Raw genomic sequence first — 41,472 nt, 5'->3', positions numbered from 1 at the left:
CCGTCCGGGTCGGCCTTGCTGGCGGGCATTTTTCGGAATACGAAAAATTATTCGGACGTGATTTTTGGGTACTCCTCCCAAATAAGTCCGTCAATGGCCGTGTTGAAAAAAAATGGCGGCGGACCATCATCGCCGCCGCCGCAACGCCTGCCGCGGCGGCGCTCGGGTGAACGCCACCGCTTTCGATCCCTTGGAATTTGCTGCCGGCTCCGGCGCGTCGCCGCCGGAAGTCGCTACCACCCCAGCGCGAGTTCGATGTCGCCGAGCAGGCCGTCCGGAAAACTCACGACGCGCGCGCTGAGGCGGAAGCCGAGCGGCTTGAGGTCGGCGCGCCACAGACGGCAGAAATCCGCCGCCTTGCCCCTCAGCGTCGACGGCCAGTCGGGATCCGGGCAGTTCACCGCGCGGCCGCCGTCCTCGCACAGCGAGGCGGGAAAGCGCAGCAACGCGAATTCCTCGCGCCCCTGCTGCGCGGCGCGCCGCGCGCCGTCGAGAACGAGGCGCCATTCGTCCTCGGAAACCGAGGCGTTCAGCAAGGCGCTCGCCTGTTCCTCGCGCTGGCGTTGCGCTTGCGCGGCCGCGCGCTGGCGAAGCATCGCCTGTTCACGGCGACGGGCGTCGACGAGATCGCGGAAATCGCGGGCGGAGGACTGAATGGGCGGCGGTTCGGCCATGACGCGCCGGCGAACCTCGCCGGAGCCTTTCGCACGCGTCCGTGCGGGCGAGGCGCTGTCAAAGGCGATGTAGGTGCTGTGGGACATGGGCGTTCTCCTGAGTGAGACGACTGCGGCCGAAAATCTGGGAGGGAATGGCGAGGCCGGCGCCGATGGCGGCCAGGGTGAAAAACACGCGCAGCAGCGATTGCAGCGACTTGACCAGCGTCGCGTCGGCATGTTGCGCCACCGGCGAACTGACGGCGAGAAAGCCAAGCAGCGCGTCGCCGAAGAACGCGCCCGGGATCATCGGAATGCAGCCTGCGAGCGCGATGGCGCCGGCGGCGGGGCCGAGCCGGCGCCGGAACGGGAACAGCGCGGCGGCGCAAGACAGCGCCGCGACGAAGGACGCCGATTCCAGGCTCCATCCCGCCGACAGCAGCGCGGCGCGGACGCCGAGCGCCAGCGCGCCGGCCGCCGCCGGCCAGGGCAGCGCGCGCAGACCGAAGTTGAAGAGGATGCCGAACCCCGCCGCCGCGAGGCCGCCAAAGAAGGCCTGGTGGAGAAGGTGCGGCGCCCAGGTCACGACAGGCTCCTCGCCAGATTTTCCGCGCACCAGATTCCCGTCGCCGAAAACATCATCACCATGGCGACGCTGACCGCGCGCGCGCTGCCCACGGTCGGGAACCCGTCCATGATGTCCGTCTGCGCATTGGTCGCGGGCACGCCCGGCACCAGCAGCAAGGTCGCCGCCATCATGGCGATATCGACCCGCGCCGAGCCTGCAATGCGCGCGGCCATGGTCGCTGTGAAGGCGGCGAGAAACCCTGCGAGCGCGGCGACGACGAACGGATTGCCGCCCTGGCGCAGCCACCTGTGGCGCAGCGACTGCGCCGTAGCCGCCGCGACGAACACGGCGGGAAAAGCGGCCCAATCGGCGCCGAGCAGGCGCGAGAACGACGCGCAGGCGACGCCGACGCCGACGGCGACGAACCATGGGGCATGGCGCGGCGTCTCCTGAACGATGCGGTCGAGCTCCGCGCCCAGCGCGCCCGCATCCGCAAAAACGTCGCCGGCCATGCGCGCCAGCCGGCGCGTGGCCATGTCCAGGCGGTGATTGACGCCGTGCCGTCCGACCGGCGTCATTTGCGTCACCACATTGTCGCCGGAGCGAACCGTAATGGCGAGCGAGGCATAGCCGACGCGCATGCCCGCCTCATCGACGCCGAGGCCGCGCGCCGTCAGCGTGGCGCCCTCCTGGATCACCCGGACGCTGGCGCCGCATTCCATCAGGACGCGCCCGATCTTCAGGGCGACGTCGGCGATCTCGATCAGCTCCAGGCGGCTGAGGCCGATGCGGCACATCTGGTCCATTTTACGCTCGCGTCTTCGCGATGTCGCCGCCCAACCGCCTTCCGCGCAGATCGGCGAACCGGCAGCGCGCCGCCGAGATCGCGTGCGCGACATGCGCGATCGCTTTCGGCGACAGCGCGTCCCCGCGCGATGCAATGGTTTCGGGCGCATGAACTGTCATGGCGCCCTCCTATTCCGCCGCGGCCGCGAGGCGCGTTTCCCGCTTGCCCGCCTGCGCCTGGATCGCCGTGAGGGCGATGGTGTAGACGATGTCGTCCACCAGCGCGCCGCGCGAGAGGTCGTTGACCGGCTTGCGCAGGCCCTGCAGCATCGGCCCGACCGAAACCACATTCGCCGAACGCTGCACCGCCTTGTAGGTGGTGTTGCCGGTGTTGAGGTCGGGAAAGATGAAGACATTGGCGTGGCCGCCCAGCGGGCTGTCGGGGGCCTTCTGGCGGCCGACGCTTTCGACCGAGGCCGCGTCATACTGGATGGGGCCGTCGATGACGAGATCGGGGCGGCGCTCCCGCACCAGCTCCGTCGCGCGCCGCACCTTTTCGACGTCCTCGCCGGTGCCGGAGGCGCCGGTCGAGTAGGAGATCATGGCGACGCGCGGCTCGATGCCGAAGGCGGCCGCCGAATCCGCCGACTGGATGGCGATCTCCGCCAATTCCTGCGCGCTCGGATCGGGATTGATGGCGCAGTCGCCATAGACGAAAACCTGATCGGGCATCAGCATGAAGAAGACGCTCGACACGATCTTCGATCCGGGCGCGGTCTTGATCAGTTGCAGCGCCGGACGAACCGTGTTGGCGGTGGTGTGGACGGCGCCGGAGACGAGTCCGTCGACATCGCCTTGCGCCAGCATCATCGTGCCGAGCACCACGGTGTCCTCAAGGCTCATTTCGGCCTGGAGCGCCGTCAGTCCCTTGCTCTTGCGCAATTCGACCATGGGCGCGACAAAGCGCGGCCTGATCGCCTCGGGATCGAGGATTTCGACATTCGCCGGCAGATCGACGCCATGCGCCGCCGCCACCGCGCGGATTTTTTCCGGCGCGCCCAGCAGCACGCAGCGCGCGACGCCCTTTTCGGCGCAGATCGCCGCCGCCTTCAGGGTGCGCGGCTCGTCGCCCTCGGGAAGCACGATGCGCAGCGCGGCGGCCCGCGCCGCTTCGACGACGCGATGGCGGAAAACGGGCGGCGGCATCAGATCGTCGGATGGCGCGCCGATGCGCTGCGCCAGCGCGCGCGTGTCGATTCTTTCGGCGATGAAGGACACGACGCGCTCCATGCGCTCGGTATCGTCGCGGCCGATGTGCCGCGACAGGTTCGACAGGCGCGACGCCGTGGAATAGGTGTCTTCGGAGGTCGCCAGGATCGGCAGCCGGTCGAGCGGCGGCGCGTCCAGGATCGCCCTGATTTCCGGCGCCGGACGCGTGCCGCAGGTCAGCACGAAACCGGCGAGCGGCATGCCGCGCTGGGCGGCCAGCGCCGACGCCAGCAGCGCGTCGGACCGGTCGGCGGGCGTCACCACAAGCGCGCCCGGCGTCAGATGGCTCAACAGCTTTTCGGCGGGGCGCGCTGCGACCAGCAGGGTTTGCGCGCGCCGCGTCTCGATCTCGCCGCGATGAACGATTTCGAGGCCGAGGCTGTCGGCCACGTCGATCACGCGCGGCGCCGCGAGTTCGGCGTCGAAGGGCGCGGCCGCGAGAATGGGCGCCGGAGCGGCGTCGGCGGCGAAGCGCAAGGGACCGCCGATCACCAGCGCCGCCGCGAGCGCGTCGTCGCAATGGTTGACCAGGACGCCGGCAATGGCGCGCTTGCCGTCGTCGCCATATTGCTCGACGGCGGTGGCGACCTTGGCGACGATGTCCTCGCGCCGCATGTCATGGCCCGAGAGCGCCGGAATGATGTCGGCGCCGAGCGTGCGGATGATCTCGATGTTCAGCCGGGTCGCGATCTGGATGTCGGCGTCGGGGATGAGCCCCTCGACGATCATCACGTCGCAGTCCGCGCGCTGCGTCTCCACCTGCGCGACGACGTCCTCCATGAGCACGGAAAGCTCGCCGGCGCGCAACAGCGTCGCGGCGCGCTCGAACGCGATCGCGTCTGGCGTCTTGGCGCCGCAAAGGGCGCGGGCGAAATGCGCGGACAGGTCCTGTTCGGCGCCCGGCTCGGGCTGGGCGATGGGCTTGGAGAAGCCGACGCGCAGTCCGGCGAGGCGAAGCGCGCGGGCAAGCCCGAGCGCCATGCTGGTCAGTCCCGCCTGCCGCGACAGGGGAACGAGGTAAAAGGCGCGGTGGCGCGAGGCGGCGTTCATGGCGAAAGCTCCTTAGACGGCGGCGCGGCGCTGGGCGGCGAAAACGTCCAGATCGGACAGATGCGCTAGGGCGGCGGCGTCGCGCGCGATCACGGATTCCTCGTCGGTGGGAACGACCAGCGCCGCCGGGCCGAAATCCGCGTCGATGCGTCCGCCGCGCCCGCCGACCATTTCGCGATTGGCTTCGTCATCGAGGGTGAAGCCAAAGACCTCGAGGCGGCGCAGGGTCGCGGCGCGGATGCGCCCGGAATTTTCGCCAATCCCGCCGGTGAACACCAGCGCGTCGAAGCGCGGCAGCGAGGTGGCGAGGCCGCCGATGCAGCGCGCGAGACGGTGCACGAAGACATCCAGCGCCAGCAGCGCGCCCTCGTGGCCTTCGTCCGCCGCGTTTTCGAGCGTGCGGCAATCGCTGGAGAGTTCGGAAATGCCGAGCAGGCCGCTTTTCTTGTTGAGCATGTCGTCCACGCCCGCCATGTCGAGACCGGCGACGCGGGCGATATAGGCGGCGGCGCCGAAATCGATGTCGCCGCTGCGGGTGCCCATGACGAGGCCTTCGAGCGGCGTCAGGCCCATGGTGGTGTCGATGCTGCGCCCGTTGAGCACGGCGGTGGCCGAACTGCCATTGCCGAGATGCGCAATGACGAGACCATGGTTGTCGGGGTCGAGGCCGAGCATGCGCGCGGCCTTGCCGGAAACGTAGCGATGCGACGTGCCATGGAAACCGTAGCGGCGCAGGCCGTGCTCACGCTGGAGCGCGCGCGGGATGGCATAGGTGTAGGCGGCCGGCGGCAGCGTCTGGTGGAAGGCCGTGTCGAACACGACGACTTGCGGCGCCATCGGGAAGGACTTCATGCAAAGGCGAATGCCCAGCATGTTGGCGGGATGGAGCAGCGGCGCCAGCGGCGTCAGTTTTTCGAGGTCGGCCAGCACCTCCGGCGTCACCACCACCGATTCGCTGAAGCGCTCGCCGCCCTGGACGACGCGATGCCCGACCGCCGCGATATAGCGCAGGAAGCCTTCAGTCTGGAGGTGCGCGAAGATCGCCGACAGCGCGGCCTCGTGCGCGCCGCCCTTCAAATCCTCGACGATCTTGACGCCGTTGAGCTTGATGGAAAGGCGCGCTTCGGGAAGCCCGAGACATTCGGCGGCGCCCGAGGCGATCGGGGCGCCGCCGCCGACCGGCAGCAGCGAATATTTGACGGAGGACGAGCCGCAATTGACGACGAGGACGAGAAGGGGGGATTTGTAGGAGGACATGACGAGCCCTGTCGGGGAGAGGAAATCAGAAGGCGGGAAGGCCGCGGCGGCGCAGCAGGTCGATGGCGGCGGCGAGGTTTTCGGCGGTCGGCGGCCGTGTTTCGCCGAGCGGATAGGACCGACCCAGCTCAAGCCATTTCGGCGCGCCCATGCGGTGGTAAGGGAGGACCTCGACGCGCTGGATCGCCTCGCCCCATGGCAGCAGCGTGTCCGCCAGTTTTTCGAGGTCGGCGGGCGCATCGGTCAGGCCGGGGACCAGCACGTAGCGGATCCACATCGGCTTGCGCAGACGCGTGAGCCGGTCGCCGAAGTCGAGCGTCGGCTGCAACGCGCGGCTCGTGATCAGTCGGTACGCGCCGGGGTCCGCGTGCTTGACGTCGAGCAACACAAGATCGACCGCGTCGAGCCAGGCGTCGGACACCTTGTGGCCCAGGAAACCTTGCGTATCCAAAGCCGTATGCAGACCCAGCTCGTCGCGCAACCGCAGCAGCAGACGACCGACGAAATTGCGCTGGGTCAGCGGTTCTCCGCCGGAAATGGTGACGCCGCCGGCCTTGCGCAGGAAATGCGCGTAGGGGCGGATTTCCTCGATGGCGTCATCGAGGGTCACGACGCGGCCAGAGGCGAATTTCCACGTGTCCGGGTTGTGGCAGTAGAGGCAGCGCAGCGGACAGCCGGCCACGAAATAGATGAAGCGCATGCCCGGCCCGTCGGCGGCGGCGCCGGTTTCGACGGAGTGAAGGTAGCCGACCGGATCGGCATGGTCGGGCCAGTTCGCGATCAGCGCCGAATCCGGCGCCGCCCGCGTGCGGAGTGCGATGTGTGACATGTTGCGCCCTCAAGCGTCAGGCTGCGGCCGCCGCCAAGCGGCGGCGGCCGCATCGCTCACAGCGAAGCGTGGAAGGTGCGGGAGATCACATCGAGCTGCTGCTCGCGGGTGAGCTTGACGAAGTTCACGGCATAGCCGGAGACGCGCACCGTCAGCTGCGGATAGTTTTCCGGATGCTCCATCGCCATCAGCAGGGTCTCGCGGTGGAACACATTGACATTGACGTGGTGGCCGCCGGCCTCGGCGAAGGCGTCGAGGCAATTGGCGAGGTTTTTCTGGCGCTCGGTCGGCAGACGGCCCAGCGCGTCGGGCGTGGCCGAAGCCGTCCAGGAAATCCCGTCGAGCGCGCAGGCGTAAGGAATCTTCGCCACCGAAGCGCCCGCCGCGACAAAGCCCTTGCGGTCGCGGCCGTTCATCGGATTGGCGCCCGGCGCGAACGGCTTGCCGGCCAGCCGTCCGTCCGGCGTGGCGCCGGTCTTCTTGCCGTAGACCACATTGGAGGTGATGGTCAGCACCGACTGGGTCGGCATGGCGTTGCGGTAGAATTAGGGCTGCGCCGCGACCTTCTTCATGAAGGTTTCCGCCAACCACACCGCGAGGTCGTCGGCGCGGTCGTCGTTGTTGCCATAGGCCGGAAAGTCGCCCTCGATCCTGTAGTCGACGGCGAGGCCCGCCTCGTTGCGCAGCACGCTCACCTTGGCGTGCTTGATCGCCGACAGGCTGTCGGCCGCCACCGAAAGACCAGCGATGCCGCAGGCCATGGTTCTGAGAATGTCGCGGTCGTGCAGCGCCATCTCGATGCGCTCATAGGCGTATTTGTCGTGCATGTAATGGATGCAGTTCAACGCCGTGACATAGGTCTTGGCGAGCCAGTCCATCATCGGGTCGAGTTTCGCCATCACCTCGTCCCAGGCGAGGACATCCGAGGTGATCGGCTCGAAGCCGGGCGCGACCTTTGCGCCCGTCTTCTCGTCCACGCCGCCGTTGATGGCGTAGAGCAGCGCCTTCGCAAGGTTGGCGCGCGCGCCGAAGAACTGCATCTGCTTGCCGATGCGCATGGCGGAGACGCAGCAGGCGATGCCGTAATCGTCGCCCCAGTGCGGGCGCATCACGTCGTCGTTCTCATATTGGATCGCCGAGGTCTCGATCGAGACTTGCGCGCAGAAATCCTTGAAACCTTCAGGAAGTTCGGTGGACCAGAGCACGGTCAGATTGGGCTCCGGCGCCGGACCGAGATTGTGCAGGGTGTTCAGGAACCGGAAGCTGGTCTTGGTCACCAGCGTGCGGCCGTCCTCACCCATGCCGCCAATCGATTCCGTGACCCAGGTGGGATCGCCGGAGAACAGACTGTCGTATTCCGGCGTGCGGAGGAAGCGGATGATGCGCAGCTTGATCACGAGATCGTCCACGATCTCCTGCGCCTGCTCCTCGTCGATCAGGCCAGCGGCAAGGTCGCGCTGGAAATAAATGTCGAGGAAGGTGGAGATGCGGCCCAGCGACATGGCCGCGCCGTTCTGCTCCTTCACCGCGGCGAGATAACCGAAATAGGTCCATTGCACGGCCTCGCGCGCGGTGGCGGCGGGACGCGAGATGTCGAAGCCGTAGCCCGCCGCCATCTCCCGGAGTTCATCGAGGGCGCGAAACTGTTCGGACAGTTCTTCGCGCAGCCGCATCACATCATCGGTGAAATCGACGCCGTCGAGCTCGTGAAAGACCTTTTGGCGCTCCTTGCGCAGGAAGTCCACGCCATAGAGGGCGACGCGCCTGTAATCGCCGATGATGCGGCCGCGGCCATAGGCGTCGGGCAGGCCTGTGACGATGCCCGCCTTGCGGGCGGCGAGGACTTCGGGCGTGTAGGTGTCGAAAATGCCCTGGTTGTGGCTCTTGCGGTATTTGGTCCAGATTTCCTTCACGGAAGGGTCGAGCGAATAACCAAAGGCGGCGAGGCCGTTTTCGACCATGCGCAATCCGCCATTGGGCATGATGGCGCGCTTCAGCGGCGCGTCGGTCTGGAGGCCGACGATCACCTCCTTGTCGCGGTCGATGTAGCCGGGACCATGCGCGAGGATGGAGGAGGCGCGGTCGGCGGACACATCCAGCACGCCCTTCTCGCGCTCCAGCTTCAGCAGGACGGACAACTGGTCCCAAACCGCCTTGGTGCGCGCGGTCGGACCGACGAGGAAAGCTCCGTTCTTGAGGTAGGGCTGGTAATTGGCCTGGATGAACCCGCGCACGTCGACGCAGGCGCGCCAGTCATCCCCGGCGAAGCCCGCCCAGGGATCGTCGAGGGAAATCTTGGGGTTGATTGTCATAGCTGCTCTCCTTCAAGACCGAAGCGCGAAGGTCCCGGGACGGCCGCGCGGGCATTGGCGGCCGCCCCAAGGACCTGGCCGCCGGAGCGTCTCCGGCCAGCCGGGACCGTTCGCTCGATCCGGAAGATCGAACGTCTCGAGCAGGTGGAGCGAAGACTTCTTTTTTACTGAATAAGCAAAATGCTTTTCAGCAACATGATCGTCTTACGCTTTTATTCCTGCCTATTGTCCTCGTTTTGTGATTTCGATCATCTTACAGACACCTCGCATCGTCAATGATCGCCATACGCTTTATTAGACTTTAGTCCCTGGTTACTGCCTTATGATCCCATATCGTAGGATTTGCCTTCCCTGGGGCGCCAACGAGAGCTAGCGCCAGGCGTCGAACACGTGAAGGCGGCCCGAGGCCGGCGCATTGGCGAGAATGTCGTGGGCGAGTCCCAGGCGCGCCGTCGTCACGAAGAGTCGTTCGCCTTTGTCTCCGCCGAAGGCGAGGCCGGAGGGACGCGGCGCCGGCAGCGCGAGAATGCGTTCGATCTCGCCGCTCTCATCGAGCCTGGCGACGCTCCAGCCTTCCCACAGGCCGACCCAGATCCCGCCATCGGGATCGACGGCCAGGGCGCGGGGCTCGCCGGCGCCGCGCGGCAATCGGGCGAGGACATGCGGCGCCGCCCTTTGCTGGCGGAATTCGTAAACGACGCCGCGCGCGCCATCCGCGCCATAGACCAGTCCATCCCGGCCGCCCGCAAGCGCGGTGATCTCGGCGTTGACGGTCCATTCGCCGTGGAAGCCGCCGGCGTCGAGACGGCCGACCTGCGTGCGGCCCTGATCCCGGATCGCCGCCCATCGCTCGCCCGCCCTGTCCATGCAGGCGGCGACGAGTCCTATGGGCGGAGGCGCGACGAGCTCGATCTGGGTCCCACAGGCCAGCAACCGCCGCCAGCCGCCGTCGCAGAGCACATCGACGCCGCCTTCGGGCGCCGGAAGCAGCGCCTCGATCGGCTCGGGCGTCCGCGCCAGCAATTGCGTCTCCTCGCCATTGCGCAGCGTGTAGACGGCGGGCGCCAGGCGATCCGCCCAATACAGGCGGCCTTCGCCCCGCGACCAGAACGGCATGGCGCCGTGGAACGACGGTTGACCCAGCGCGCGAATATCCGGGCCGGCCTCGGCCTTGGCTGGGGCGGGCGCGAGATTGGCGCGAATCCGCGCCGCGGCGTCGACGAGTTCGGGGCCGAGTTGGTCAATGCGTTCGAGCGTCATGCGATAGGCCGGTCCGGTCACGCTGATGGCTCCGACGCACGCCCCCTCGCGGTCGAACACGGGCGCGCCGACGCAGCGCACGCCCGGAAAGATTTCCTGATCGTCGATGGCGAATCCGCGCGCGCGCACCTGCTCCAGCTCCGTCTTGAACAGATCGCGCGTCCTGAGGGTGCGCGGAGTCAGGATGTCGAAATGCAACCCGGCGACGAGATGATCCGCCTCGCGCGCCGGCAAATGCGCGACAATCGCCTTGCCCTGGCTGGTGCAATGCAGCGGCTTGACGCTGCCGAGCGCCGACATCGAACTGTTCTCATGCGCCCCGACATAGCGCGCGAGCGTCACCGCGGAACTGCCGGACAGCGCCGCGAGATAGGCGGTCTCGCCGGTCATGTCGCGCAGGCGCCGCAGTTCGAGCGACGCGACGCCGACGAGGTCGGGGATCGTCCAGACGTTGTGAGCGAGATCGAGAAAATGGAAGCCGAGCGCGATGGTTTGCCCGCGCTGGTTGTTGCGCAGCAGGCCGCGCGCGCCGAGCGCCGCGACGATGCGATAGACGGTCGATTTCGGCAGACCCGTGCGTTCCACGAGATCGTGGATGGCGACGCTCCCCGCCGCCTCGCCGACGAGATCGAGAATGTCGCAGGCCTTGGCGATCAGGTTGGCGCCCTGGACGCCGGACTTGCCCTCCTCACGCACGGCCGGAATCCTCCGTCTCATGTTCGGCTGCGACGCGGTTCTCCAACCGGCCGATTCCGTCGATTTCGACCTCCACCACATCGCCGTCGCGGAGATAGACGGGCGGCTGACGCTTGTCGCCGACGCCCTCCGGCGTGCCGGTGACGATGACGTCGCCGGGTTCGAGCGTGGCGAAGCGCGAGACGTAAGAAATCAGCCAGGCGACGCTGAAGATCATCGACGACAGAGGCGCCTTCTGCATCTCGACGCCGTTCAGGCGCGTGCGCAAAAAAGCGTGCTGGAAGGGAGGCATTTCATTCGGCGTGACCAGCCAGGGGCCAAAGGCGCCGGTCGCATCGAAATTCTTTCCGGGCGTCCACTGGTGCGAATGGCGCTGCCAGTCACGGACGGAGGCGTCATTGTAGCAGGAATAGCCGGCGACATGGCCGAGCGCTTGCTGTTCGGAAATATGGCGACCGCCGCGCCCGATGACGACCACGAGTTCGCCTTCGAAATCCAGTTTGTCGGAGAGGCGTGGTTTCACCAGCGGCGCGAGATGGGCCGTCTGCGACGAAGCCGCGCGCAGAAAAAGCGCCGGATATTCGGGCGGCGGCGGCGCGCCGGGGCCGCGATAGTTGAGCGCGACGCAGACGATCTTGCCGGGATTGGGGATAACCGGCAACAGGGCGACGGCGGCGAGATCGAAAGCCGGCGCCGCTTCGCTCAACTTGGCCAGGCGCCCGACATCGCCATGCGCGAGAAGCGCGCGCAGGTCCGGGCTCTCGGGATCGACGGCGCCGAGATCGCGGATGCGGCCGGATTCGACCAGACCATGGCTCGCGGTCCCATCCGGGCGCAGGAAGCTCACGAATTTCATTGCATCCTCCGTTCACGGCGGTTGGAAAGGTCAGGGCGCGAGGTCAGGCCTCGCGCCCAGGCTTTGTCAGGGAGACAGTTCTTCGAGCACGCGGCCGGTCGTTTCGGGCGCCCAGCGCACGCAGACCAGTCCGGTGGCCACGGCTATGCCGGAAAAGACGGCGAAGACCGGAGCGATGCCGCCGCTCGCCACCGCGAACCCGATCACCCAGGGACCGGCGAAGGAGCCGAGGCGAAGCCAGGCGCTTCCAAGTCCCGCGCCGACCGAGCGCAGGCGGGTCGGATAAAGCTCACCGGAATAGAGGTAGAGCGAGAAGGTGACGGTCTGGATTGCGGAATAGGACAGGGTCGCGAGGACAAACACCATTTTCGCCGAAGTCGCCCCCAAGACAGCCAGGGCGGCGAGCGGAATGGCGGCCACCAGCAGCGCGGCGGCGTACCAGCGCTTGCGTCCCACCCGGTCGATGGTCAGCGCGCAGACGAGCGAAGCCACGGCGGCGCAGCCGGTCATGATGAAGCCGTAGGCGATCTCCTGGTCGACAGGCATGTCGAATTTGGTGCGATAGAGCGTCGGCAACCAGGTGACCAGGCCGTTGTTGACGAGATAAGCGCCGAACCACAACACCCACAGCAGATAGGTGCGCGGACCGTAGAACGAGCCGAAAATCTCGCGCCAGGCGCCAGCGGGCGCGTCGACCTTGACGGTGATTTCAGCGGGACGCGGCTCCTCAAGGCTCGCGCCGGCGCGGCGCGCGCTGTTTTCGAAGCGCGAGATCACCTTGTCGGCCGCCGCCAGGCGGCCGCGCCCGATCAGCCAGCGCGGGCTCTCGAACAGGAAGAAGGTCAGGGGCGCGATCAGTGCGACCGGAACGACGCCGACGACGAACATCGCCTTCCAGCCGACCGTCGGAACCAGCGCGTAGCCGATCATTCCAGCGAAGACGAGGCCGACGAGGAAAAGCAACTCATAGAGAAGGAAGAAGCGCCCGCGCTTCTTGGCTCCGCTCAATTCGCTGACATAGGCGCTGGCCACCGGCACTTCGCCGCCCGTCCCGATGCCTTGCAGAAAGCGGAAGATGATCAGGGACTGCGCGTCCCAGGCGAAGATGCAGGCGCAGCTCATCGCCGCGAAAATCGCGATGGTGGCGATCAACACGGGCAGGCGACCGATCCGCTCAGCCAACCAACCGAAGAACACCGCGCCAAACAATTGGCCAACATAGCCAGCCGAGATGATCGCCGCCGTGGATGTCGGGGTCAAACCCCAGGTCTTCGCGAGAACCGGCATGGCGTAGGCGATCGCCAGGGTTGTGTAGCCGTCGAAAAACGTAGCCATGCCCACGACGCCACGCGCCCAGAACACGGGTCGGGTGATCGGCAACCGCTCGAGCCGCGCGATCAGCATGCGTCCGTCCAAGACGGAGATTGGCGCAGTTGGCGCAGCCTCCGCGGCTGCGGGGTATTCTGCAAGTGACAAGCTCATTTCACTCTCCTTGGAGTCGAGATCAGCGCGCGACGCTTGCGTCGCGTGAAAGGCCGTCGCCCGCGCACACCCCTCCCCTTGGGCTTATGGGTTAAGGGTTCTCGGGAATTGGGCTTGGAAAAGGGCGACTGCGTTCTGAGCGGCGGGCGTCAATCGGCGCTCGATTTCGTGAGGATCGTCTTGGCTCAGCGTCGTCGTCGCAGTCGCGTTCTGAATTGTCCCGGCATTGTTTCGTTCCCGTTTTTCGTATTGCGAAACTTATTTCGCATCGACGCTGGCCTTATGTTTCCGCTGCCGGATTTCGTCAAGACCCCATTGCCAAAAGCGACCACTTGTCGCACGGCAAGCGAAGGCCGCAGCGACGCTGGCGGCACAGGATGTTTCTGCATTTCAATACTTTACGGGGGCGAACGTCCCTCCCGCGGCGGCCGGGAGCCGTGCAATTCCGCTGAGCGAACGTTGTTTTTTCGCGACGCCCCGCTGCGGCCCAACGCGGCGCTTGGTCGCCTGCTTGACGGCAAAACGAATTCGGTCTAATCGCCGCAGAAGAATGCGAAAAACTTTTCGTATTCCGAAAAATCTCCGCCCGCAGGATGACGCGGCGATGCGCGAAGCCCACGCCCCCACGGTGCTCCGAGCCGGACGGTCCAGATTCCGCAGGAGACATAAGCCATGAACGAACGCATTTCCCCCGACATCCAGACAGGCGCTCTGGTCTATCACTCGCATGTCCGCCCAGGAAAACTGGAGATTCGCCCGACAAAGCCGCTCGGCAACCAGCGCGACCTTGCGCTCGCCTATTCGCCCGGCGTCGCCGTGCCCTGCATGGCGATCGCCGAGACCCCGGCGCTCGCGAGCGCCTATACCGTGCGGCAAAATCTGGTCGCGGTGGTCACCAACGGCACCGCCGTGCTCGGACTCGGCGACATCGGTCCCTTGGCCGCCAAGCCGGTGATGGAAGGCAAGGCGGTTCTGTTTAAAAAGTTCGCCGGCATCGATGTGTTCGACATCGAAGTCGCAGAAAAGAACGTCGACAAGCTGGTCGACATCATCGCCGCGCTGGAGCCCACCTTTGGCGGCGTCAATCTGGAAGACATCAAGGCGCCAGAGTGCTTCGAGATCGAGCGCAAGCTGCGCGAGCGCATGTCGATTCCCGTGTTCCACGATGACCAGCATGGCACCGCCATCATCGTCGGCGCCGCCGTGCGCAACGGCCTCGAACTCGCGGGCAAGACGATTGCGCAGGCGAAGATCGTCACATCCGGCGCCGGCGCGGCGGCGCTGGCCTGCCTGCAATTGCTGGTTTCGCTCGGCGCCAAACGCGAAAACATTTTTGTCACGGATCTCGCGGGCGTGGTCCACAAGGGCCGCAACGAGTCGATGGACCCTTTGAAGGCGACGTTTGCGCAGGACACGTCCGCGCGCACGCTGAGCGAGGTCATCATCGGCGCCGACGTCTTCCTCGGCCTGTCCGCGGGCGGCGTGCTCAAGCCCGAAATGGTCGCGGCCATGGCGCCGTCGCCGCTGATTCTGGCGCTGGCCAACCCGAATCCCGAAATCACGCCCGACGAGGCGCTGGCGGTTCGGCCAGACGCCATCCTGTGCACGGGCCGGTCGGATTATCCGAACCAGGTCAACAACGTCCTGTGCTTCCCCTATATTTTCCGCGGCGCGCTCGACGTCGAGGCCACGGCGATCAACGAGCCGATGAAACTCGCCGCGGTCGAGGCCATCGCGGCGCTGGCCCGCGAAGCGCCTTCGGAGGTCGTGGCGCGCGCCTATGGCGGCGTCGCCCCCTCCTATGGCCGCAATTCGCTGATTCCCTCGCCCTTCGACCCGCGCCTGATCCTGCGCATCGCTCCCGCCGTGGCGAAGGCGGCGATGGACAGCGGTGTCGCGCGCAAGCCGATCCTCGATTGCGAAGCCTATCGCGAGCAATTGGCGCGCACCGTGTTCCGCTCAGGCTTCGTCATGAAGCCGCTGATGCTCGCGGCCAGGGCCAATCCGAAGCGCGTGATCTACGGCGACGGCGAGGATGAGCGGGTGTTGCGCGCCATCCAGTCCGTGGTCGAGGAGCGCATCGCCCGCCCCATTCTGATCGGACGGCGCGCGGTGATCGAAAAGCGCCTGCGGCAGTTCGGGTTGACCATCGAGATCGATCGCGATTTTGAACTCACCGACCCCTCCGACAATCCCCGCTACGACGACTACGTCGCCACCCTGATGGAGGCGGCGGGCCGGTCGGGCGTCAATCCCGAAATCGCGCGCACGCTGGCGCGCACCAACACCACGGCGATCGCGGCGCTGGCGCTGCGGCGCGGCGAAGCCGATGCGGCGCTCTGCGGCCTCGACCGGCGCTTCGCCTCGGCGCTGGACTATGTGAACGCCATCATTGGTCCGGCGCCCGGCGTCGCCAAATTCGCCGCCTTGAGCCTGATGATCACCAATAAGGGATCCTTCTTCATCACCGACACCCATGTGCGGCTGGTGCCGACCGCCGAGGAGGTCGCAGAAACCGCCTTGCTGAGCGCCGCGCATGTGCGCCGGTTCGGCCTGGTCCCGAAGATCGCGCTGGTGTCGCATTCGAACTTCGGCTCGGATGACGGGCCTTCCGCGCTCAAAATGCGGCAGGCGCTCGACATCATCCGCGCGGCGGACCCGGATCTGGAGGTCGATGGCGAGATGGAGGCGGACAGCGCGCTGTCGCAGCCGTTGCGCGATCTGGCTCTGCCGGGCTCGCGCCTCAAAGGCGAGGCCAATGTGCTCGTCATGCCCAGCCTGCCGGCCGCCAATATCGCCGCCTCCATGACGCGAATGATGGCCGACGCGCTGCCGGTCGGGCCGATCCTTCTCGGCGCGGCCAAGCCGATTCACATTCTGACGCCGTCGACCACCGCACGCGGCGTGGTCAACATGACCGCCGTGGCCGCAGCCGAGGCGCAATTCGCCCAGGCAAAGGCCTAATACCGTCGCCGGTTGGCGCACGGCATACGGTTTCCGATAGGACCTTCGCGTTCGGTGAACTCCTGTTCCCCGAACGCGCTCTTGTTGTTTTAACTTATCGCCTTCGAGCGAACCGGCATTCGCTTCACTCCAAAGGCTCTCGCGCATCTGAAAGCACCGATCCCCAAGACCGCTTCATGCGGGAGCGCGGACGGACGCTTTGGACCGGGACAAGCGAACGAAGGGCGGTCGCCGCGCGGCTTGGCCGGAACATGAAAAGGCCGCGCTCCAAGCGCGGCCTTTCCGTTTCAGGATTTCGTCAGATCAGTGCAGCGCCGAGGCGTGCATCTCCTTCGGCGCGACCGCCGCAGTGTCTGGCGTCGCGTCCTGCTCTTTGGTGAGCAATGGATATCCGGCCAGCTCCTTGAGCTGGCGCCAGTTGCGCCGCCGCTCCTCGACCAAACGCACCAGCGCCGGCGAGACGCTCAAGCGCGCAAGCCGTCCCGCGCGGATCGTCCAGACGAAGGGCGTGACGCCTTCTCTTTCCTCCGCAGGCAGATCGATAAAGGCGGCGACCGGAACGGCGGCTTCGACGTCATCCGACAAGGGACGTCCGAAGTGCCGCTTGAACCGCCCTTCGCGCAAAGCGAAATCCGCCGGCGTGAACGGAACCTCCATCTCATGGCGTTCTCCCTTGTCGTCGGTCCAGGAGAGAACACTGGTGTCCCAATCGCTCTCGACCCCGGGATTGCCAGTGAGCGACAAACGCGCGCTCAGCGTCTCGCCCGCTTCGGGATCGTGGGTGAACACGGGAGCCATGCGGCTCGACACGGCGAGACGGCCGTGCCGGTGCGAGAGATCGTCGCCGACGCCGTTCTCGCCCTGGCATGGCGTGTAAATGTCCAGCACCACCGGGCCGCCTTGATAGGCCAACGCCGTCAGGACATTGCGCAGAAAATGGCCGGGGATCGACGGACTGGTCTGCACCACCATCACTTTGGGATGCATCGCCGCGATCAGGCTCAGCTCCTTGCGATCATCCTGCTTGCCATCATGAGCGGCGCCAATGCGCGCGAGATCGGCGTCCTGCCCGAGATAGCTCGACGACGACGCCTGACCGCCAGTATTGGAATAGCCGCCGGTGTTGAGGATCACCACTTTGACCGGCGCCTTGGTGGTCAAAAGTTTCGACAGCGCGCCGAAGCCGATGTCGTAATTGGCGCCGTCGCCGCCCATCGAAAATATGGTCGGAATGCGCGCGCGTTCGGCCTCGGTGAAATTCTCCCAGTTCAGGGTTTTGAGCGCCCGTCCCTGCGTGTTTTCATCATAGGCGCCGGCAAGCTCCAGCTCCGCAACACGGCGCGCCTTCACCACTGTGACGATGTCGGCCGCCATGCCCTCGAAAAGACCCTTTGCAAGCGCGGGCGTGTCCTGAAACAGGCTGTTCACCCAGGGGTCGCGATAGGCATTGTACGGGAAGGTCGAGCAATAGACCGAGGAGCAGCCCGTGGCGTTGGCGACGGCGAGGCCGGACTGTCCGGCGCCGGTGGGGCCGCATTCGAGTTCGAACAGCCGCTTTTGAAGCGTTGTGAGCGTCGCCTCGATGCGGGCGCGCCGCGCCGAACCGCCATTGCCATCGGCAGGCAGAGTTTCGAGCAAAACTCCCAGTTTGTCGCTCAGCTCTTCGATCTCGGCGATTTCGGCGGTGGCGCTCTTGCGATGCAGCGCATGGGCGGCGGAGGCGATCTGCCGGATGGCCGTGACCTCGCCGCAGCCGCGACAGGCGCCATGGCCGCCCGATGTGGCGTAGTAATTGTCGCGGTCCAGCATCAGGCGCTTGGCGTTGCCGATGCTCTGATTTTCGCTGAAGCGCGCGGGCGTGTTGGCGGTGTCGGCGAGGAAGGCGAAGCGCGCGCGCAACGCCGCCAGCCCGGCCTCGTCCTGCTCCTGCGCGCGCAGCGCCTTGGCGCCGCAGACCGCCACGCATTCGAGACAGCCAGAACATTTGGCGGGGTCGACGCCGACCGAGAACAGGCCGCCCTCGCCCTTCGCCTTCTTTTCATATTGGTCGAAAAAGAAGCCGGTCTTCGCCACGGGGAAACTCGCCAGCTGTTTCGCCACACTCTGCAAGGCCCCCGACAGGGCGCCGTCATAGAGCGCCAGCATTTCACCCTGCTCGGCGAACAAGGCGTGCAGCGCAGCGCGCGGCGTTTCGGCGAGGCGGTCGCGGATGCGGCCCGCGGCGTCGACAAGCGCGTCCGCCAGCGCGCCTTTCGAAGCGAAGCCGGCGCGGCGCGCCGCCGTGAACAGGAGATCGTCGATCTCATGCACGGTGCAGGGCATGGCGGCGTCGGGGCACACAAGCGTGCACTCCAGACATCCCGTGCATTTGTCGGCCAGGAATTCCGGCGCCTCGCGGCGAAACAGGCCCTTGTCCTTGGCGGCGGCGGAGGCCGGAGGCATGAACAGGCCGGTTCCCGGCAGGATCGCGCTTTCGCCGATCCGCCCGTCGCGCATGGGTTTGGCGAAGATTTCGTTGAAATATTCGGCGCTGAACAAGCCGCTCGGCGAGGCGACCTTGGCCGCCGCGCCGCCCAATCTCTCGGAAAGGTCGGCATGGGGCGCGGCGGGCGTTCCGGCTTTATCCCCGAACTTCTGGTAAGGCACGGCGAAGCACGCCTCCAGCCCTTCCGAAATCACCGCCATATTGCCCGCGACGACAGCCTCGCCCTTGGAGCCGAATTTCTTGGCGATCTGCTTGCGGATGCGCTCCAGCACCGCGGAGGCGTCGGCGCCCGCCGCCATGCGCTCCATGCGGCCGCACAGCGCGCCAATGAAGGCGACGCCCATCATGCGCGTCGCCAGTTCTGGAGAGGGCGCATGACGCTTGGCCACCGCAAAGGCGTCAAGCACGAAGAAACGGATGTTTTTCGCCCGAATTTCAGCGCGCGCCGAAGCGGGAAGCGCGCGCCAGGCGTCTTCGGTCGAATGGTGCGATTGCAGGAAGAACGCGCCGCCCTCGCGCAGACCGCGCAGGGGATCGGCATGGGCGAACACCATGTGGTCAGGCGAGACCACGACCTCGACGTCCTCCAGTTCGGCGTTGGTGAGCTTCACCGGCTCGGGGCTGAGGGTGATGTAGAAATTGGTCGGCGCGCCACTCTTTTCCGAACCGTATTTCGGCGCCGATTTCGAATGCAGGTTCAGCGCGCCGGCGAGGATGTCGGTCGCCAGCTTTCCAGTGGCGATGGTTCCGTAGCCGCCGATGGAGTGGAATCGGATGCGCAGCGCTCCCTCGGGAAGCAGCTGCGGATTTTCGCCGGCTGGCAGGCCCATGCGCAGACTGTCGGGATAGGCGGCGCCAAGCTTCTGCTGCGCCGGCGAGGCGTCGTCGTCCATGAATTGCGAGCCGAGATAAACGAAATCGGAGGGCTCGGCGCGGTCCATATTGTCATAGGCGGCGACGAGATGGCGCGGCTGGAGGTCGTGGCCGCCAAGGCCGAAGATCGCAGTGGTCAGGCGCGGCTGCGCGGCGCGCGGCGCCTTGCACAGGGCCTGCATCACCCGGCTGGTGAGTTCGATGTTTTCGGAGCGCTCCAGAATGGTGGCGGCGCGCTTGCCCTTGAGCGCCTCCACAATTTCGGCCTCCGGGAACGGCTGCAACTGTTTGACCGCGAGCACGCCGACCTTGCGGCCCTGCTTGCGCAGATGCGCCGCGACGGCTTCGGCGTCCTCGGTCACCGAGCCCAGGCCAATCAGGACGGTCTCGGCGTCCTCGGCTTCAAAACCCATGACCGGGCGATAGACGCGTCCGGTCAAAGCGGCGTATTCGACAAAAGCTTCGTCGATGAAACGGGGAACGTCGGCGGCGAAATGGGCGCGATGGTCGGCGCAGCCGCTCTGGAAATCCGGCTGGTTTTGCACGCCGCCGGTCAGGCCGGGATTGTTGACGTCCACAAGGGCGGGAACGCGCTGGCGGGTGCCTTTCTCCCACGCGTTCAGCCAGAGCCGGCGGAAGGGCGCGGCAAGTTTCTGCGGCAATAGCCCGGCGAAATCGTCGAGCAGGACGCCGCCTGTGTCGGTTTCTATGGCGTCGGCCTTGGCGGCGAGCTGTTTCCGCGCGGCTTCGAGCTTGTCGGTGTCGAAGGCGCCGGCGTGGCGCTCGAACCATTGACCGATCTGCCAGACGCGGCCCTTGGCCCCGAACAGCATTTCCTGCGCGACGGTCGGCGCGGGAATGCGCGCGGCGGGATCGCCGATGAAGGTTCGCAAAAGCTCCGGTTCGGGCAGGAGCGCTTCGCTCATCATGTGCGAGGTGGCGAAACCATCCATGGCGTTGGCGACGGGAATCAGCGCATTCGCGGCGATCCTGTAGGATAGCGCGGCGAAATCGGCGGCTTCCTGCGGATTTGCGGCGAAGAGGATGGTGTAGCCGGCGAGCAGCAGCGCATAGACATCGTCATGTCCCGCCATGACGTTGAGCGAATGGCGCGACACCACGCGCGCAGCGACATGCAGCACGAAGCCGCCGACCTTTTTTCCCACAGTCACATAATGCGACTCCAGCGCATAGAGCACGCCCTGGCTTGACGAGGCGTTGGAGACATATTTGCCGCCGGTGAGCGCCGCGCCCATGGCGCCGCTCTGTGCGGAATGCTCGCCCTCCGGCTCATAGAAGAATGGATGCTGGCCCCAGACGTTGACGCCGCCATTGGCGCGGAAATTTTCGAAATTTTCCGCGATTTCAGTCGAGGGCGTGATGGGATAGCCGATCACGCCGCCGCAGACGTGGCTCATGACGTGAGCGACGGCGCCATTGCCGTTGATGACTGTGGGCAGGCCGGGAAAACGGGTCATGGAACGCATCCTCGTGTGGCGCGACGACGATGGGCAAAGTTTTACCTTTCACCGTCAACGCCTTACGCGCCGAGGATGCTTCAGTCGTCACTCAGTTCAGGAGCGCCGCAACCTTTGCGTCGCGGCTTGATGCTCAAACTAAAGGAGGAGCCCTTGTCGTCCAGCCGCATTTTTAAGCAGCAGAAAAACCGACCGGAAAATGCGCAACGGTCAGGCAAAACCTGCGGGGTTGGAGGCGAAAACCGAGCGGATTTACACCCAATAGCAGTTAATAATCAGAGAGATGGATTAAGTTCTCACCATATGGCCGCAATCAGGCTGCAGCTGCGAGCCCGCCGCCATTGCCGGCGCCCCAGTTCGCCGACTCCAATGGCGTGCTGACGCCCGAGGGCGTGAAGCGTCTGGTTACGTCTCGTCGAGAACCCACAACGCCTTGCATTTGCCGGTATAAAAGAAATGGCTGGGGCGGCAGGATTCGAACCTACGGATGGCGGAATCAAAATCCGCTGCCTTACCACTTGGCGACGCCCCAATGACCGTGGGGCAAAGCCCCGAGTCGCCGCGGACCATAATTGGCGTTGCGCTCGCCCGCAAGCGCGCCGCGCAACTTTTTGTTCTGATAATCAACACCAGAACAAGGCGGGGGGAGGCGCGCCTCCCCCAAGCCCCTCTCAGCGCTCGTAGATGATGCGCGCGCGCAGCGTGCCCTCGATGCCGCGGATGTCCTCCAGCACCTGCTCCGCCAGTTCCAGACCGCCGTCGGCCTCGATCACCACATAGCCGACGTCGCCGTCGGTCTGCAGGAATTCCGAGGCGATGTTCAGGCCGCGGCTGGAAAAAGCGTCGTTGAGCTTGCGCAGCACGCCCGGCACGTTGCGGTGGACATGCATGAAGCGCGTGCCGTTCGGACGCGGCGGCAGCTGCACCTGCGGGAAGTTCACCGCGCCCACGGTCGAGCCGATGTCGGAATAATCGACAAGCTTTCGGGCGACTTCCGCGCCGATCCGCTCCTGCGCCTCTTCGGTGGAGCCGCCGATATGCGGGGTGATGATGACGTTTTCCAGCCCCTGCAGCGGCGACACGAATTTCTCGCCATTGGCCGCGGGCTCCTTGGGGAACACGTCAACGGCCGCGCCGAGCAGATGGCCGCTCTTCAGCGCCTCCGCCAGCGCGTCGATATCGACGCAGGTGCCGCGCGCATTGTTGATGAAATAAGCGCCCTTCTTCATCTGCGCGAATTGCTCGGCGCCCATCATGTTCTTGGTCTGCGGCGTTTCCGGCACATGCAGGCTGACGACGTCGGACTGGGCCAGCAGCTCCTCAAGCGTGCTGGTCGGCTCGGTGTTGCCGTGGCGCAATCTGTCGGTGATGTCGAAGAAAATCACCCGCATGCCCATGGCCTCGGCCAGATAGGACAGCTGGCTGCCGATATTGCCGTAGCCGACGATGCCGAGCGTCTTGCCGCGCACCTCAAAAGAGTTGACGGCGCTCTTGTCCCAGCCGCCATTGTGGCAATCGTGCGAGCGCGACGGGATGCGGCGCAGCAGCATGGCGATTTCGCCGATGGTCAGTTCGGCGACAGACCGCGTGTTGGAAAACGGCGCGTTGAACACCGGAATGCCGCGCGCGGAAGCCGCGGGCAGCTTGACCTGATTGGTGCCGACGGAGAAGCAGCCGACGGCCATCAGACGGTCGGCGTCTTCAAAAACCTGCTCGGTGAGCTTGGTGCGCGAACGGATGCCGACGATATGCACGCCATGCAGCGCCTCGCGCAGCGCATCGCCGTCGAGCGCCTTGGTCAGGCGCGTCACATTGGTGTAGCCGGCGTTGTGGAACAAATCGACCGCGCTCTGGTGGATGCCTTCCAGCAGCAGCACCTTGATCTTGTCCTTGGACAGCGAAAGACGTGCGTTCACTTCATTCTCCTGATGCGTCAGCGCATGGTCCCGAAAAGTGGTCCCGGTTTTCGGACAAGATCATGCGCAAGACCCAGACACTGCGCCGCAAAAAGGAAAAGCGCGAAAGCGAGTGCTTCCGCGCGACGGGCCAAGCCGGTCTTTGGTTTGCGTCCTATCAGACTTTGGATTTAAGGGGAATGGGTTGTTTCGCGCCGGTTTCGTCGTGGATGGCGAAGCGGTAGCGCCCCTTGTCGTCGAAGTCGACCTTATAGGACAGCCGGTCGATGACGTGGTTGTCGCGGTCGAAGGCCAGCACTTTTGGATTGAGGCTGGGGATTTCCTCGGCGTCCACATAGATCGACGAGCAGATGATCAGCGCGTCGCCGGGCTGGCAGGTGCGCGCCGCCGCGCCGTTGAGGATGCAGCAGCGCGAGCCGCGCTCCCCCAGGATCACATAGGTCGAGATTCGCGCGCCGGAGTTCTTGTTCCAGATCTCGACGAACTCCAGCGGCAGAATCCCCGCCTCTTCGCAATGATCGGGGTCGAGGGTGATCGAGCCGTGATAGTCGATATTGGCGTCCGTCACGTGGATTCCGTGAAGTTTGGCGCCGACAACCTTGCGCATTGACTTGTCCTGAATGTCTGGAGGCCAGCCGCCCCCGAGCTTTGGACGCTCCAATAGCTTTTTTTCACGGGAATCGCCAGCCTCGCGATTCGGATCACGCCTTTGGCTTGAAGTCCAGCGCCACGCCATTGATGCAATAGCGCAGGTTGGTGGGCGGCGGGCCGTCCTCGAACACATGGCCGAGATGGCCGCCGCATGCGCTGCAATGGACCTCGGTGCGGATCATGCCCCAGGAGGCGTCGCGGCTGGTGTCGACCGCGCCCTCGATCGGGTCGAAAAAGCTCGGCCAACCCGTGCCGCTCTCGAATTTTTCCAGGGACCGGAACAGCGGCTGGCCGCAGCCGACGCAATGGAAGGTCCCGGCGCGCTCCTCATGGTTCAGCGCGCAGGAGCTCGGCCGTTCCGTGCCATGGCCGCGCAGCACGTCATATTGCTCGGGCGTGAGCATCGCCCGCCATTCGGCGTCGGTTCGGGTCACCCTGAAATCATCGGTCATACGCGGCCTCCTTACTGGGGATTAGATGGGTTTGGCTTGGCCGCCGCGCAAGCGACGTGTGACGGCCGCATCCCGCCATTGTGACGACACGCGCTCTGTTTTAAATTGCGCGCATCTTCATTCGGAGTGAGGGCCATGGCGACTTATGAGACTTCGGACGGGCGGCAGGTCACGCGCTGCAAGGAAGCCCAGGAAGAGCAGGAGGCGATCTACGAATATTTCGGCGACGTCGTGGTGAAGGGTTTTGTCCAGTCGATCGAGGAATCGGACGACGGCCAGAGCTGGAAGATCACGGTGGTTCCGCAAATGGCGGTGACCTGACGGCCGCCCCAGAACCGTCATGGCCGGGCTTGTCCCGGCCATCCACGCCGGCCCGCGAGAGACAATCCGCCAGGTCGTTGCGGGTTTTTTCCGAAAAGTGAAAACCGCGAAATCCGGCAAAATCGGCACTGCGTCAAAATTATGTTCACGTTTTGTTTTCACGTGAAACATCGCCCGAAATCGCGCGCCGCACAAGCCTCTGTTTTTAAGCAATATTCCCGCCCACCCCCCACAGGGCAAGCGCGGCCCCCATCCCATCCTCCAGGCCGCCGCCCACAACCCACAAGCTGCAGACACGAAAACGCGCGTGTTTTCGTCAAAAATCACGCTTTTTTTGCACAAACGCGACGATTCTGCGCGGTTTTGCGCAATTGGAATTCAACCAGAACGCGAAATTTCAGAAAAATCGGCTCTCGCCAGCCTTCAAGACAAGGCCAAAAAAATACCACCAAATCCAACTCCGGCGCTTCCAAAATTGGCGAATTCCAGACCTTGCTCGAATGCGCCTCACCGACGATGAGCCGGCGAAGCCATCGGGATTGATATGCCGCAAAGCGCATAAGCGCATTCTGGCATAATTTGCATCATGCAAGATATCGTCTCGATCCTGTCAGCTTTGGCCGAGCCCACCCGCCTCGCGGCGATCCGCCTCCTCTGGGATGGCGAAGAACATTGCGTCTGCGAACTCATGAAGAAGATCGACGCCAGCCAGTCGCGCATGTCGCGGCATATGGCGGCGCTTAAAGTCGCCGGACTGGTGATCGACCGGCGCGACGCCCAATGGGTGCGCTACCGGCGCCATCCGAAATTGGCGCCCGAAGTCGTCGCCATCGTCGATGCGATCATGGCGGCGACGCCGCAAGCCGAGGCGGATGCGGCATGAGCGCCAAAACTCCAAACTTATCCGCAAATTCGCAAGCCTTCATCTCTGTCGCCGCCACGCTCGCCGCGGTTGCGCTGTGGTTCGCCGTCTATTGGCGCCTGGAGGATTTCTCCGCGCGGGTCGTTGGCTGGCTGCCCGTTCAGCCGGATAGCAGGATGGCGGAGGCCGCGCGCTTCTTCGTCTACGACACGCCAAAAGTGCTGATGCTGCTGGCGCTGGTCGTGTTCGCAATGGGGATCGTGCGCAGCTTCTTCTCGCCCGAGCGCACCCGCGCCCTGCTCGCCGGCCGGCGCGAGGGCGTCGGCAATATTGCGGCGGCGACGCTCGGCGTGTTCACGCCCTTCTGCTCCTGCTCCGCCGTGCCGCTGTTTGTGGGCTTCGTGTCGGCCGGCGTGCCGCTCGGCGTGACCTTCTCCTTCCTCATCTCGGCGCCGATGGTGAACGAGGTCGCGCTCGGCCTGTTGTTCGCGCTGGTCGGTTGGAAAGTGGCGCTGGTTTATCTGGTGTTCGGCATGACCATCGCGATCGTCTGCGGCTGGGTCATTGGACGCCTCCACCTTGAGGGCTGGCTGGAGGAATGGGTCCGCAACGTGCGCGCGGGCGAAGCCGTCATCATGCCGGACCACTCGACCGTAGCTGACCGCATCGGGGCGGGTCTTGAGGCTGTGCGCGACATCGTCGGCAAAGTCTGGCTCTGGATCATCATAGGCATAGGCGTCGGCGCCGTCATCCACGGCTATGTGCCCACCGACCTGTTGGCTTCGATCATGGGCAGGGGCGCATGGTGGTCCGTGCCCGCCGTCGTGCTGCTCGGCGTTCCCATCTATTCCAACGCCGCCGGCATCATTCCAGTGGTCGAGGCGCTGCTGAGCAAGGGCGCGGCGCTCGGCACGACGCTCGCCTTCATGATGAGCGTCATCGCCTTGTCGCTTCCCGAAATGGTCATCCTGCGAAAAGTAATGACGGTGCGCCTCGTCGCGGTCTTCGCCGGCGTGGTCGCCGCGGGCATCTTGGCGGTCGGCTATCTGTTCAACGCGCTGTTCTCCTGAGAAAGGTCACCCGTCATGAAAAGCATCAAAGTTCTTGGCCCCGGCTGCAAACGCTGCGAGGCGACCGCCGACATGGTGCGCGCCGAGGCGCAAAAGCTCGGCGTCGCCATCGATCTCGAAAAAGTCACCGACTACGCCGCCATCGCCGGCTTCGGCATCGCCTCGACGCCGGGGATCGTGATCGACGGCAAGGTGGTCCATGCCGGCGGGCTGCCCAAGCCCGAAGACGTCGCCAAATGGCTGGCGGCCTGACGAGCTCGACCGCCTTGTGCCTCACCCTTATTTCCATTAATCTGGATATATGGATGAACTTGCCGCCCTGACCGCCCTCTCGGCCCTGTCGCAGGCCACGCGGCTGCAAACCTTCAAGCTGCTGGTCAAAAGCGAGCCCGAAGGCGTGCCCGCCGGGGAACTGGCGCGGCTGATCGGCGCGCCGCAGAACACGATGTCGGCGCATCTCTCGATCCTCGCCAATGCCGGCCTGGTCACCGGCGAGCGGCGCGGCCGTTCGATCCTCTATCGCGCCGACCTGCCCCGCCTGCGCGAACTCGTGCTGTTTCTGCTGAAGGATTGCTGCGGCGGCCGCGCCGACCTCTGTGCGCCGCTGATCGCGGACCTCTCTCCCTGTCGCCCGCCCTCGACCGCTGTGGAACAACGCGCATGAACCTGTTCGAACGCTATCTGACCCTCTGGGTCGCGCTCTGCATCGCCGTCGGCGTCGCGCTCGGCCACTTTTTCCCCGGCGTCTTCCACGTCATCGGCGCGGCCGAAATCGCCAAGGTCAATTTGCCGGTCGCCGCGCTGATCTGGCTGATGATCGTGCCCATGCTGGTGAAGATCGATTTTTCCGCACTGTCGCAGGTCACTGAGCATTGGCGCGGCATCGGCGTGACCCTGTTCGTCAACTGGGCGGTCAAACCCTTCTCGATGGCGCTGCTCGGCTGGCTGTTCATCGGCGGGCTGTTCAAGGCCTGGCTGCCCGCCGACCAGATCGAGTCCTATATCGCCGGCCTGATCCTGCTCGCCGCCGCCCCCTGCACGGCCATGGTGTTCGTCTGGAGCAATCTGTCCCAAGGCGAACCCCATTTCACCCTGAGCCAGGTCGCGCTCAACGATGTCGTCATGGTGGTCGCCTTCGCGCCCATCGTCGGCCTGCTGCTCGGCCTCTCCGCCATCACCGTTCCCTGGGCGACGCTGGTTCTCTCGGTCGCGCTCTATATCGTCGTCCCGGTCATCGCCGCGCAAATCCTGCGGCGCGCGACTCTGGCCTCCGGCGGCGAGGCGGCGCTGAAAACCCTGCTCGCCCGCGTGCAGCCGCTGTCGCTGATCGCGCTGCTGACCACGCTGGTGCTGCTGTTCGGCTTTCAGGGCGAACAGATCATCGCCCAGCCCGTCGTCATCCTGCTGCTCGCCGTCCCCATTCTGATCCAGGTCTATTTCAACGCCGGGCTCGCCTATCTGCTCAACCGCGCGGCCGGCGAGGCGCATTGCGTCGCCGCGCCCTCGGCCCTGATCGGCGCCAGCAATTTCTTCGAACTGGCGGTGGCCGCCGCCATCAGCCTGTTCGGCTTTTCCTCCGGCGCGGCGCTCGCCACCGTGGTCGGCGTGCTGATCGAGGTCCCGGTCATGCTGACCGTGGTCAGACTCGTCAACGCCACGCGCGGCTGGTACGAGGCCGGCGCCGCCGTCCGCCGCCGCACATTTTTGCCCGCGCAAGAGAGCCGTCATGCCAAGAGCCGACACGCCAAGAGCCGTCATGCCTGAGGTCACGCAGGTCGTCATCCATCACAACCCCGCCTGCGGCACGTCCCGCAACGTGCTCGCCATGATCGAGGCGGCGGGCTATCGGCCGACAGTGATCAACTATCTGAAAACCGGCTGGACCAGACCGCAATTGCTCGGCCTGTTCGCCAGCGCCGGCCTGACGGCGCGCGACGCCTTGCGGACAGCGAAATCCCCGGCGCAGGAGCTGGGACTGCTCGATCCCGCAGTGTCCGACGAGGCCCTGATCGACGCCATGGTCGCGCATCCCGTCCTGGTCAACCGCCCGATCGTCTGCACGGCCAGGGGCGTGCGCCTCTGCCGTCCGAGCGAATTGGTTCTGGACCTGCTCGACCGCCTGCCGCCGGGGCCGCTCGCCAAGGAGGACGGCCAATTGATCATCGACGCGGAGGGAAACCGCGTGAGCTGACGCGGGCGCCTCGCCCTCAACGTTAACCTTTAGTCTTTGCGCCGCATTCACTTTTGGACATTACCATAGCGTCACATCGGGCCGCGATGCAGCGGCCGCCCCAGCGCTTCATGTCAGAAGCCTTGCGTGTTGCGCCGCGTCTTGGGGCGCCCAAAGGTGTCCGGCGCATGAAGCAGATCTGGCGGAAGCTGACCCAACGTTTCCGGGGCGAGCGCCCCGCCGACCATGCCGCCGCCTTGGAGGCGCTGTTCGTCTCCAATATCGCCGGGATCGCGCAAGCCGATTTTCGCACGGGAAAATTCACGCGGGTCAATTCGCGCATGTGCAAAATGCTCGGGCGCAGCGAGGCGGAGCTTCTCACGCTCGGCCCGCACGATCTGCAGCATCCCGAGGACGCCAGCCGGACCATGCCGGAATTCATCCAGGCGATGATCGAGACCGGCCGCTGGGAGGGGGAAACGCGTCATCTGCTGCCCGACGGCCGCACGATGTGGGCGATGATCAGCGCCACCGTGACGGCCCGCGACAATAGCGGCGCGCCCCTGCGCAGCATCGGCATTGCGATCGACGTGACCGAGACGCGCCGCGCCGACGAGGAATTGCGCGCCTATGCGGAGGCGCTGCGGCTCGGCCAGATGGTGGGCCGGATCGGGACGGTGCGCCGCGACCTGGTCAAGGGCGTGATCTATGTCGAACCCGCCATGCGCGAAATCATGGGCCTGCCGGAGGGCGAGGGGCCGATTCCGACCTCGGTCTGGCTGGAGCGCGTCCTTCCCGAAGACCGGCGCCGGGTGATGGAGCTGATGCGCTGCGCCTATCGGGACAATGCGCCCGAGATCAGCCTGGATTACCGCACGCGCTGCCCGCGCACGGGCAAGCTGCGCTACATCGAGCTGCGCGCCCGCTATCAGTTCGGCCCCGAGGGCAAGGCCGTCGCCTCGACCGGCGTCGCCATCGACGTCACCGAGCGCAAGGAGGTCGAGCAGCGCCTGGCCCATGCCGCGCATCATGATTCCCTGACCAACCTGCCCAACCGCACCCTGTTCCGGCTGCGGCTCGACGAGGCGCTCGCCCGCGCCCGTCGCGGCATCAGCTTCGCCCTGCTGTGCCTCGACCTCGACCGCTTCAAGGAGGTCAACGACACGCTGGGCCATCCCGTCGGCGACCGGCTGCTGGTCGCCGCCGCCGCAAGGCTGAAAGCGGAATTGCGCGAGACCGACACGCTGGCGCGGCTCGGCGGCGACGAATTCGCCATCATCCAGTCCTTCCTGCTGCAGCCGCAGGAGGCCGCCGCGCTGGCGCGCCGCCTGATCGAAGCGCTGTCGCGGCCCTTCACCATCGACGGCCAGCATGTCGTGGTCGGCGTCAGCATCGGCATTGTGCTGGCGCCGCAGGACGGCGGCGAGAGCGAAGGTCTGCTCAGCGCCGCCGACATGGCGCTCTACCGCGCCAAATCGGACGGACGCGGCATCTGGCGCTATTTCGAGCCGGCGATGAACGAGCGCATGCAGGAGCGCCGCGAGCTGGAGCTCGACCTGCGCCAGGCGCTGCGCGACGACCAGCTCGAACTGTTCTACCAGCCGATCGTCGACCTGGCCTCGCGGCGGGTGAAAAGTTTCGAGGCGCTGCTCCGCTGGCGCCATCCCCAGCGCGGCCTGCTGGCGCCCGACCTGTTCATCCCGCTGGCGGAGGAGATCGGGCTGATCGCGCCGCTGGGCGACTGGGTGCTGCGCCAGGCCTGCGCCGATGCGGTGCGCTGGCCCGAAGACATTGGCGTCGCCGTCAATTTCTCACCCGTGCAGTTCCAGTCGCGCCCTTTGGTGAAACAGATCGCGGCGGCCCTGCGCGAATCCGGCCTGTCGCCCCGCCGCTTCGAGGTGGAGATCACCGAAAGCATCCTGATCAAGGACAAGGACGCGACCCTCGCCACGCTCGGCGCCCTGAAAACGCTGGGCGTGCGCATCGCCATGGACGATTTCGGCACCGGCTATTCCTCGCTGAGCTATCTGCAGACCTTCCCCTTCGACAAGGTGAAAATCGACCGCAGCTTCACCCGCGATCTCGACCGGTCGCGCAAGAGCAACGCCATTGTGAAGGCCGTGGTCAGCCTCTGCGACGCCCTGGACATGGTCGTACTGGCGGAGGGCGTGGAAACCGAGGCGCAATTGGAGGCGCTGCGGCGGGAGGGCTGTCGCCAGGCCCAGGGCTTTCTGTTCAGCCCCCCGGTTGCGGCCCACGAATTGCCGGGGCTGCTGCAGGAGCTGCGCGAGCGCCCGGCGCTGGCGATCGCGGCGGCTTAGAGCCCGTTCACCGAACGGGCTCTAGATTCTTGTTTCACCGCATTTTCTTCACGCGAACCGGCATCCACTTCGCTCGAAAATGCTCTAGATTTCGCTCACCCCGCCGCTTCGGCGCGCTCGCCCTCGACCGGGGTCATCACGCCATCGTCGCGCAAATCGAAATTCTTGCCGCGCCAGCGCAGGTGACCCGGCCAAAAACTCCCCCAGAACACGAGGAATCCCAAAAGATCGCGCAACGGCAGCAGCGCCTGCGGCTGGGCCTCGCCGGCGAATCGCGCGTCGACCGCGCCCTGCAACAGGCGCCGGCACAACAGGCCCGCAACCAGCAGCGCCGTGGAGACGGGCGCAAAGGGATGGCAGGCGAAGGCCAACAGGCCCCAGCCCACGGGATGGGTGACGAGCGTGCCGAAATAGCCGCCGGGATCGATCGAGCGTATGGTGCGCGCCCAGCGGATTTCCTGGCGCCACAGATCGGAGAAATGGCGCTCGCCATGGGCGTGGCGCACGACGAAATCCGCCACCGCCACTTTAAAACCGTGCTCGCGCACCAGCGCGCCGAGGACGAAATCGTCGGCGAGCTGGTCCTTCAGCGGCGCGAAGCCGCCGATCCCGTCCAAAACCTCGCGGCGCAAGGCGATGGTGGCGCCGATGCAGGGTTTCGCCATGTTCAGCGCCAGCCCGGTCGCGACATTGGGCAGGAAGGCGTAATCCACGCCCATGGCGCACAGCCGCGCCCACAATCCGGTCATGGCCACGCCGCGGTACAGGCAGGTGACGGCGCCGACGCCCTCCCCCTCCAGCGCCGCGGTCAGGCGATTGAGATAATCGGGGGCGACGATAATGTCGCTGTCGGCCAGCACCACGACCTCGCCGACGATTGCGCGGGACATGTTGATCAGACTGTCGACCTTGCCATTGCCGCCATGGCGGGCCGGATCGATCACCAGCTCCGCGGTGAGCCCGGCGGGCGCGCCCGCGATCTCGCCGGCGCGCACGGCCTCGACAATGCGGCGCGCCACCGCCGCCGCGGGATCGGCGGCGCTGTGAACCCCGAACACGATCCGCACGGGACCGGCATAATCCTGGCGGCAAAAGCTCAGCAGATGCTCGCGCAAGCCCGGCTCGGCCCCGTAAAGCGGCTTGAGCACGGTGACGCTCGGCGCGATTTTCGGCGCGGCGCCGCGATTTTCCCGCGGAAAAGCGCGCCGTACGGCGAAAACCGCCAGCAAGGTGTAGAGGCAGGACGCCAGCGCCAGCAGATAAAGCGCCAAGAGCGGCAGCGAGGCGTCGAAGCCTGCCTCCAGTCCGGTCAGCATGCCGTTTCCTTTCAAGGGACGCGCGTCACAGAAACCGCGCCCGCTTTTTGGGAGCCTGCCCTAACGCCCCAGCAGGCTGGCGACGCGTTGGCGCAGATCTTTCAGCGCCAGACCTTTTAACGCGCGGCGCCATTGGGTGAGCTCGGAGATCGAGCCATTGGCCAATATATCGGCAATGCGCCAACCGTGTGGCGTGGACTTCACCACATAATCGATCGGCATCGGCTCGCCCTTGAGCGGGATCATCCGCGTGCCGACCACCAGCGCGCCGTCGCGCGGCTCGACCTTGGCGTCGCGCTCAAATCCCTTGGACTCGACGAATTCGAGCCGTTGCGCATAAGTGGCGGCGACATAATCGCCAAAACTCTGCGTCCACGCCTCGCGCTCGGGCAGAGCGTCAAATCCCGGCCCATAGGCGAGCTTGGCCATGCCGTCGAGATCGAAGGCGGCGCCCAGCGCGGGACGCAGCGCGTCGAAACGCTGCTGCAGCGACATTTTCGTCGCGTGGCTCAGCACCTCGACCTGGCTGTCCTGCAAGGCCCGCACGACGGCAAGAGCCGCGTCCGCGTCGGACGACTCGGAAGCTTGGGCGGCTTGGGCTCGGGCGGCTTGGACTTGGGCGGCCAGCGACGGCAGTCCCGCGAGCAGGCCCAAAAAGATGCGGCGATCAAGCATGTCCGGCCTCCCCTTCGGGCCTCTTCGCGCGCAAAAAAGTGGCGAACAGGCTTTCGCCCTCCATGCGCCGCCACAGCGCCAGGCCGGGCGCGCCGCAGATCAGATCGGGAATGCGCTTGATCAGCGACAGCGCGATGGCGTTGGGCGAGCCGATGCCAAAGGCGGCGCACAAAGCAATAAAACCGCCCTCCTGCACGCCCCAGGCGCCGGGGATGAGGAAACCGGCCGCCTTCACCGCATGGCCGAGGCTTTCGATGGTGATGGCCGTGGCGAAGGAGCGGGGATCGCCCAGAAACTGAAGAGCGAAATGAATCTCCAGCGCGCCGACGAACCAGATCGCCATATGGATGGCGAGCGCCCGGGCGAGGCCGCCACGGTTGCGCAGGATGGCGTCGAGCCCCCTCCGCAGGGACGGCAGACCGGCGATGGACGGCCAGCCGGTCTGGCTCTCGATCTTTTCGGCGAGCCGGTCGATCCATCCCATCGACAGCAGCCGCGGCGCCAGCCAGAACCCGGCGACGGCGGGAACCATGATGAACGCGCCAATCGCGGCGGCCAGGGTCAGATCGGCCTCGGCGCCGGCGCGCAGCAGCAGGACGACGCCGATCACGGTGAACACGGCCTGAGTCGCCGTCTGCGCCAAGAGGTCGACGATCACGCTGGCCGCGGCCACGCCGCCGTCGACCCGGCGTTTTTTCAACAGCCGGGCGCCAAACACATCGCCGCCGACCGAGGCGACCGGCAGCAGATTGTTGATGGACTCGCGCACCCAGCGCAATTGGCAGAACACCCAGGGCGCGGGGCGCGCGTTGGGGATCATGAAGCGCCAGGCCAGGGCTGCGCCGAAGGTCTGGGCAAAACGAATCACGGCGATCAGAAGCGCTCCGATCAGGCCGATGCGCGCAAAAGCATGCGCCACGTCGCCCACGCCTTCATAGAAAGTGAGAGCGGCGAACAGGAGGAGGCCGAGAACAAGTCCCAGCGCTGCAGCTTTTTTCATCGTCCCGCCTTAGCGAAAAACGTTTACCAAGTCAGCCCGGAACGCCGCAGCGCCGAAAAAAAAGGCGCCGCGATGCAAATAAGTCGCACTACGATAGGTCATCGCAATGCCAGGCTGGGGCGTTACCGCCCCTTCTTCGGCGGGTTGGCGTTGGCGCGGGCAAAAGCCTCGGCAAAGGCGTTGCCCGCGGTCGAGCGCGGCTGCGGCGGCTGCCGGAACGGCTGCTTCTGTTGGGGACGACCGCCCTCCCCGCGCCCGGCGCGCGCATCGACGGCGTCGTCGAGACGCATGGTCAAGGCGATTCGCTTGCGCGGAACATCGACCTCCAAGACCTTCACCTTGACGACATCGCCGGGCTTGGCGGCCTCGCGCGGGTCCTTGATGAAGTTTTTCGACATGGCGGAAATATGCACCAGCCCGTCCTGATGCACGCCAATGTCGACAAAGGCGCCGAAGGCCGCGACATTGGTGACCACACCCTCAAGCACCATGCCGGGCTTCAGATCGGACAGGGTCTCGACCCCCTCCTGGAACGTCGCGGTTTTGAACTCGGGACGCGGATCGCGCCCGGGTTTTTCCAGCTCTTTTAAGACGTCGGTGACGGTCGGCAGACCGAACTGGTCGTCGGCAAAATCCTTCGGCTTCAGCCCGCGCAGGGTTTTCGAATCGCCGATGAGCACATGGATATCGGCCTTGGTCGCCGCCAAAATCTTGCGCACCAAAGGATAGGCTTCGGGATGCACGCCCGAGGCGTCGAGCGGATCGTCCCCGCCGCGAATCCGCAAGAAGCCCGCGCATTGCTCGAACGCCTTGGCGCCCAGACGCGGCACTTTTTTCAGCTCCGCCCGAGTCTTGAAGGCGCCATTGGCGTCGCGATGGGCGACAATATTGCCGGCGAGCGACTCACCCAGACCCGAAACCCGCGCCAACAAAGGCGCGGACGCCGTATTCAAATCGACGCCGACGCCGTTCACGCAGTCCTCCACGACGGCGTCGAGCGACCGCGACAGTTTGAACTCCGCGAGATCATGCTGGTACTGCCCGACGCCAATGCTTTTCGGATCGATCTTGACCAGTTCGGCGAGCGGGTCCTGCAAGCGCCGGGCGATGGAGACGGCGCCGCGCAGGGTGACGTCGAGCCCCGGCAATTCGCTCGCCGCATAAGCGGACGCCGAATAAACCGACGCCCCCGCCTCCGACACCACGATCTTGGTGATTTTCGCCGCCGGCAATTTGGCGACCAACTCGCCCGCCAGCTTGTCGGTCTCGCGCGACGCCGTGCCATTGCCGATGGCGATCAGCTCGACCTTGTGCTTCATGCACAGAGCGCCGAGCACGGCCAAAGCATCGTCCCAGCGCCGCTGCGGCTCATGCGGATAGATCACGCCGGTATCGACAACTTTTCCCGTGGCGTCGACCACCGCCACCTTGACGCCAGTGCGAAAACCCGGGTCCAAACCCATGGTGGCGCGCGGCCCCGCCGGCGCCGCCAACAGGAGGTCGCGCAAATTGCCGGCAAACACCTTTACGGCTTGATCCTCGGCGTTCTGCCAAAGCTTTGAGCGCAGATCGACCGACAGCGAAATCTTGAGCCGCGTGCGCCAGGCCCAGCGCACCGCATCCATCAGGAATTTGTCGGCGGGACGGCCGCGCTCGGCCACGCCAAAACTGGCGGCGATCGCCTGCTCATAAGCCTTTTCGCCATTGGCCTCCATCTCGGCGGCGCCTTCCGGCTCCAGCACCAGATCGAGAATCTCTTCCTTCTCGCCGCGAAACAAAGCGAGGATGCGATGCGACGGCAATTTCGAAAGCGGCTCGAAAAAGTCGAAATAATCCGAATATTTCGCCCCGTCCTGGGTTTTTCCGTCGCGCACTTTCGACACCAGCCGCCCGCGCGACCAGAACGCCTCGCGCAGCGCGCCCACCAGTTCGGCTTTTTCCGAAAATTTTTCCACCAGAATGGCGCGGGCGCCGTCCAGCGCCTCCTCAACCGTTTTGACGCCCTTGGCCTCATCGACAAATTTGGCCGCCTCAACGCGGGGATCGAGCGTGGGCGTCGTCAAAAGCCCCTCGGCGAGCGGCGCGAGCCCGGCCTCGCGGGCGATGGTCGCCTTGGTGCGGCGCTTAGGCTTATACGGCAGATAAATATCTTCGAGCTGCGCCTTGGTGTCCGCGCCCAAAACCTGTTTTTCCAGTTCGGGCGTCAGCTTGTCCTGGGAGCGAATCGACTCGAGCACCGCCTTGCGCCGGTCTTCGAGCTCGCGCAGGTAGCGCAGACGCTCCTCAAGGGTGCGCAATTGGGTGTCGTCGAGCGCGCCGGTCGCCTCCTTGCGGTAGCGGGCGATGAAGGGCACGGTCGAGCCGGCGTCGAGCAGGTCGACGGCTGCGGTCACCTGCCCTTCGGCGACCTGCAATTCCTGAGCGATTCGGCGATTGATGGCGTTCATGGGCGAGCTCTCGATCGTTGGTCCGGGCGGGGCGCGCTTGTACCCCTCGGGGCCCGCCGGGTCAAAGCCGGTGTTGTGGAAAAGCTTGGCTTGCGAATGGACGCGATTGACAAGCGTCAGGCGCTGACGGAACTTGCTGAAATGGCCCGCATGAAGAAACCCGAAGCCGACGTCGTCGGCAGCGATTCCGCCGCTTTGAGCGAGGCCGCCGAACAGGCGAGCGAATTCCTGAAGTCGCTGGCCAATCCCGTGCGGCTGCGCATCCTGTGTCTGCTCGCCGACGGCGAAGCCTCGGTGGGCGAGATCACGGAAAAGCTCGAGGCGCGGCAGAGCCTGGTGTCGCAGCATCTTGCGCTATTGCGCAAGGACGGCCTCGTGCGCCCGACGCGCGAGGGCCAGAGCATCCGCTACGCCCTGGCCGACGCCCGCGTCGAGCGGCTGATCGGCGTGCTCTACGAGACCTTCTGCCCCAGCGCGTAAGCGTCACGCGATGATATGGATGTCGGTCCCAACGAGCTTGGGCGCGCCCGCCAGCACGCCGACACGCATGACGCCGACCCCCGCCCCACCGCTGAGGTCGAAGTAGAGCCCGCCCGTTCCAGTTTCGTATTCAAGAAGCGCGCCGGGCGTCCAGATCGCGTGGTTGGCGGTCTGGACCAGATTGGGCGTAATGCCCGCAGTCAGTCCAAAGATCCCGGCGGCGGACACGTCGATATGGTCGGAGCCGGAGGTGAAATCGGTGATCGTGTCGCCGAGATCGATGAGCGAGGTGTAGACGAAAGCGTCCGCGCCGGCCCCGCCGGTCAGGACGTCGGCGCCGCCCAGGCCGGTGAGGATGTCATTTCCGCCCCCGCCGGAGAGAACGTTGACCCCGCTGTCGCCGGTCAGCCGATCCGCGCCGGCGCCGCCAAGCACGTTCTCGATATTGCGGATCGTGTCTTCGGCCGCGCCGCCGACCGACACGACGGCGTCCGCCCCCCCGTTCAGCGTCACGGCCACGGCGCCCGCTTTTTCGCTATAATCCGCCGTATCGGAGCCGGCGCCGCCGTCGAGGATGTCCTTTCCGGGGCCTCCGCGGAAAATATTGTCCTGGCTGTCGCCGGTCAGCGTGTCCGCGCCCGAGCCGCCAAGAATTCTCTCGATATTGACGATCCTGTCTTCCGTCGCGCCGCCGACCGTCACCGGCGCCGGGATCGCCCCGTTCAGCGTCACCGCCACCGGCGTCGACTTGTCGCGGTAATCCGCCCAGTCCGAGCCGGCGCCGCCATCCAGATAATCGGCGCCGCCTCCGCCCCTCAGAAGATCGGCGCCCGCGCCGCCGAGGAGCGTGTTCACCAGGGCGTCGCCGACCAGCGTATCGGCGCCGGCGCCGCCGATCAGGTTCTCGATGTTGCGGATCGTATCCTCCGCGACGCCGCCGACGGTCACGGTGGCGAGGGTCGCGCCATTCAGCGTCGCGGCCACGGCGGCGGTCTTGTCGCTGTAATCCGCAGTGTCCGAACCGGCGCCGCCGTCGAGGACATCCGCGCCGCCGCCGCCGCGGAACAGGTTGTTGGCCGCGTCCCCGGTCAGCGTGTCCGCGGCCGAACCGCCATAAACGGTCTCGATATTGACAATTGTGTCTTCCGGCACGCCATTGACCAGCACGCCGACGCGGGTCGCCCCGTTCAGCGCCACGGAGACCGCGGCGGTCTTGTCGCGGTAGTCGGCGGTGTCGGAGCCGGCGCCGCCGTCGAGCGCATCATTGCCGCCGCCGCCGCGGAACAGATTGTCGAGCGCGTCGCCGGTAAGGGCGTCGGCGCCCGCGCCGCCAAAAATGTTTTCAATATTGCGAAGGGTGTCCTCGGCGACGCCGCCGACGGTGACGACGACATTTCCTGACGCGACGGGCTGCCCCGCCGAGAGATAACCGATCAAGGTCACAGCCACCGAAGCCGACTTGTCGCGGTAATCCGCGGTGTCGGAGCCGGCGCCGCCGTCGAGCACGTCGACGCCGAGGCCGCCCCGCAAAATGTCGTCGCCAGCGCCGCCGGAAAGCGTATTGGCGAAGGCGTCGCCGGTGAGCGTGTCGGCGCCGGAGCCGCCGACGATGTTTTCAATGTTGAGAATCGAATCCTCGGCGACGCCGCCGACCGTCACGGTCGCGACCTGGGCGCCCTTGAGCGCGACGGCGACCGGCGCGGTCTTGTCGGAATAGACCGCCGTATCGACGCCGTCGCCGCCGTCGAGCACATCCTTGCCGTCCCCGCCGGTGAGCGTGTCATTGCCATCCCCGCCAAACAGCGTGTCGGCGCCGGCCTGCCCATTGAGCTTGTCGTCGCCGTCGTCGCCATAGAGCGTGTCGGCCCCGTCGCCGCCGGTAAGCGTGTCATTGCCGTCCCCGCCAAATAGCGTGTCGGCGCCAGCCTGCCCATTGAGCTTGTCGTCGCCGGTCCCGCCATAAACAGTGTCGTCTCCAGCGCCGGCATAAACCAGATTGCGCCCGCCGATCCAATCGTCAGGCGAGGCGACAGTGACGGCGTCGGCATAGATGATGTCGCCGAACGCTGAGCCATAGATGATGTCGTCGCCAAAGCGGCCGGAGCCGTTCGCGGTATAGAAATCGCCGACGATCGTCGGCGCGCCGGAGGCGCCTGCGAGATTGCGCATGTCAATGAGGTCGTTGCCGCCGCTGCACACGTCATTGGCGGTGAAGGCGTCGCCGACCAGTTGGAAGCCGGCGCCGGCCGACGTCAGGCTGGCGGCGCGGATCGTGTCGGCGCCGCACTGCTGGCCGGACACGACATTGCTGTCGCCGAAGATTTTGGTGAAGGTGGAGGAATTGACGCCATCACCGAGTGTGATCGTGTCGTCGCCATTCCATAGCGCATCGGCCAAATTCGCGTAATTCGTTTCATCATACGAAATCACGACATCCCCGGACCATTCCACACCCGGCGCCGTCAGTTTTTTCATATCAATATGAACGAGAAGATCCAGGTACAACTGAAGCGATCCCGGAAGAGTTACAGCAGATATTGCCAGGACGGCTATATAATAATTATAGCCGCTTACGGTTCGATCAAACAATGCAAATGGGCCATAATTATTATCCAGTATGTATAAAGACGGGTCGATATTTATGCTCGTCATGTCACTTGAAGTGACGGTCACGGTCGCCATGGTCAGAACTCCCCTGAGCCGCCCGCGAGCGTCCCAGGCGCGGTTCGTCGGGAACGCCGGGCTGATGGGGGATATTACCGGGAAATGTCTACATCACCTAACGTCAATGCTGCGCTGCAGCATTGCGTGCGCCTCATCACTCCGTCGCGCCCAAAACCTCAAAGGTCACGCGCCGGTTGCGGCGGCGATCCGAGCTGTTTTCGGCGGCGATCGGAGCGTGGTCGGCGCGCCCGACGCTCAGCAACCGCTTCGCATCGATCCCCTCCCCGACCAGCGCGCGCTTGACCGCATCGGCCCGCGCCCGGGACAGCGCCAGATTCTTCGGCGCGGGGCCATGGGCGTCGGTGTAGCCGACGATCCGCAGCCGCGCGTCGGTCTCCTTCAGCCGCGCCGCGATCTCGGCGATCTCACGATGCGCTTGCGCAGGGTCGGCAAAATGGTCGTCGTCGAGGAAAGCAATGGTCGTGCTCCGCGCCAGACGCGTCAGCAGCGCCGCCGGCCCCTCGGCCTCGGCGGCGCGTTCGGCCCGCCATTTTTCCACGGCCTCGAGGCGCCCGTCGAGCGCCGCAAGCCGCTCCTCAGCAAGCCGTAATTGCTCCGCCAGCGCCTTGGCGCGCGCCTCGGCCGCCGAAAACGCCTCGGCGTCCACAACCTTGGCGACATGGATTTCCCAGCGCCACGGCGCCGCCGGCAGGCTTTTCGCCAAAGCGTCGAGATCGGCGTCGGCGGGCGCGACCCCGTTCACCGAAGCGACATCGCCGTCCAGCGAAACGCTCAGCGGCCAGCCGGCAAGGCGCGGCTGCGCGGCCAGAGCGGCGGCGAGCATTTTTTGCGGGCGCGTCTCGGGCGCCCCGCCGCGCGGAAACAAGGCCAAAGCGCCCAAAACCAGCGCCGCGACCGCCGCCGCGGCGACAACAATCCGTTGGCGCGCCAAAGGCTTCGCCTCGGGCGTCCTCAGCCGCGCGGCGACGGCCGCGAGATCGCCATCAAGCGGCTTGTCCTTCTTCATCAAGGCTTTGAAGGCGACATCGAGACGCGCCCGATCCTGGGGAAGCGGCTCCCCCAAAAACTGCGCCGCCAGGATCAGATGCGCCGAGGCGCGCAACAACACCGGCCCGCCATGGAAATGCAGCACCCGCAAGTCGCCCTGCGGCCCCGCGGCGTCGCGCGAACAAAACTGTTTGATCGCCCCGATCAGAATGGTGGTCGGTTCGACCGACACCCCTTCGAGGCGCCAGGAGGCGATCACCCGAAAACTGCTGTCGAGCGCCAGAATGCGATTAAGCTTAGAGGGCGCGGGCGCCCGCGCCGCGCCTGGAAGCGCTCGCCTCTGCTCCGGCAGGACCGGCTGGTCCGGCTTGACCGGCTGGTCCAGCCTCTGGGCGTCGCTCGGGCCCGGCCCAGAGGCGCCCTCGCCTCGCGCAGGTTCGGTCGCCCGGCGTTCGGGTTCGTCCCCGCTCTGGTCTTGCGGCATTCCCTCTGAAGCAGCCATGGTCTCGCGATTCCCTTCGCGCCGACTTTATGCACGCGGATCAAGATCGGCTCAACAGGCTCGATAAGCCTTTCGCGAAATTGCACAACGACTTAGCAGCTCTGCGCGCCCGCGGAACCAACCCTGTGCGCCGCCGTTTCCTTGGCTGAGGGCCGCAAATGTTTCGCGGCCGTTTTCATGGAGGTTTGCGTGGACAATGAAATTCTCGAAGTCCTGAAGTCGCTTCACACCAGTGAGATCGACGCGCGCAATGGTTACGAGGAAGCGGTGGTCGACGCCGAAGGCAAGGGTTTGTCGCCGCTTTTCCTCGACATGATCGGCCTGCATGACCGAAACGCCAAGGAGCTCGGCGAGATCCTGACCCGCTTCGGGCTGGTCGCGAATGACGAAGGCTCGTTCATGAGCGTGGTCAACCGGGCGATCATGAACGTGCGCGCGCTGTTCGACGGACTCGGCGACAGCGTGTTGGGCGGCCTCATCGACGGCGAGCAGCGCAACCTCGCCAAATACGACGAGGCGCTGAAGGCGGTTTTGCCCGAGGAGACCGCCGAGCTGCTGAAGGCGCAACGCGACAAGATCGCCCAAAAAGTTCTGGTCATGCAGATGCAGAGGGCCGCGTGACCGTTTGAAACAGGCTCCGGCGGCGCGCCGGAGCCTAGAGCGGGATGTTTTTAGGACGGAACCGCCTGCGCCGGGCGATTTTGCCTCAGGGGAAGGAGAATGGCGCAGGCCGTGTCGGGGACACGGCCAAGCCGTTCGACGCACCCCTGAGGCAAAAGCGCCCGGCCCTCCGGGTTGA

Annotated in this window: 35 protein-coding genes and 1 tRNA gene; 12 read left to right on the top strand and 24 right to left on the bottom strand. The window is 65.7% G+C overall.

Annotated features, from left to right (window positions below):
• Positions 1–233: 233 nt before the first annotated feature.
• The 12 genes from M2320_RS21065 to M2320_RS21015 all read right to left on the bottom strand — a co-directional run bounded on the left by M2320_RS21065 (position 234) and on the right by M2320_RS21015 (position 12,940).
• Complete coding sequence (locus M2320_RS21065) at positions 234–761, bottom strand: hypothetical protein (RefSeq protein ID WP_264598969.1); 528 nt, start codon at positions 759–761, stop codon at positions 234–236.
• Complete coding sequence (locus M2320_RS21060; protein ID WP_264598968.1) at positions 733–1,239, bottom strand: threonine/serine exporter family protein; 507 nt, start codon at positions 1,237–1,239, stop codon at positions 733–735. The genes M2320_RS21065 and M2320_RS21060 overlap by 29 nt, the downstream gene beginning before the upstream one ends.
• Positions 1,236–2,027, bottom strand: a complete 792-nt coding sequence (locus M2320_RS21055) for a threonine/serine exporter family protein (RefSeq protein WP_264598967.1) — start codon at positions 2,025–2,027, stop codon at positions 1,236–1,238. Before M2320_RS21055 ends, M2320_RS21060 begins: the two co-directional genes overlap by 4 nt.
• A 1-nt stretch (position 2,028) precedes the next feature.
• Positions 2,029–2,187 (bottom strand): hypothetical protein, encoded by a 159-nt coding sequence (locus M2320_RS21050; protein WP_264598966.1) that lies wholly within the window; start codon positions 2,185–2,187, stop codon positions 2,029–2,031.
• A gap of 9 nt (positions 2,188–2,196) precedes the next feature.
• Positions 2,197–4,326: a phosphate acetyltransferase gene (pta, locus tag M2320_RS21045; RefSeq protein ID WP_264598965.1), complete on the bottom strand. Its 2,130-nt coding sequence runs from the start codon at positions 4,324–4,326 to the stop codon at positions 2,197–2,199.
• 12 nt (positions 4,327–4,338) lie between these two features.
• Complete coding sequence (locus M2320_RS21040) at positions 4,339–5,583, bottom strand: acetate/propionate family kinase (protein WP_264598964.1); 1,245 nt, start codon at positions 5,581–5,583, stop codon at positions 4,339–4,341.
• A gap of 25 nt (positions 5,584–5,608) precedes the next feature.
• Positions 5,609–6,412, bottom strand: a complete 804-nt coding sequence (gene pflA / locus M2320_RS21035; protein ID WP_264598963.1) for a pyruvate formate-lyase-activating protein — start codon at positions 6,410–6,412, stop codon at positions 5,609–5,611.
• Between the two features lie 56 nt (positions 6,413–6,468).
• On the bottom strand, positions 6,469–6,942 hold the full coding sequence (locus M2320_RS23275) for a glycine radical domain-containing protein (RefSeq protein WP_319801457.1): 474 nt from the start codon (positions 6,940–6,942) through the stop codon (positions 6,469–6,471).
• Positions 6,943–6,957: 15 nt separating this feature from the next.
• Positions 6,958–8,724: a pyruvate formate lyase family protein gene (locus M2320_RS21030; RefSeq protein ID WP_319801456.1), complete on the bottom strand. Its 1,767-nt coding sequence runs from the start codon at positions 8,722–8,724 to the stop codon at positions 6,958–6,960.
• Positions 8,725–9,093: 369 nt separating this feature from the next.
• Positions 9,094–10,680 (bottom strand): IclR family transcriptional regulator domain-containing protein, encoded by a 1,587-nt coding sequence (locus tag M2320_RS21025; protein ID WP_264598962.1) that lies wholly within the window; start codon positions 10,678–10,680, stop codon positions 9,094–9,096.
• A complete protein-coding gene (locus M2320_RS21020) occupies positions 10,673–11,536 on the bottom strand; it encodes a fumarylacetoacetate hydrolase family protein (protein WP_264598961.1) in 864 nt (287 codons plus the stop codon). The genes M2320_RS21025 and M2320_RS21020 overlap by 8 nt, the downstream gene beginning before the upstream one ends.
• Positions 11,537–11,602: 66 nt before the next feature.
• Positions 11,603–12,940 (bottom strand): MFS transporter, encoded by a 1,338-nt coding sequence (locus M2320_RS21015; RefSeq protein ID WP_264598960.1) that lies wholly within the window; start codon positions 12,938–12,940, stop codon positions 11,603–11,605.
• Positions 12,941–13,132: 192 nt separating this feature from the next.
• Between M2320_RS21015 and M2320_RS21010 the strand changes: the two genes are divergently transcribed.
• Both M2320_RS21010 and M2320_RS21005 read left to right on the top strand, forming a co-directional pair.
• Positions 13,133–13,555: a hypothetical protein gene (locus tag M2320_RS21010; protein ID WP_264598959.1), complete on the top strand. Its 423-nt coding sequence runs from the start codon at positions 13,133–13,135 to the stop codon at positions 13,553–13,555.
• Positions 13,556–13,690: 135 nt separating this feature from the next.
• Positions 13,691–15,982, top strand: coding sequence for an NADP-dependent malic enzyme (locus M2320_RS21005; RefSeq protein WP_264598958.1), 2,292 nt, complete (start codon positions 13,691–13,693; stop codon positions 15,980–15,982).
• Between the two features lie 303 nt (positions 15,983–16,285).
• Here the strand turns inward: M2320_RS21005 and M2320_RS21000 are convergent, their stop codons facing one another.
• The 5 genes from M2320_RS21000 to msrB all read right to left on the bottom strand — a co-directional run bounded on the left by M2320_RS21000 (position 16,286) and on the right by msrB (position 23,837).
• Positions 16,286–20,818 (bottom strand): 2-oxoacid:acceptor oxidoreductase family protein, encoded by a 4,533-nt coding sequence (locus tag M2320_RS21000; protein WP_264598957.1) that lies wholly within the window; start codon positions 20,816–20,818, stop codon positions 16,286–16,288.
• A gap of 457 nt (positions 20,819–21,275) precedes the next feature.
• A tRNA-Gln gene (locus M2320_RS20995) sits at positions 21,276–21,350 on the bottom strand.
• Positions 21,351–21,489: 139 nt separating this feature from the next.
• Positions 21,490–22,734 carry a phosphoglycerate dehydrogenase gene (gene serA / locus M2320_RS20990; RefSeq protein ID WP_184429728.1) on the bottom strand — a complete coding sequence of 415 codons (1,245 nt, stop codon included), beginning with the start codon at positions 22,732–22,734 and terminating at the stop codon, positions 21,490–21,492.
• Between the two features lie 157 nt (positions 22,735–22,891).
• A complete protein-coding gene (gene panD / locus M2320_RS20985; protein ID WP_264598956.1) occupies positions 22,892–23,341 on the bottom strand; it encodes an aspartate 1-decarboxylase in 450 nt (149 codons plus the stop codon).
• Between the two features lie 94 nt (positions 23,342–23,435).
• On the bottom strand, positions 23,436–23,837 hold the full coding sequence (gene msrB / locus M2320_RS20980) for a peptide-methionine (R)-S-oxide reductase MsrB (protein WP_184429726.1): 402 nt from the start codon (positions 23,835–23,837) through the stop codon (positions 23,436–23,438).
• A gap of 135 nt (positions 23,838–23,972) precedes the next feature.
• Here msrB and M2320_RS20975 point away from each other — a divergent pair, with 135 nt between their 5' ends.
• A complete protein-coding gene (locus M2320_RS20975) occupies positions 23,973–24,158 on the top strand; it encodes a hypothetical protein (protein WP_184429725.1) in 186 nt (61 codons plus the stop codon).
• Positions 24,159–24,481: 323 nt separating this feature from the next.
• On the opposite strand, the gene M2320_RS20970 is transcribed toward M2320_RS20975, so the two are convergent.
• Positions 24,482–24,718 carry a hypothetical protein gene (locus M2320_RS20970; RefSeq protein WP_264598955.1) on the bottom strand — a complete coding sequence of 79 codons (237 nt, stop codon included), beginning with the start codon at positions 24,716–24,718 and terminating at the stop codon, positions 24,482–24,484.
• 26 nt (positions 24,719–24,744) lie between these two features.
• Between M2320_RS20970 and M2320_RS20965 the strand changes: the two genes are divergently transcribed.
• From M2320_RS20965 to M2320_RS20935, 7 genes are all read left to right on the top strand, one after another.
• Entirely contained in the window at positions 24,745–25,041 is a 297-nt protein-coding gene (locus M2320_RS20965) for an ArsR/SmtB family transcription factor (RefSeq protein WP_264598954.1), read from the top strand.
• On the top strand, positions 25,038–26,090 hold the full coding sequence (locus M2320_RS20960; protein ID WP_264598953.1) for a permease: 1,053 nt from the start codon (positions 25,038–25,040) through the stop codon (positions 26,088–26,090). The genes M2320_RS20965 and M2320_RS20960 overlap by 4 nt, the downstream gene beginning before the upstream one ends.
• A 15-nt stretch (positions 26,091–26,105) precedes the next feature.
• The gene (locus M2320_RS20955) at positions 26,106–26,342 is read left to right on the top strand and encodes a thioredoxin family protein (protein WP_264598952.1); all 237 of its coding nucleotides are present in this window, start codon (positions 26,106–26,108) and stop codon (positions 26,340–26,342) included.
• Positions 26,343–26,391: 49 nt separating this feature from the next.
• On the top strand, positions 26,392–26,754 hold the full coding sequence (locus tag M2320_RS20950) for an ArsR/SmtB family transcription factor (RefSeq protein ID WP_264598951.1): 363 nt from the start codon (positions 26,392–26,394) through the stop codon (positions 26,752–26,754).
• The gene (arsB, locus tag M2320_RS20945) at positions 26,751–27,854 is read left to right on the top strand and encodes an ACR3 family arsenite efflux transporter (protein WP_264598950.1); all 1,104 of its coding nucleotides are present in this window, start codon (positions 26,751–26,753) and stop codon (positions 27,852–27,854) included. Before M2320_RS20950 ends, arsB begins: the two co-directional genes overlap by 4 nt.
• The gene (arsC, locus tag M2320_RS20940) at positions 27,847–28,281 is read left to right on the top strand and encodes an arsenate reductase (glutaredoxin) (protein ID WP_264598949.1); all 435 of its coding nucleotides are present in this window, start codon (positions 27,847–27,849) and stop codon (positions 28,279–28,281) included. The genes arsB and arsC overlap by 8 nt, the downstream gene beginning before the upstream one ends.
• Before the next feature lie 167 nt (positions 28,282–28,448).
• Positions 28,449–30,581: a putative bifunctional diguanylate cyclase/phosphodiesterase gene (locus tag M2320_RS20935; protein ID WP_264598948.1), complete on the top strand. Its 2,133-nt coding sequence runs from the start codon at positions 28,449–28,451 to the stop codon at positions 30,579–30,581.
• Between the two features lie 95 nt (positions 30,582–30,676).
• On the opposite strand, the gene hpnI is transcribed toward M2320_RS20935, so the two are convergent.
• The 4 genes from hpnI to M2320_RS20915 form a co-directional block, all read right to left on the bottom strand.
• Positions 30,677–31,897, bottom strand: coding sequence for a bacteriohopanetetrol glucosamine biosynthesis glycosyltransferase HpnI (hpnI, locus tag M2320_RS20930; protein ID WP_264598947.1), 1,221 nt, complete (start codon positions 31,895–31,897; stop codon positions 30,677–30,679).
• Between the two features lie 60 nt (positions 31,898–31,957).
• On the bottom strand, positions 31,958–32,572 hold the full coding sequence (locus tag M2320_RS20925) for an ABC transporter substrate-binding protein (protein ID WP_264598946.1): 615 nt from the start codon (positions 32,570–32,572) through the stop codon (positions 31,958–31,960).
• Positions 32,565–33,572, bottom strand: a complete 1,008-nt coding sequence (locus tag M2320_RS20920) for a flippase-like domain-containing protein (RefSeq protein WP_264598945.1) — start codon at positions 33,570–33,572, stop codon at positions 32,565–32,567. Before M2320_RS20920 ends, M2320_RS20925 begins: the two co-directional genes overlap by 8 nt.
• A gap of 122 nt (positions 33,573–33,694) precedes the next feature.
• Positions 33,695–36,019, bottom strand: coding sequence for a Tex family protein (locus tag M2320_RS20915; protein WP_264598944.1), 2,325 nt, complete (start codon positions 36,017–36,019; stop codon positions 33,695–33,697).
• Between the two features lie 96 nt (positions 36,020–36,115).
• On the opposite strand from M2320_RS20915, the gene M2320_RS20910 reads away from it, so the two are divergent.
• Entirely contained in the window at positions 36,116–36,499 is a 384-nt protein-coding gene (locus tag M2320_RS20910; RefSeq protein ID WP_264598943.1) for an ArsR/SmtB family transcription factor, read from the top strand.
• A gap of 3 nt (positions 36,500–36,502) precedes the next feature.
• Here the strand turns inward: M2320_RS20910 and M2320_RS20905 are convergent, their stop codons facing one another.
• Both M2320_RS20905 and M2320_RS20900 read right to left on the bottom strand, forming a co-directional pair.
• Entirely contained in the window at positions 36,503–39,004 is a 2,502-nt protein-coding gene (locus M2320_RS20905; RefSeq protein ID WP_264598942.1) for a M10 family metallopeptidase C-terminal domain-containing protein, read from the bottom strand.
• 313 nt (positions 39,005–39,317) lie between these two features.
• Entirely contained in the window at positions 39,318–40,673 is a 1,356-nt protein-coding gene (locus tag M2320_RS20900; protein ID WP_264598941.1) for an OmpA family protein, read from the bottom strand.
• A 189-nt stretch (positions 40,674–40,862) separates the two neighbouring features.
• Between M2320_RS20900 and M2320_RS20895 the strand changes: the two genes are divergently transcribed.
• Positions 40,863–41,294, top strand: a complete 432-nt coding sequence (locus tag M2320_RS20895; protein WP_264598940.1) for a PA2169 family four-helix-bundle protein — start codon at positions 40,863–40,865, stop codon at positions 41,292–41,294.
• Positions 41,295–41,472 lie beyond the last annotated feature (178 nt).

The organism is Rhodoblastus acidophilus, assembly GCF_025961575.1.
GTDB lineage: Bacteria > Pseudomonadota > Alphaproteobacteria > Rhizobiales > Beijerinckiaceae > Rhodoblastus > Rhodoblastus acidophilus_C.
The sequence above is the reverse complement of the archived record's forward strand: the minus strand, read 5'-3'. Positions and strand labels throughout refer to the sequence as shown.

Coding starts and splice junctions, on each gene's coding strand:
- M2320_RS20975 (WP_184429725.1), top strand. CDS start 23,973: ATGGCGACTTATGAGACTTCGGACGGGCGGCAGGTCACGCGCTGCAAG.
- M2320_RS20950 (WP_264598951.1), top strand. CDS start 26,392: ATGGATGAACTTGCCGCCCTGACCGCCCTCTCGGCCCTGTCGCAGGCC.
- M2320_RS21030 (WP_319801456.1), bottom strand. CDS start 8,724: ATGACAATCAACCCCAAGATTTCCCTCGACGATCCCTGGGCGGGCTTC.
- M2320_RS21065 (WP_264598969.1), bottom strand. CDS start 761: ATGTCCCACAGCACCTACATCGCCTTTGACAGCGCCTCGCCCGCACGG.
- M2320_RS20920 (WP_264598945.1), bottom strand. CDS start 33,572: ATGAAAAAAGCTGCAGCGCTGGGACTTGTTCTCGGCCTCCTCCTGTTC.
- M2320_RS21005 (WP_264598958.1), top strand. CDS start 13,691: ATGAACGAACGCATTTCCCCCGACATCCAGACAGGCGCTCTGGTCTAT.
- arsC (WP_264598949.1), top strand. CDS start 27,847: ATGCCTGAGGTCACGCAGGTCGTCATCCATCACAACCCCGCCTGCGGC.
- M2320_RS20965 (WP_264598954.1), top strand. CDS start 24,745: ATGCAAGATATCGTCTCGATCCTGTCAGCTTTGGCCGAGCCCACCCGC.
- M2320_RS20915 (WP_264598944.1), bottom strand. CDS start 36,019: ATGAACGCCATCAATCGCCGAATCGCTCAGGAATTGCAGGTCGCCGAA.
- pflA (WP_264598963.1), bottom strand. CDS start 6,412: ATGTCACACATCGCACTCCGCACGCGGGCGGCGCCGGATTCGGCGCTG.
- M2320_RS20925 (WP_264598946.1), bottom strand. CDS start 32,572: ATGCTTGATCGCCGCATCTTTTTGGGCCTGCTCGCGGGACTGCCGTCG.
- arsB (WP_264598950.1), top strand. CDS start 26,751: ATGAACCTGTTCGAACGCTATCTGACCCTCTGGGTCGCGCTCTGCATC.
- M2320_RS20955 (WP_264598952.1), top strand. CDS start 26,106: ATGAAAAGCATCAAAGTTCTTGGCCCCGGCTGCAAACGCTGCGAGGCG.
- M2320_RS20960 (WP_264598953.1), top strand. CDS start 25,038: ATGAGCGCCAAAACTCCAAACTTATCCGCAAATTCGCAAGCCTTCATC.
- panD (WP_264598956.1), bottom strand. CDS start 23,341: ATGCGCAAGGTTGTCGGCGCCAAACTTCACGGAATCCACGTGACGGAC.
- M2320_RS20910 (WP_264598943.1), top strand. CDS start 36,116: ATGGACGCGATTGACAAGCGTCAGGCGCTGACGGAACTTGCTGAAATG.
- M2320_RS21015 (WP_264598960.1), bottom strand. CDS start 12,940: ATGCTGATCGCGCGGCTCGAGCGGTTGCCGATCACCCGACCCGTGTTC.
- pta (WP_264598965.1), bottom strand. CDS start 4,326: ATGAACGCCGCCTCGCGCCACCGCGCCTTTTACCTCGTTCCCCTGTCG.
- M2320_RS20900 (WP_264598941.1), bottom strand. CDS start 40,673: ATGGCTGCTTCAGAGGGAATGCCGCAAGACCAGAGCGGGGACGAACCC.
- M2320_RS21020 (WP_264598961.1), bottom strand. CDS start 11,536: ATGAAATTCGTGAGCTTCCTGCGCCCGGATGGGACCGCGAGCCATGGT.
- M2320_RS21055 (WP_264598967.1), bottom strand. CDS start 2,027: ATGGACCAGATGTGCCGCATCGGCCTCAGCCGCCTGGAGCTGATCGAG.
- M2320_RS21050 (WP_264598966.1), bottom strand. CDS start 2,187: ATGACAGTTCATGCGCCCGAAACCATTGCATCGCGCGGGGACGCGCTG.
- M2320_RS20970 (WP_264598955.1), bottom strand. CDS start 24,718: ATGCGCTTTGCGGCATATCAATCCCGATGGCTTCGCCGGCTCATCGTC.
- hpnI (WP_264598947.1), bottom strand. CDS start 31,897: ATGCTGACCGGACTGGAGGCAGGCTTCGACGCCTCGCTGCCGCTCTTG.
- M2320_RS23275 (WP_319801457.1), bottom strand. CDS start 6,942: ATGCCGACCCAGTCGGTGCTGACCATCACCTCCAATGTGGTCTACGGC.
- M2320_RS21000 (WP_264598957.1), bottom strand. CDS start 20,818: ATGACCCGTTTTCCCGGCCTGCCCACAGTCATCAACGGCAATGGCGCC.
- M2320_RS20935 (WP_264598948.1), top strand. CDS start 28,449: ATGAAGCAGATCTGGCGGAAGCTGACCCAACGTTTCCGGGGCGAGCGC.
- M2320_RS21040 (WP_264598964.1), bottom strand. CDS start 5,583: ATGTCCTCCTACAAATCCCCCCTTCTCGTCCTCGTCGTCAATTGCGGC.
- msrB (WP_184429726.1), bottom strand. CDS start 23,837: ATGACCGATGATTTCAGGGTGACCCGAACCGACGCCGAATGGCGGGCG.